Below are 57,671 nucleotides of genomic sequence, written 5' to 3' on the forward strand. Positions count from 1 at the left end.
GTAGCCAATTTGATGACGGTTCGCATCTATACGCTGTTCGAGCAAACCCGCAGCGTTATAACGGTACTGCGTGCTTAAACCTTTGGTATCCGTATGCTTGAGCAAGCGCCCTTCTTCATCATGCTCAAATTGTTCTTTTAAACCATCAGGGTAGACAATTGCTTTAAGCTGGCCTTTGTCTTTGCCATCTGTGCTGTAGATATATTTGACTTGCTGTGCATCAGCAGACTGCTGGGCCGTCAGTGCGCCTTCTTCATCGTATTCCCATGCGCTCTCTTTACCTGAACAATCGCTATATGCGGTCATTTGCCCCAAATCATTGTATTGAATTTTTTTAGCGCCGCCTTTGGCATCAATGATTTCTACAACTTGATTATCGTTGTTGTATTTATATTGCGTGCTATAACCTAAAGGATTAATTTCCTTCGTTACATTACCGTCTGCATCGTATTCTTTTTTCCAAATATGACCTTCTGGATCTTTAGTTTCCGTCAAATTTCCTGCTTCATCATAGGCAAAACGGATGATGCCTCCATTCGGCTGTACAATTTTAATCAGCTGATCTTGCTCGTTATAAACTTGTTCGGTTTCTAGGCCTGCAAAATCAATTTGACGGGTAATACGTTTTTGACTGTCACGCGATAGCCATTTTTCACGGCCATCGGCTAAGCGTGTGCGATAGGTAAAACCATCTAAGTCAAAATAGTAATAGGTCGGCACATCATAAGCATCATATACAGCAACTTGGCGCAGTCTCGGGTGCCACTCCAAACGTGTTTTAAAACTACCATCATCTGCCCATTCTGCGATGGCTTTGGCATTCGCCTCTTTTGATTCATAACGGATATTTTGCCCACGACCAGTACGGTCGGTATAGCGAGTCAGTTGATGCGCATCATTATATTCATAGCTGCGTACATGGCCATTTTGATCTACAGCCTTAATTAAATTGCCTTGCGTATCATATTCATAACGTGACACTGGCTCTGCCTGTTCATCCACAAAAGCAGCGATAACTTTTACTTGATCATTAAAGGCAAACTTGAGCTGGTGTTTAGCTTTCTTCAATTGAAAATCAATACTTTGCAGATAAGCCTGCTGTTCAAATAGTAAATAACTTAAAGCAACTTTTTCATCTGTTTCTTCATTGAATTGCTGAATCAACTGATAGTGTTTTCCGCCATTGAAACTATGAAAATGGAAACTCCACGCTGAACCAAAGTTTAGTAGCAAATCTTCATTTTCTAAAGGTTCTACCGTAAAGCCTTCATAAGGCACCGTGTATGCTTCATACAGGATTGACTCAGGCAACTGATGCTTGCGCCCATTACTGTCTATAAATAAGTAGCCATTTTTATTTTGGCTAATGACATTCGAAAAAGGCATCATCCAACGCGCGCCCATCATGCTGCCATCAAACTCATGCATTTGCGAATTATATTGACGGCTGAAGCTAAAGCCCACTTTGGGTAAGTAGAAATCAGTATGATTGACTCGTTCTGCGCCAATGGAATAGCTGATACTGTGCTTAGATTGTGAGTCAGCTCCTTGGCAAGGCGGATTATTCAGTGCATCGGCCTGTAAAGTTAAAAACTCTAAAGTATCACCTGTTGTATGCTGCTCATGCTCACCAGTTTGATTTAAAGGAACGCTGGCACTGGCTTTATTGCCTTGTTTTTTGATGGCTTTTAAGGTTTCTTGTATCAACCAAGCAATACTATATTTTGTACCTGTATTTGCTTGTTGCTGAATTAGATTCGGTAAAAGCGATTGTGCTTGTTGTGCTTCCAACTGTAAAGATGTGACCCCTGTTGGCTTTTTAAGTTTCGGTATCAAACTAGCAAGCGCACTGGTTTGTGTCAGATCAATCAGCGGTTTCGTCCAGTTACTAAATTGTTCCGTTGGATCTCGTTTTTCGGCAGTTGCGCCAAAATTAATGGTTGGTGATACCAGTCCTGATTTCGTTTCAGTTGCAAAGGCTGAGAGTATGGATATACCCAATGTGCTTGCACCTGAAAGCAAGGTAGGTAATTTAGCTTGTGTTTCAGTCAGGAATTTTTCTATATCCCCTGCCATTTGCGCATTTAAATGCAAAGACATGCGACGGATATCGGCTTCTTTGACTTTACCATTTTGCGGATATAAACATTCAGCCATGAGTCCCAATAAAGGACGTAAAGCCATTCGTACATGAGCTTCAGCTTTGGGTTCTAAGTATAAACCAATCAAGTTCATACAAAGTAAAGCGCCTTGCTGTACTCCTGACTCACCTTGTTTTTGCTCAGTACAAAACAATAGTAAATCTAAGACTGAACCTGAAAGTGCAAAAATATTGGCAACCGTTGGTACATTAGCAAGACTTTTCAACTGCCCTAAGTTGGTATTACCACATTGCTTTAAATAGTTTTCAATTTGATGTGCAATAAACTTATGATCTTCTGTATGCGTCACACTCTCTAAGTTAAAAATCGCCAGTTCAACTGCTGGCTTAGTTGTTGTCTGTTGTTCTTGTTGAACATTTTGCTCAGTTGTCATGTAAAAACCTATTACTCAAATTCTAAATATTTAAAATTGTGTTTTGCTGTCGCTCTTATGAAGTACTAACCATTGTTCTTTTTCGGTCGTGTGGTTTCACTGTAAGTGAGGTAAGGACTTGAATATTGTTTCCGGTCCACCCAATCATCATCACTAGCAAGGACAGGTATCGCTTTTTCTGGTGCAGCTTCCGCTACTTTTATTTCAGTAACTTTAGGCACTGCGACTGGTGCAGCTGTCACATTCGTAGGCATTGCAGAGCCTTCTCGAATGGTTTCCGTATAAGTCAATGCGCGTGTGGAATAAGAAATTTTACGGCCCACTATATCCTTATCAATGGTTGCTTGTGAGTTCTGAACTGCGGCAGCAGTTGACCCAGAAACGATGCCGTTACTCATTCCACTTCCACCTAATACGCTGGATAAGCCTTGTGCACCCTGACCCAAACTTGCCATTTGTGAAGCAGAAAGTCCCAAGTTGAGTTTCGATGAAATTGCAGATAGTGCGGAATTGTTGACTTGGTCTTTAAATTGATTTAATGCCTGTCCACCTAGATCTTTTAATGCATTTTTTCCGATATTTTTTAAAGAATCGGCATTTAAATTAAAGAGATTATCTTTTAACCGTGATGTTAAATTTTGCCCCAACGAACCCAATGTATTTTGTAAAAAGTCCGAAGCGCCTGGTACCACTTTTTCCGCCCATTGATAATCACGCTTAAAATGACTCGCTGAATCCCAAGCACTTCGAGGATCTTTGTCAAACTCAACTTTAGCCGGTCCTGGTGCAATACCCGTTACTTGAGCAAAGCCATTGCCGTCTAATTTTCCTGTAACTTGCTTGCCCAAAGCATCAATGACTTTAAAACCGGTGCCACTAAAGAAATCTTGACCACCATAACTTTTAAGCAGTTCTAAGGCCCCTTTCATCGGATTAGAAGCAGGAAGTTGTGCAGACTTGCTAGCACTCGATGCTGGTTTAAATAGATGCTGCCCTGCATTTACTTCAAATTTACCACCTGTCTTAGCAAGAATTCCCGTGCCATTTAAAGTAATTTGGGAAGAAGCTCCTGTGATCACAATCTCTTTAGGACTGCTAATCTCTATTTTGTCTTCAGTAGAAGAAATCGTAATTCCTTTTTTTGCCAAAATATCCATAGCATCAGACTGTGCCTGAATTTCGACTTTACTTTGCGCTGCTATTGCTTTAATGCCACCTTGAGCTGCAAATAAGCTAACCTTACCTAAAGCTTGTCCCACAATATTTTTTTGCGTACTCAGGTTAATGCTATCACCGGCAATTTGATTGATCATGCCTGTTGCAGATAAATGAATATCCTCTGGTGTACTAAGTGCAATACCATCCACTGAGTTAAGTAAAAGAATGGCTTTTTTAAATTTAGCGATATCTTTTTCTATTTCACTGGCAAAAGCTTTTAGCTGTTCAACAGATTCAATTTCATCTGTTTTTTGTTGTTTTGCAATATCACTTAAAGACTTACTATTACTATGACTCGTCTCCAGCTGTGTTCTTGCAATCTCTGCATCTAAATGTTCACCATTGGCCTTTTCCTGTTTATAAGTCGACACCAATAAACCTTGTCCAGCTCGTACTGCCCCCCATTGATCGGTCCGCAGCTCAAAACCTTCACCCCGATCTTCACTTTCTGCTTTATCTTTTGGATGACTAAGCTTACCGAGGTTCAGTTGGCTCGCACCATGACTACTTTGCAGCTGGGTACTAATTTGCCCTGTGGTGTCATCAAAGCGTAATTGACCAAAACCCTCTCCCGCCACTTCTTTGGAACGAATTCCCGCAAGTTTTTTGGTATCTGGTAATTGTCCTTTATTGTCAAATTTAGTGGGACTACGCTGCGCTTCATGAATACGACCCACGACAAAAGGTCGGTCAATGTTGCCATCAAAGAAATCAACGACGACTATTTCACCAACTCGAGGTAAGAAGCGTGCACCATAACCTTCGCCGGCCCAAGGGGTCAACACATCAACCCAAGCCGAGTCTGTGTCATTATTGTTCGCACCTGCCCCACCATCATGGCCATGATCATCAGAACGGGTAAACAGAAAACGAACTTTTATCCGTCCCCATTCATCAACATGGATTTCTTCACCGGCAGGACCCACAACTTTGGCACGCTGTGGATGTGTTACTGGTCGATGTGTAAGTGGATTAAATTCAGGAACGGTCGTAATATTTCGACGTTGCAAAGCCAAGGTATTGGCTTGGCGTTCATCCGCATCGCTTTGTTTGACTTGCCACTGACTTTGATGGATCAGTTGTGTAACTTGATCGGTTAAGTCTTTGGGTAAATTATTTTGGTTATAAAAAGACTTAGATAAAATCAAAAATTCTTGATCGGCACCACGATGCTGGTCAATCTCTGGATGCTCATCCAATTTGAACCAATAACCAACTTGTGTATCACGCACGGTACTTTTAGCAATAAATTGTTTGGCTTGAGCCGCATAATAATCACTAAAATTTTGATTGAGACGTTCAACTTGAGCACTATTAGAGGCAGTTGCAGCATCTTCACCATTCAGATCTTGCATCCATGCAGGGCTCACATGCCATGCCTGCTCTAAGCTTAAACTCGCATTATCTTGATTTTGGCTATGTAGGTGCTTGCTTTGTACTGCACCACCACCCTCGTCCTGTTCAAGCACATCTGCCTGCCACCGCTGCACATGTACCGACGTCGGCTGCAGACTGCGCTGACTGATAAAACTGGTCATACTGTCATTTTTTTCAGTTGCACTACTGCGATGAAAACGAATATTACGTCGTTCCAAAGCTTGATATTGACTATTATCATCAATCAAACGTAGCTTTTGGGCTGCGATGGGTGCCGCAGACGATGTTACAAAAGATTGAGCTTCATCAACCAGCCAATGAATGCCTTCACTGCGTAATAAGCGGGTAATAAAATCATAGTCGGTTTCATTACTTTGCATCATGAATGGTCGAACGTCATACTCTTTTTTTAAGCCACTTAAGTCCAAACTTAAGCTCGCTGCAAAAAGTGGGCTCTTTTTTTGCCATTCCTTAAAAATAATCTCGACCACATCTTTGACCGATTTATTCATAAACACGCGGCTATTACGACGCTTATGCCACAATGCCGTTGCATCTTCTAAGGTCAACTTATATAGCGTTAATGCGCCATCACTTTGGCCTTGAAATGCTTCAGTAATGATCCCGGTAATACGAAAAAGTTGCCCCGCATCGGTCACCTGATCGATTGCGACTTGCGTGCCAATAAATTGTTTGAGTTCTAAGGTCGCAGAAGTCGATAGACAAATCAGTTGAACATTTAAACCCGTACTAAGCGCATGTTCCCCATCAATGCGTTGTAAAAATACCGCCTGATTTAATGTCGAATTTGAAAATTGAATGTGCAAAGCACGTTTTTGTGGACTAATGCCCAATTTTTCAATTGCAGAATATATATTGTTCAGCATGTTTATTATCAAAAATCGATTTTTTATAAAATACGGCGGTATTTAATCAAGAAAATTCATATATTCCAAGGCTTCGGCGCCTAACTTTGTTTGGCTTTATGTAAGCGAAAAGCCCCTTATTGATGGAAAAAGAGACGCATCCACCTCGATACGTCTCTTTCGTTTAATCCAACTCAACTCAAACCCAATACTATTAAGTTACATTTAAAAAAGCGTGAATATTTTCCAATTGTGCTAACGCCTCATGATGTCCTTGTAAAGCCGCTTTTTGCAAATGTTGTTCTGCAATTTTAAGATCGCTCTCTACCCCGATGCCATGAATATATAGATAAGCCAACTTTCCAAAATATGTTAAAAGGCTAAGTGGATTTCATCAAACTCAGGTTTCTACAAAGTGTAGTGTAATCTGGTGCTGTCCAATCTAGACCGCATAGTTTAATCAGGCTTTGAACAGAGCCAGTGACCATGCGTAAAGACAGACGAAATAGGAATTTAATCATTAAGCAGCATTGGATTGCTGCATCAGAATAGGTTTGATTTCACCCGTGTTTATCAATGGACGGAGCAACCATTGGGTCGCTGAATCAAACCAAATTGATATATTTCCTCGATTGATCAAGGCTTTATTGTAGGTGGACAATTGGATGTACGATAGATTTTTTGGTGTGAGCTTATGAGTATTATATTACTGAATAAGCCCTTAGAGGTAGGTTTGTGCAACAAAGTCTAATTAGATTAAGTTAGGTTTAATAAGTTTAATATATTTCTTTAAATGCTATGTCCAGTGCGTCATCAACAGATTTATCTTGTTGTACAACAATTTGTCTAACTTTTCTTAGCTTCAGTCAGATATAAGACACGCCCATCTTCCTGCATGACACGGGTATGTTCTAAATAATACAGAATTGCTCTTTTTGAATGTAGAATCGCTTTTAGATCAGATGGATTAAGTTATTCCATTTATTTTCTCCTTTTGAATATTTAATCAAAAAAATTGCATAAAGAAGTTAGTAATTTAGCAATACGACAAGTTATGACGTTTAAAATGATTGCTTATAGTGCAAATTAAATGATTCTAAATCAGAGTAGGAAATTCAATATATATCTACTATAATAAATAACTATAGCCGAAAATAGATACTAATTTTTTATTTTAATACATATATGAATCAATATTGCACACTTCAAATTTTTCAAAATAACGAATGGCAAGATTGCGCTATCGTTGAATTAATTGCTAATCAAGAGCAGGGCTGGAGAGCATCTACACGAACATCATACTTATTTGAATATGCTATTGAACATATGGATTTGAGAGATGGTCATGCTCTATCATTCCAATTTCCAGTCAATGTACAAAACAACTTAGAAAACCAATGGCCAGCATTTCTCATGGACTTGCTACCTCAAGGTTATGGGCGAAAGGAGCTTTTAAATCAGCTGGGTTTTTCAATTAATGCAGAAGAACAAGCTGATTGGCCCCTACTGAAATCTGGGGCAGGTAATCCTATTGGTAATCTACGAATTAAAGAAGCTTATGACTGGCTTCAAGATCATTTTCCGACAGTGAAACCTCGTGGATTTAGCCTAAGCGAAATAATTGAAAGGAAAGAAGATTTCATTGAGTCACTTGCATCATATGGCTTATTTGTTGCTGGTTCTTCAGGTGTTCAAGGTGAATGGCCTAAACTATTACTAACACAAGGATATGATAGTCTGTTTTATTTAGATCACAGTCTTCCAGATGAACTAGCAGCAAAGCATTGGCTAGTTAAATTTAGTCGTGGAAATGATCAAAAACTGGAAAAAATACTGTTACATGAAGCAATTTACATGAAAATAGCTCGGTATTTAGGTCTAAGAGTGTTCAAGGACTTGGAACTTCACCAGAGAACGCTATTTATTCCACGTTTTGATCGCCAAATTATCAATGGTAAAGTCGAAAGAGTTGCACAAGAAAGCCTAGCCTCTTTAAGTGATAAAGCTGGCTTCGGCGTTAAAATGACACATAATCAAATCTGTACATTGATCATGGAATGTTGCTCATCACCAAAAGCTGAAATTTTTGAATATTTGAAACGAGATATCGCTAATGTTGCATTAGGAAATAAAGATAATCATACCCGTAATACCGCAATTCAACGTTTAAATGACGGCACAATTCAATTAACCCCCCTCTTCGATTTTGCACCAATGTGGCTTCATCCTGACGGAATTGCACGTACTACACGTTGGGAAAAAGATGACCATGGAGGAATGCCTATATGGGGATCTGTCATAACGCAAATAGAAGAATGTACAGGAATAGATTCAACTGAAATTAAACATACAATAATTCAACAATTGCCACTGTATGAAAATTTGCTCGATGAAATGAAAAAAATAAATATAGATGATGAGATTCTACAAAATAGTCATCATCGTATATTGAATATATGCCAACAGATTCAGGAGCTTTCTAATGGATAAACGTTATAAGCCTATGACGGCAATCGAGCAAATGAATAAACGCTTACAAGTCTTAGAAAATATAAATAACAATCCTGAGTGGCAAATTTACCAGATTGCATCATACATTAGAAAAGAACTACATTTAACATTAAATGAAATGAGTAAAATTACTAAAATTGCACCACAGACTTTACAGAAAATGGAGCAACCTGATAGTAATCCAACATTAGATTCTATAAATAAGTTGTTAAATGCATTTGGTTTAAAATTTATTATTAAATCAAAATAGTTTAATTTAAATTACCTATAAACTAGATTTTGATTTATTTTCTAAATAGTCACCCCACCACTGCATCATATCAGCTCTTTGTTGAATATAATCTGCATGGTTATAACTAGCACGTGTTTTATTCTTATCTACATGTGAAAGCTGAGCCTCAATCCAACTATCTTGAAATAAGCCAGAATCATTTAAAATAGTACTGAATGTTGATCTTAAACCGTGTGAGGATAGCTCATTTTTTTTGTATCCCATCTTACGAATGGCTGAATTTATTGTGTTAAAATGCAATGGCTTATCTTTAATTTTTGGGCTGGCAAAAACATAACGATCGCCTTGTGACCACTCTAGTGCAGATCTAACAATGCTCACCGCTTGCGATGATAATGGAACTAAAAAATCAGGAATATCATAACCTGCTATCACTTTTCGACGATATTGCTTGATATGTAAAGCAGGTATTTTCCAAAGATTATTATCAAAATCAAAATGATGAGGTTCTGCAGACAATAACTCTGCCCCCCTGACTCCAGTATATAATTTAAATAGGATTGCTTTTTTTATAATCGGATCTGTATTTAGTTGAGTTATTCTAAGAATAAAATTAGAAATTTCTTCATCTTTTAAATAGGGATAATTTTTCTTTAATTTCCCTTTCAATAATATTTTATTTAGACCATAAGCTTGATTATAATCACAGTATCCCATTGCAACTGCAAAATCATAGATTTGATTTAAATAGCTATACGCTTTTTTTACAGGTTCCTTAACTCCCCTATTTTCAATCTGCTTAATTACCTTAACTAAATCAGTTCTTTTAATTTTACTAAAATCTATATCACCAATAACGGGATAAATGTCATTTATTAAACATGCATTCGCCAATTGGATTACACCACCACGTGGTTGATCTTTAAATGAATTATTTGTTTTAAACTCTAACCATTCTTCACAAACAACTTTAAAAGTTTGAATTTTCTCCTGAACTAAATTTTGTGTAGAAAATTTAGTTGCCTTATAGGAGTCTCTGGCCACTCTAGCCTCTTTGAGATTCATCTCAGGATATGTACCTAGAGTGACTCGTGGTCTTTTACCCGTTTCTGCAACTGAATATCGATAACTCCAAGACTTTTTTCCATTAGGATCGACTTTTAAGCTTAAACCATCATCATCAGCTAAAAAGTAAATTTTTTCTTTTGGATATGACTTTCGTACTTGTGTTTCCGTAAGACTCATAAATTTTTATAAACCAGCATAATGATCCCCATTATCTTAATTATATCAAAAATAAGCATTATTATATGATGCGTATATTACGCATCACATAAATATTTATATATATGTTTTTTATAAATATTTTTTTGATATTCTACATTGTAGTAACCAAAAAAGTAACCACTGTTAAAATCTGTATTAAGCAACAAAAATCAGTGATAGTTAAACACTATTCTGCAATGGGTTTGTTTTACAGACTTAGTAACCGAACCTTAATTATTTGAGGTAATATTTCGGTTCTGTCGCATTAAGTCGATCTTCAGCTACTATTGAATTTTGTAGGAGCTGAATATGTCACTAATCCAAGCTGATCCTAGACAGTATCGTGGACAACAAATCCCTCTAAATTCTTGAAATATTTCTGTTCAAAGGCTTCTGGGCTTAACCAGCCGTTTGCAGAATGTCTTCTGCTTCGATTGTAATAAATCTCAATAGTGCATAATCAATCGCTTGCTGTTTAAATTCAGGACTTGAGCAGCATTGCTGCGTAAGATAGCCATTTCTTGGATCTCCAAAGTTAACGTTACGTTATCTTTAGAGGGAAGTACTGTCCATTATTTTGGCTAGAATCAATAGGCCAATAGCCCTCAATCAAGAGCTATATAAATCAAGCCAGGCTTTCTTTTACAAATTGTGGATCAACAATAAATAATCGAATAAGCGATGTTGCTGCTCCTGAAGGTCTTCTAGTACCTTGTTCCCAAGATTCGAGTGTACGTCTCGAAACACCCAGAAGTTTGGCAAATTGCTCTTGTGTCAGTTGAGCCTTTCTACGAGCTAATGCTACATCGGTCTCAGTAATTATAGTTCTTTTAGCTGCATTATTAGCAAACATATCATCTATACCTTGCAAGATTTCAGCTTCAATATCTCTGGTTGCTTCAAAAGCTTCGAGTTCTTTTTCAGTCATTAAACGAGTCATTTAATTTCTCCACCAATGCTTGAAGAGTTTTTTTACTAAGCTGTACCGTTTGCTTTTTACTATACAGGGTTAATAACCAAATCTCTCCATTTGTTAAACGATTAAAGTAAATGACTCTGACACCACTACTTTTACCTCTCCCACCGCTCGTCCATCTAATTTTACGAATGCCACCTGAATTAGGCTCTACATCTCCTGCTTCAGGATTTAATGCCAAGAATGTTTTGAATTCTTCCTGAGTCCAATAAACAAGACAGTATTTAGTAAATAATGGGGTTTCACATATTGTATACATTACTTGTATTTATACTACCTTGTAGTAATTTATTCTATACGACTATGTAGTATTTTTAAGTATTAATTTTGAGTTTTTTGTTTTTAGTTCTTACATAATTCCAAAGCTAAAATTAGATGTAACTTATTGCTTTTTTTATTGAAATTTACTTCAGACACTAAAAAATCTTGTGTTTTCACATAAATTTCACTATCTGAGAACTATTTTAGGTGGAAAGTAATAGTTGAAAGTTTCTAAATTCTTAAAATACAGGGGTATAATTAAATGGCTATAGAATTTGTTTCCAAATCAAAGTTACCTACTGCATTTGGCGATTTTGAAATTATAGCATTTCAAGACCAAAGTACTGGTGAAGAACATATTGCTCTTGCCAAAGGCATGGGTACTATTTCTAATCAACCTGTACTCGTTAGAATTCATTCAGAGTGCTTAACAGGTGACGCTTTTGGATCACTCAAATGTGATTGTGGTCCCCAATTACATTCAACCATGAAAATGATTTATGATGCAGGTCAAGGTGTGATCTTATACTTGCGCCAAGAAGGTCGCGGCATAGGACTAACCAATAAAATTCGAGCTTACGCCCTTCAAGACCAAGGACATGATACTCTTGACGCCAATTTATTATTAAATTTACCAGCAGATGCTCGTAAATATGATATGTGTACCATTATGTTAGATTATTTAAAAATAAAGAATGTAAAACTCATTACAAATAATCCCCTTAAAATTAAATCTTTAACTGATTTAGGAATTAATGTTGTTGAACGTATTCCTTTAAAAGTTGGTTTAAATATCTTTAACAAAGCTTATCTTGAAACAAAGCAAAAACGCATGTCACATCTATATGATAATAGTGATTTTTAAAAAGCGATCACTTTTAGAAAAATATCCACGTATAAAGTTCCATCTCCCTTTCGGGAGAAGGACAAGATAAAATATTGTTTTATATTCAATTATGGTTTTAAAGAAGATTTATGAAAGCTGCCTGACTATTCTTTATTTTGTCTCAGTATCTGTGCAAAAACCGTCACTTTTTCTAAAGTAGCATTCATTCCCTTATTAAAAAAAGTATCGACAAGCGCTGAGCCAATGATAATAAGATCTACTTTATTGGCTAGTGCTTTAACATGGCTTTCATTTTTGATCCCAAAGCCAATTGCAACTGGAATATTAAAAATTGGCTTAATTTCAGTTATCTTTTTCTCAAGATTAGATATATTGAAGTCTCCTCCTGTTAAGCCATTTTCTGCAACATGATATAAAAAACCTGTCGCGCGCGCTGAAATTTGCTCTAACCTTTCAACTGGGGTCGTCGGCGCGGTCATTGCAATTAAATGCATATTTTTTTCATTTAATTGCACCTCAAATTTTTCTCGATATCCATATGGAGCATCTAAAATCAATATTCCATCTATAAGATTTTCTGTTTCAGCGATAAGTGTCTCAAAACCATATTGCATAATCGGATTTAAATAAGTCATGAAAATTATTGGTGTCTGGTCATCATGCAGCCTGATTACTTTTACCAACTCAATGGTCTGTTTTACCGTTTGACCTGCATCTAAAGCCCGAAGATGCGCTGCCTGAATGATCTCTCCATCTGCCACTGGATCAGAAAATGGAATACCCACTTCAATAATGTCAGCCCCTGCTTGACCCAATTGGCTTAACAGACGACAACTTTCTGTAAAATTAGGATCTCCAGCAGTAAAATAACAGACCAGACCGCTTCGATTTTCCAGTTTCAATTGCTCTAATTTTTGATCTAGACGGTTCATGCTGTAGCTCCTGCAAGATATTTTTTGACCGTGTTTAAGTCTTTGTCTCCTCTGCCACTTAAATTGACAATAATGATCTGTTCTGGCTGCATTTCTTGAGCAAGTTGAATCGCATATGCAATCGCATGAGAACTCTCAAGAGCAGGAATAATACCCTCCTGTTGACTTAAAAGCTTAAAGGCATTTACCGCTTCTTGATCGGTGATCGCCGTATATGTAACACGTCTTGTTTCAAACAGAAGACCATGCTCAGGACCGACACCAGGATAATCTAAGCCAGCTGATATAGAGTGCCCCTCTAAAATCTGCCCATCTGAATCTTGTAATAAATAAGTTAAATTGCCATGCAGCACACCGACTTGACCCTTGCAAATAGAGGCGGCATGTTCACCGCTATTTGTTCCTTTTCCACCCGCTTCAACGCCAAACATTTTGACATTCAGGTCTTCTAGAAAAGGATGCATCAACCCTAATGCATTTGATCCTCCACCAACGCAAGCAACTAGAGCATCAGGAAGTTTATTTTCTTTCAGGAGTATTTGGTTTCTGGCTTCTAAACCAATAATTTTCTGAAATTCTCTGACCATGGTGGGATATGGATGAGGGCCTGCACCCGTACCCAATAGGTAATAGGTTGTATCCACATGACGAATCCAGTCACGTAATGCTTCATTCATGGCATCTTTTAAAGTCCCACGCCCTTTTTGAACACTTCTGACTTCAGCACCGAGTAATTTCATACGTTCAACATTCATTTGTTGCCGTTGAATATCTGTTTCTCCCATAAAAATGGTACATTTCATCTTAAACAGCGCGCAAACCGTTGCTGTTGCAACACCATGTTGCCCAGCACCCGTTTCTGCAATGATTCTGGTTTTGCCCATAAATTTGGCTAATAAGATTTGCCCTACACAATTATTGATCTTATGCGCACCCGTATGGTTCAAATCTTCTCGCTTGAAATATATTCGAGCGCCGCCTGCATAAGCTGTTAGGTTTTTTGCATAAAAAAGAGGACTAGGACGACCAACAAAGTCCGTTAAAATCTGATGATATTCAGCCCAAAATTCAGGTTTGTGCCGAACAGTATTAAAGGCTTGTTCTAATTCTTGAAGTGCTGGCATTAAGATCTCTGGTATGTAACATCCGCCAAATTGACCAAAAAATCCCAAGTCATCAGGACCATTACCTGTATAAGGGGTTGTCATCTCATATCTCTTTTACTATCAAAACTTGTTTGATCTTAAAATATTTTCATTTTTATGATAATTGATATATTTTGAGCTTATGGTGTTAGAGAATTTTACAACATGAAACGCAGAACATTACCTCCCCTTAATGCTTTAAAAGCATTCGAGGCTGTCGCTAGAAATAAAAGTTTCAGTTTAGCTGCGGAAGAATTGTGTGTAACCCATAGTGCGATTAGCCATCAAATAAAGCAGTTAGAAGAATGGTTGGATAAAAAATTGTTTATTCGACATTCCTCGACCATCTCTCTGACGGCGGATGCCGAAGAATTATCGCTAGTTTGTACGCAGCTTTTTAATCGTTTAGAACAATGCGTCTTTGAGTTAACAAATAAAACTTCAGAAGTAGAGGTTGTAATAGGCGCTTCTCATAGTTTTATGGCAAATTGGCTGATTCCTCGATTAGAAAAGCTCGAAGTCATTTATCCCAATATCCATATCAAATTAATGACATGTAATGACTTAAAATTGTTAGAAAAAGAGAAAGTTGATATATTTATCAATAGCGTCAGTGAGCATCATCTACTTCCCAACTTTTTGAATAAATATCTGTTATTTCCCGATAACATGGGTCCTATTTGTAATCGTGAAATAAATCTTCTTCATTCCGTAAATGATCTTTTAAACTATCCATTACTTCATACCCACTCAAATAAAAGTGCATGGCATACATGGTTTGATCAGTTTCAAATAAGCTTTTCCCCAAAATCCAATGACCGTTATTTTGATAGTCTGAATTTAATGATAGAGGGTGCCGTGTCTGGGTTAGGAATTGCCATAGCACCTCAAATTCTAGTAGAAAAAGAAATGTTAAATGGAAAGATCATTGCCCCTTTTGGTTTTATCTATTGTGACTATAATTTTTATGCAATGGTCAGAAAAAATAACGAAAATCGTGATGTTATGAATATCATTGATTGGTTAATGGCCGAAGAAAAAAGTTAAACATTTAATCTTTGATTTGAAAAATTCTATTCAATTGCTCATCTATAACGTCTATTTCACATTCTGTTCACGCTTTGCTGCCTAAGGTATAAACATACACTTCATACGGACACTGATGATGAGACTTGTAAAAACACTAATTGCTACAGCCTTATCCTTGCCGCTTCTGTTGTTAGCCGGATGTAAAAGTATTCCCAGTTATTCAGCCGATTACGCCCAATCCAGAAACGGTATTCAGGGGATAGCGCTGGATCAGGCTAAAGCTCAGGATATCGGCCTCCGCTTTACCTCAGCTTTTAATACCTTGGGCACACCAGAATTTGTGGAAAGAGCCGGATCGCTGTATGCCGACCAGCTGTTTATTAACGATACCCTATCGCAATTTTCATCCCGTCAAAATCTACTCGAGCACTTTCAAGGCATGAACAAACGGGTCAGCAAGGTCAGCGTCAAGCTGTTAAACGCTTCTTATTATCAGGACTCTGCCTACGTGCACTGGCATATGATCTATGATTTTAAAATGTTCGGCACGACCCGCAGTATGGACTCTTACGGTATCAGTGAAATCAAGATTAACGAAAACAACAAGATTATTTTCCAGCAGGATTTCTGGGACCCTGCGAATGGCCTGTACCGTTCCCTGCCTTATGTTGGAGGAGTCTACTCATGGCTACTGCCTTTCAAAAAATAGCGATTAGTACAGCGTTAGTGATGGGATGTAGCTTCTGTCCATGGGCACAGGCACAAAGCCTGAATCAATGCGGCAATGGTCCGCTGATGGTGGGTCAAAAACAGGTCGGTATGGCCAGTTATTTTGCACAAAACTGTAGCCAGTCCTGGGAAAAACAAAATATACAGATGGACTTTTCCTATACCCAGAATATTCCGGAATGGGCATTTAAACGTGCGGCCACACATTTACTGAAACGTAATGTTAAAGACGCAAAAATACATGCTCTATTCAACCCAATCACTGATTTGTATCGTCCGGTCAGATCAGGCGACCTGTACCGTTTAAAATACAATCATGCTACACAGACCCTGAGCTTATCTTTGAACCAGCAAAGTTTAGGGCAGCTTAAACATCCTCTGGCACAACAATATTTTAATATATGGCTGGGTCCCCAGCCATTTAGTGCTAAATTAAAACAGCAATTATTAAATTAGTATCTGCCGCTATGTCGAAACATTTTATCCTGATGGTTGAAGACCATTATGAACTGGCCTCTACCCTATGCGAGTTTCTGGAAGAACATGGCTTTGTGGTCGATCATGCCCGCCATCTGAGTGCTGCTAGACAATTACTGAAACAGCAACGCTACCATATCTTGCTACTAGACATTAATTTGCCTGATGGTTCTGGTTATGAATTGTGCGAGTGGTTACGCAATGAAGAGGGGTTGGACTTACCTGTCTTGATGCTTACCGCTCGGGATACCTTGGATGATAAACTCAAAGGCTTCAATTCCGGCACGGATGATTATCTGGTCAAGCCCTTTGACTTTAACGAGCTGGTGGTTCGGGTCAAGGCCCTGATCAAACGCTCCCTGGGTGAAGTATCCAACAGTCGTCTGCAAATTCATGACCTAATTTTGGACCCCGCAACACAGCAGCTAACTCGAGCTGGCCAGAACATTGAATTGCCTCCAATTCAGTTTAAACTTTTGAAGCTACTGATGCGTCACTCTCCTAAAGTACTGACCAAACAGGAAATTATGATGGAGCTTTGGGGTGACGAAGAGCCAGAAAGTGATGCTCTGCGCAGTCATATCTATAATTTACGCAAAATGGTCGATAAACCCTTTGAACAAAAGCTGATTCACACCATATCCGGGATTGGTTTAAAGATTGCTTTCGAAGATGAAGCCTAATTTAGGTACACAACGACAATCAGTCCAGTGGTCATTGCCAGGTCAACATTCTGATGGGTGACAATATAATATTGCCTGTCAAACAGCTCCACACGCCAACCTAGCTGTTTGCATAGCTTTTGCACCAATTGCAATCCAATGCCATGCCCTTTGATTTCCAGTTGTAGCTGCTGGCCAGACAGTTCCTGAACCTTAGAATTGTTAGGTAAAGGCATGCCGACCCCATTGTCAGCAATCAGCACTTTATTTTTTTCCAGAATCACATCAATTTCTGTGCCCTGTGAATAGTTCAGTGCATTGCGCAGAATATTACCAAACACCATTTTGGTCATGGATGGATAAAGTTTACGCGGCTGTTCATCGAGGTCTTTTTGCAGGTCAATCTGCATGCCTTTGTTATGACTGACACTCTCTAGATCCTGCACCAGATTGTCCAGACATTCTGAAAGCATGGTCGGTTCAGCAGTTAAAGTATTGGTGGTATTGCGGGCAATAGCCAGCAAGGTATCGACCAGCAGCTGCATGTCTTCAATGGTGTTATGCAGGCGGGTAAAGGACTTGTTGTCGCCATAGCGTGCCTGACACAGCTGCACATTGCCTTTTAAAATGGTCAGTGGCGTGCGCAGCTCATGGCTGACATCTCCGGTAAATTCACGCTCACGCTGAATAAATTCGCTTAATACCTGATGATATTTTTCCAGCGCCTGCTTGAGGTATTCAGCTTCCAGATTGGAGTCGGTGCGGATGTCCTGAAAAGGCGAAGCCTGATTTTTCTGATGTTCCCAGTCGATATGTTCCAGCGCATTGGCCAACCGGGTAATCGGGGAAAAATAACGTCGGGCCCGACGGTTCCACCACCACAATACGCTATACAGTACGAATAGGCTGACCATCAGCGGTGCCAGACCAAACAGCCAGACCAGCTTGTTGACGTTGCTTTCGCCAAACACCAGCAGCACATGCTGTCCGTCTTTTTCACCATACACGGTCATCCGCTCCTTGCCATCGACAAAATGCCGGTTCACCCCTTGCTCAAGCTGCATGTGGCGAAATTGGACTGGCGGCAGATCGCTCCAGCGGTAACCATACAGGTTTTTGGTGTCGGGCAGTTCAGCAGCCGGATTACGTTCCAGCCGCTGCCAGTAGTGTGACATTTCCTGTTCTAGCGCAGTTCTGAGCAGGGAGCCCTTGATTACCCAGGCACTACAGCCAATCCCAATCACCACAGACAGGGCAATGAATCCGATTTGCAGCCAGTAGTAGCGGTTAAACACCTCACCCAGAGGATGATCGTGTTTGTCCCTGAACAGCTTTAACATTGGTGCATTCCCCGCTACCCCATCCGATTCGCCATTCAATTATACGGTTTTCTTTTTAAACAGAAAGTGACCGATCACCCACTCGCGTCCATGCTCATAACCGAACAGTTCGGCACAGGCCATAAAGAAAATCCGCCAGCGTTGCCACCAGATGGCGGCATCTACACCATAGGTCTGTTCAAATAAGGGGCGCAGCTCGTCCTGTTTCCGGTCCATGTTCTCGAGCCAGGCATTTGCGGTGCGTTCATACTGCGTGCCGGCCCATTGCCAGTGCTGCTCTAATTGCAAATGCTGCTGGAAATGTAGAAAGGTCGAAGCTGCCGGCATCAGTCCGCCACTAAAGAAATATTTCGACATCCAGTCGAATTCATTTTTCACTTCAAACGGATAATGCAGGAAACGGTGACAGAAAATATGGCACCAGAGCAGACCATCCGCTTTCAGCCAGCTGCTGATATTTTCAAACAGTTTCTGGTAATTACGTACGTGTTCAAACATTTCCACCGAAACTACGCGGTCAAAGGACGCGGGTTCCAGTTGCAGTACATTGACGTCGCAGGTGATCACCGTCAGGTTCTGCAGTTTTTTCAGACGCGCCTGTTCCTGAATATACTGGCGCTGGGTCGAGGAATTCGACACCACCGTAATGCGGGCCTTGGGATAATGCTCGGCCATATACAGACTCAACGATCCCCAGCCACAGCCAATTTCCAGAATATCCTGTCCATCTTTTAACTGTGCACGCTGGCAATAGCTGGCCAGTGCGGCTTCTTCCGCCTGATCCAGGGTGGTATGAGTATGTTCAAACAGGCTAGCGCTGTATTTCAGACGCTTGCCCAGCACCGCCTGGAAAAATGCGGTGGGCAGTTCATAGTGCTGTTCATTGGCCTTTTCGGTCTCGATGGCAATCTCGCTGTTTTTCAGCATATGCAGCACATCCATATAGCGCCGAGCTGCCAGTGCCGGGTCAAAGCGTCCTTCCTGTGCCAGACGTTTTTTGCTTAGGCTGCGAATGCCGGCGCGAATGACTGAATCGGGCAGCTTGCCGCTTTCGACCAGTTTTAAAGATTGTTGAATCATAAAGTCCATGTATTTACCTACTGTTTGGGTGGCCACGGAATAAACATTGAAGTTCGTCGTTGATAGTCTTTATAGTTGTCGCCGCGATGTGCCAGCGCCTGTTGTTCACTAAAGGGAATCCCGGTGATGTAGTACAGAAACAGCCACATCAGCAGTGGATAAATCCATAATTCATAGCATCCTGCTGCCAGACCGAGCACTGGATAAGCAAACCAATGCAGCCATTCAAAAAAATAATTCGGATGGCGCGAATATTTCCACAAACCCTGATCCATGGTTTTACCTTGATTCTGTGGATCTAGCTTAAAACGGTAAAGTTGCTGATCGGCAGTGCTTTCGCCTATCAAAGCGGATAGCATGATCATGCCCGCTACAATCACAGTGACCAAAGTCCAGTCATTCCATTGCTCGGTCGAGATACTTAACAGCTTCAGCATTGGGTAAGAAAACAGTAGAGCCAATCCTGCCTGAAATATAAAAAACACCAGAAAACCAAGATGCTGATACTCCCCCATCGCTCGGCGCATGTTGGCATAACGCGTGTCTTCTTGGGTTTCACTGGCATAGCGCCGTAACAGATGCCAAGTCAGCCGTGAAAACCAGATCCCACTCGCCAGTCCCAGAAATAAGCGAACCAACATCGGTGCACTGTCAATCGCCCAAGCGGCAATAATCACATTGAGGGCAATACTGAAACTCCAAGCGACATCGACCAGCCCTGCTCTACGGTTATAGGTCACCAACACCCAGCTACAGAGCATGATAAAGACATTCAGCATCAGTAAGTTCAGCAGCATTTCGGCCCTCCTGTTTTATCTTGGCTTAGTAGGCACTGGCTTCGAACAGCAGATGTACATCACTGATCACGCCTTCGCGGAAGCCACCTTCGCAATAACACAGATAAAAATCCCACATGCGGATAAAACGCTCATCAAAGCCGAGTTGCAGGACCTGATCATGCTGCTGCAAGAAACGCTGACGCCAGTGGTGCAAGGTCTGGGCATAGCTCTGGCCGATATCTTCCAGATGTTTGAGACGCAGTTTTTGTTCGGAAGCGGTCTGGGTCATGACACTGATACAGGGAATAAAACTGCCTGGGAAAATATAGCGCTTGATATAGTCCACGGTATTCAGGGCTTTGGCATAGCGTGCATCTTCTATGGTGATGGCCTGAATCAGGGCCAGACCATTCGGTTTCAGCAGCTCACGGCATTTCTGGAAATAGGTGGATAAATACTGCTCACCTACGGCTTCGATCATTTCAATCGACACCAGCTTGTCGTATTTGCCTTCCAGTAAGCGGTAATCTTTCAGCTGCACAGTCACACGATGTGACAGTCCGGCTGCAGCAACTCGGGCGAGTGCTTCATCGTACTGAGCTTTGGAAATGGTAATGGTAGTCACCCTACAGCCATAATGCTGAGCCGCATAAATGGCAAAGCCTCCCCAGCCGCTGCCAATTTCGACCAAATGATCCATCGGTTTGAGTTGCAGTTTCTGGCAAATCAGCTCTTTTTTATAATCCGAAGCCTGTTCCAGGCTCATGCCCGGCTCTTTAAACACCGCACTGGAATACATCATGCTGTAATCCAGGAACAGCTTGAAAAAGTCATTACTCAGGTCATAATGCTCGGCAATATTTTTGCGGCTGCCATCAATCGAATTCTTACGCGATTTATACCAGACCTTTAACAGTAACTGGCTGGCTTTGGCCACTGCATTCTGATTCATCTGGTCCAGCACATCGCGGTTACGTGCCAAAATGCGGATCACATCGACCAGATCTTCACTGCTCCAGTAGCCACGGATAAAACCTTCGGCAGCACCCAGTACACCATTACGGAACAGCAGATCCATCAGACGGACATCATGCACCTGTATCACCGCCTGTAAATCGCTATTTTCCCCGACAGCCCCGTTCCAGACGCCTTTAAAAATCAGCTGACCATGGCGTAATTTCAGCAGGTGGCGCAGTACCACCGGCAGTGTGCTTTGCTCTCCCATGAATAGTGTCTTCATCGCAATGTGTTTCCTTTTTCTTTTTTAGGATGTCGGTAAAACGGAATTTTCTTTTTCCATAAACGAAAGGCGTGCAGATAAATTCCGCTGACCATCCTGAAGGGTTCAAGAACTTTCAGTACAGCATAGCGATGCTGCTGTGAAGGAACCGTGATGGCCTGCAAGGAAAATTTCAGGGTGGCATCGAATTGCAAGATTCCCTGCTCAAACAGCTGCATATAAATCACGTTCTGCCGATCCGAAAAGCTGAAGCGCCAGCGATAATCCAACCCCATTGGCATGAACGGCGACACATGAAAGGCCTTTTTAAAGTCAAACTGGTGACTCTGGTACGGCGCATGTTCGTCTGCATTGTTTCGGCAGTCGTGAATGTAGACCTGTCGTTCATTCCACGGTGTGTTGGTGATTTCACTCAGCACAAAGAGCAACTGGTCGGTCGCACTAAAGACCATATAAAATACTACGGAATTGAAACGAAAGCCGAGTGTGCGCGGTAAAGCCAGCACCCGGATGGAAGCGGCATGCGGTAACAGATAGTTTTCCCGCTTGATCAGCAGGCGTGCAATCTTCTGCCGAATCGAGCCACATTCCATAGTCAGAAAATCGAGCTCATCTAGGGTCAGGAAATTCCAGCGGTTAGATGACCACAGCCAGGATTTTCGGGTAAACGTCGCGAGTTGATCTGGATCAAACCACAGATAGCTCAGCTGGGTTTTAAAAGCATGGGCTTGGGGCAAATAACGACGATGCCGGATTTCAGCAGTGGCTATCGCCAGTGGATACATCTGCATCATGCGCTCCTAAGCTGCCTGTTCAGCCTGTTTTAATAACTGATCGATTACCCATGATGCGCTACGCGCCCCATCCTCATGAAAGCCCCAGCCCCAGTAAGCGCCACAATATGAGGTGCGGTTTTGGCCGTTGACCTCGGCCCAGCGTTGCTGTGCTTCAATCGCCGGGGCATCAAACACCGGATGACGGTAATGTCGTTCTACCCAGACTTTTTTTGGATTCAGGGCAAAATTAGGATTCAGGGTGGCAAAGACCTGGGTTTTGCAGTTCAGGTTCTGCAACTGGTTCATCCAGTAGGTAAAGCCATAATGTGTGCCACTGTGCTGGAATGGCGTCTGTTCAGTGACCTGAGTCGGCGTGACGTGTACATGCCAGCTGGCCCACTGGCGACGGGATCTGGGCATGATGCGGGTATCAGAATGCACCACCATACGGTTAGCCTGATAGCGGAACTTGCCCAGCACGTCCAGCTCCTGCGCTGTCGGATCTTTAAGTAGTTTCAGGCTGTCGTCAGCATGACTGGCAAAGATTACCCAGTCAAAACGCTCACTGCCCTGTGCCGTTTCAACCAGTACATCATTGGAACTACGGGATACATGAAGCACACCCGTTTTGCGGAAGATAATATTCGTCTGGGACTGAATCGCACGAACGTAGCGAGCCGATCCACCCTTGACCGTGAGCCATAACGGCCGGTCTTTCAGTTGCAACATGCGATGGTGCTGGAAAAAGCTCACCACAAATTTATAGGGAATCTGTCCGGCCTGTTCCACCGGACAGGACCACAGCGCTCCACACATCGGATAGAGATGTTCCTGACGGAAGGCATCGCTATAACCATGTTGATTTAAATACTCATCAATACTGAGCTGTGCATCGACCTGTTCCACACCCAGATCTTTATTGGCCGCATAGAAACGGAACAAATCCGACAACATCGCGCGAAAATCTGCATTAAAAAAGTTTTGAGGTCGGAACAATAACGAGAATTTTTTTGAAGGATTGTACTGTAAGCCACTGACCTGATTATTCACCGAAAAGCCCATGTCACTGCTTTGCGATTGAATCCCAAGTTCTTTTAGCATCGAGCAGAACAGCGGATAGTTATGCTCATTAAAGACAATAAAGCCACTGTCCACCGCAACCTGTTCACCATCGATATTCAGCTGATGGGTATCGGTATGACCACCAAAGTAGTTATTCTTTTCAAAGACTATGACTTCATGCGCTTTGCTGAGTTTCCAGGCAGCGTACAGACCGGAAATACCTGAACCAATAATTGCAATTTTCATGGTGATTCCTTTGAATGAATAGTCGGAGTGCCGGTCTTGGCAGCTTTTTTCTGTTTTCGAACCCGGGCAATTTTACTGACATCATAGACACGTGCGGGAATGGGCTTGAGTCCCCAGACCAGCCCGAACAAAGACATGAGTTTCAGCAGGTAATAGGTCACATCAATCTGCCACCAGTAAAAACCCTGCCGTGTACTGCCGGCATAATAATGGTGATTGTTGTGCCAGCCTTCGCCCAAGGTAATGATGGACAGAAATAAGTTGTTGCGGCTGTGATCTTCAGTGTCAAAATCCCGGCTGCCATAATGATGCGCCAATGAGTTAATACACAAAGTGGCTTGGAGCAGCAACACAGTGGAGACCACAAACCCCCAGACCAGCAATTGCAGGCCGGAGGTACCGAGTTGCGGCCAGGTCATAGCCAGCCACTCCCCTAGCGCATAAATACCGCCCGCGGTCAGCACCACCACAATTAAACTGAAACGGTCCAGCCAGATCAGTTCCGGATATTTCAGCCAATCTCTAATGACTTCTTTACGCGTGGCAAAGTTATATTCGTTTAAAAACCAGCCAACGTGGCTGTACCAAAAACCATGTGTTGAGGAGTGTGGATCTTGTAGTGTATCGGTATAGCGGTGGTGATAACGGTGATGGGCCGCCCACCATAGCGGACCACGCTGTGCACTCATAGTTCCAATTAACACAAACAGGAATTGCACCGGACGCGAAGTCTGAAAAGTTTTATGTGACAGATAGCGATGAAAAAAGGCCGTAATGGAAAACATGCGGATTAGGTAGAATGCGAGCATGAAACCCAGTGCAAACCACGATACCTCCACCCAGAATACTGCCAGACAGGCCAGATGCAGTAGAATAAAGGGTAAAATTCTGAACCACTGAATTTTACTATTTTCAGCAGTCAGGGTTTTGGGCGCTGTGGGTGTAGACCAGCTGTCTATCCATCGAATTAGACTTTTCAACATGGACTCATCCTAATTTTAAGCGACTGTCTTTATTCTGTTTGATGAGTGTAATCAGCCAGATATGAATTTTATGTGAAGTGAAAAAAAGCCGAACTGTAAGAGTCTAGGCAGTTCGGCCAAAGGGTAGCAGATTAATGCGGTAATTTGATTAACTTTGTGATGTCGTAACCATAGTGTTTCGCAGTCTCCAGATACGACTGGTAGGTGGCTTCATCCAGTTGCGGTTCACGTGACAAAATCCACAGGTATTTACTGCTTGGTCCACCTACTAGCGTCACTTTATACTCCGGGTCAACTCTTAACACCCAATAATGACCTTTGGTAAAAGGCATCCAGCGCAAACCTTGCGGCAAAAAGCTGACCTTGAGTTTGCTGTTCCCTTCATTTTGTGGATAGGCAATACCTTCGGAGCTGATCATCTCTCCACTGGCAATACGGCAGCTATTTAATACCCCCATAGTCTGGTTAGCATTGACGCTATATTGTGCAGTGATATTGGATACACACTTACGCTGAAAATACATCGGTAGATGCGCAATTTCATACCACTTGCCCGCATACCGTTGGATATCTACCTGATCGACTGCCTGAGGTGGAACCGTTTCAGCTTGCGTAGTAAAGCTTAAGCTGATTATCGCCAGCGTTGTCGCTGCCAAAACAGACTTGAATAGCATCTTCATTTTTTAGCCTTGTTTGATTTTAGGCTTAAGATAACTCAACAGCATGTGAACAAAGCGTGAAGACGAAATGATGTGATTCAGGAGGCGTGCTGCTAAAAAAGTCCTAGACTGGTTTCCGGGTTAAAGCCATTCTTTGCTGTCATCTGCCACAGGGGTACCATGCATCACATGCTGAATCATGGCATAGGCAATACTGCCCTTGAACGGAATTTCGGGTAACTGATCAAATTTGAAAAACTGCGCATCGCTCAGTTCATTTTCCTGAATTTGAATGTCCCCTGTATGATATTCTGCCTTGAAGGCCATCATCAGATTGCTGGGAAACGGCCACGGCTGGCTGGCTAGATATTGAATATTTTTGATTTGTAGCCCCACTTCTTCCATCGTCTCACGGCGTACCGCCTCCTCCAGGGTTTCGCCCACTTCGACAAATCCGGCAATCAGGCTGTACATCTGGGTTTTGTTGCGGGCATTTTTTGCCAACAGAATTTCATCTGTACCCCGAGTAATGATGGTAATCACACAAGGATTTACCCGCGGATACTGGTTATAGCCACAGGATGGACAGAGCATGGCATAATGGCTGGCGTGCTGCTGGGTGGCGTGAGCGCACTTACTGCAAAAGCGGTGATTACGGCGCCATTCTAGCAACTGTACCGCACGGCTGGCCTGTTCAAACTGCGGTCTGCTCCAGACTTGCACCAGTTGCCGGATCGGAACCAATTGATAACCTTTAGGCACTGGTTCGTCTTCTTTAAGATCACGTGCAATGATCTTGCCATTTTCCGAGAGGTCTAGATCATGCTGCAATCTTGCTACCTGTGGCAACTGAAAATGCTCATCCACTAGTAATTGTTGCTGTCTAAAAATATATGCTTTTGAATGCATGCTCATGACATCCACTGATTAAAAAAAATCCCATACATAGGAGTGTATGGGACAAAACTAAGGAAGCTTACATGGAGTAACTTCTAAGCAGATACTAGGTGCAAGCTGCCTGAATTACAACCATAATAATTTGTATCTTTTTGATTAAAATCACATAATTTTCACACCACCTATGCATTAAGGAATAATGTAATGTGAATTTCATCAATGGGCTGTAGCATTACAGAGATGGACAGTCTTTTATTGCAGCAATCATGATTCCTGTGCAATGCCAGCTGATCATCTGGTCGAGTTGAATTGATTCAACATGCGCGTTGATCTTTATTTTCACAAAAAATTGAACTGTTCGACTTTACACTGCGCTCTCTTTCACTGGTTCTGAGATAGGTATGCGTTTCGGTTTAATTCTAGGTGACCAGCTTCATCATCAGCTTGCTACGCTCAAAGCGCTGGACCGTACCCAGGATGTGATCCTGATGGCCGAAGTGGTTGAGGAAGCCACGTATGTCGCGCATCATCCGCAGAAAATTGCCCTGATTTTTAGCGCCATGCGTCATTTTGCCAAAGAGCTCAAGGCCGAGGGCTGGCGTGTACGTTATCATGCTTTTCAGTCCGGCAGTCCGATTCGCAGCCTGCTGGATTTTGTGCAGGGACAGCAACAGCTGTTCCCTGTCACAGAACTAGTCATGACCCAATGCGGAGAATACCGCTTGCAGCAGCAGATTGAACAGCACTGGAGCCAGCAGCTGCAACTGTCGGTACAGTGCCTGAATGATGAGCGTTTTTTCTGCAATCCGGAGCAGTTCCGGTACTGGGCCAGCCGTTACCAGACGCTGCGCATGGAATATTTTTATCGGGAAATGCGCAAGCAGACCGGCTACTTGATACAGGGACAGCAGCCGCTTGGACAACAGTGGAACTATGACAGTGCCAATCGCAAGGCCTGGTCAGGCAGTCCGCCATTGCCTCCAGCACTTCATTTTGAACGGGATCAGATTGATCTGGATGTACTGGAACTGGTTGAACGCGAGTTTTCCCATCACTCTGGCAGTCTTGCCGATTTTCACTGGGCCACCACGCGCAGCAATGCCCTGCTTTCATTGGAGCATTTCATTGCCCACAGTTTGCCGCATTTTGGAGATTATCAGGATGCAATGGTTCAGGGTGCAGACATGCTGTTTCACAGCCTGCTCTCGCCTTATCTAAATTGTGGTCTGTTACTGCCCAAAGAAGTCTGTGATGCGGCAGAAGCTGCCTACTATGACGGTCATGCACCACTGAATGCAGTGGAAGGTTTTATCAGGCAGATCCTCGGCTGGCGCGAATATGTTCGCGGAATTTACTGGCTGTACATGCCGGAGTATGCCAGCCGCAATGCGCTACAGTACTCAACCCCGTTGCCACAATTTTACTGGACTGGCCGCACTCAGATGAACTGCATGGCTGAGTGTTTCCGTAATACTTTTCAGCATGCGTATGCACATCATATTCAGCGTTTGATGGTGACTGGAAATTTTGCCTTATTAACTGGTGTAGACCCGCAGCAGATCAGCGAGTGGTATCTGGCAGTCTATGCGGATGCCTATGAATGGGTAGAACTACCGAACACCTTGGGCATGGTAATGCATGCCGATGGCGGCTTGATGGCCAGCAAACCCTATGCGGCTTCGGGCAATTACATCCATAAGATGTCGGATTACTGCAAACACTGTAGCTACAATGTCAAAACCCGTACCGAGCCAGACAGCTGTCCGTTCAACAGCCTGTACTGGTATTTCATGATCCGGCATGAAGCGATATTCCGTACCCATCCACGTATGGCCATGATCTATCGGCAGCTGGACAAATTGAAAGATCGGCAGCAGATCATCAGCCATGCCCAGCAGCTTCTTAGCCGGATCAATGAGTTATAAACGATGAAAAAACAGCATCTCCCTGAAAAAATATGTATTCACTGCTTGCGCCCTTTTATTTGGCGCAAAAAATGGCACCGTTGCTGGGAGAAAGTACGATACTGTTCTGAACGATGTAAACGTGAGTCCAGACATTTATCAAAATCAAACACTTAGAAACGCCTGTATTGGCGTGAACAATAGGCCCGTATCACATCAGGTGAACGCAGCTGCAGATGTTTGGTTTTTCGACCAGTCACGCGTGCACGCCACATTTTAAAGCTACTGTGTTTCAAATTTTGCCGCATCAAGCGAATCACCGCCGCTTCATTTAAACCATACTCACATAAAATAGCTTCAAAAGGAGTTCGATCTTCCCAAGCCATTTCTATAATTCTGGATAAGTCCTCTTCAGAAAATTGATTCATACCATTCTCGTTTTTAATCATCACGAAGCGTGAATAAGCTTTATCGACTTTAATCTGACTAAAAGAATAACAATACAATCATGAATTTTTTGTGATTTTTCTGTAGTTTAGGGACTCAGCACGACTAAAAGGGCTAGTTAAACTAGCCCTGTTAAGTCTTAGTTACCTCTATAAGTCGAATATCCATAAGGACTTAAAAGGGCTTTGTTGCATAAATATGTAAGCATCTGATTTAAATAAATTTAATTTTGGATCAAAAAATAATCAAAACCTTTAAAATCATATAGTTATGAAATCTTTGTGCAACAAAGCCACTCCAAAATAGAAATGTCCGGTTTCTCCAAAGTAAAAATGTCCGCTTTTAGAATATGCACTTCTGCAATTTCCTTAGCGGACGGTTTGATATGTTGGTGTCTATGTCGGATAAAGAACTTAAACGATTGTCGGTCTTGCAGGAAATCTGCGATCAACGCATAACTCAATCCCATGCTGCTCAGCTACTTCATATTTCAGAACGTCAGATCAGACGCTTACTGCAGAAATAAAAAGCCCAAGGTCCAGTTGCATTAGCCCATGCTGGTCGTGGCCAAATCAGCAATTCCAAACTTCCTGAAGAACTCAGACTCAAATGCCTCAATATTGTTTCTGACCAACTCCATGGTTTCGGGCCCACTTTAGCGCATGAAAAGCTCACCACCGTACATGGACTCGATCTTTCAGTAGAAACCCTGCGTTCCTGGATGATTGCAGCTGACTTATGGATTCCTCGATCCAAGCACCTGAAACGCCTGTATCAGCCTCGTTACAACCGGGATTGCTTTGGTGAACTGATCCAAATTGATGGCTCACACCATGACTGGTTTGAAGGACGCGCTGCTAAATGCTGTCTACTGGTGTTCATTGATGATGCCACAGGTAAATTACAGCATTTACGCTTCTGTGAGTCAGAATCAACTTTTGACTATATGATTTCAACACGTTTATATGTCGAACAGCACGGTAAGCCTTTAGCGTTTTACAGCGACAAACATTCAGTCTTTAGAGTGAATCAAAGCAGCAAGAAAGACACCAAGATTATCCAGTTTGGACGTGTACTCAGCACCCTGAATATCGATATCATCTTCGCCAATTCACCTCAGGCCAAAGGCCGTGTAGAACGGGCGAATAGAACCCTTCAGGACCGTCTGATCAAGGAGATGCGCCTGAAAGGCATCTGTTCGATTGAGCAAGCGAATGCCTGGCTACCCTGCTTCATTGAGCAGTTCAATCAGAAGTTCGCCAAGATGGCTTTTAATCCTAAGAATCTACATCGGCCTATCACTGAAACAGCCGAAGAGTTAGATGATATTTTTACCTGGCGTGAACCCCGCAGAGTCACGAATAGCCTGACGATTACTTATGATAAATGCGTATATCTCCTAGAAAACACCGAAGAAAATCAAAGGTTGATCGGTAAGTATCTTGAGTTCCTGGAATACCCGGATGGTACTGTAGCCCTCATGCATGATGGCCGAAAGATCAATTACAGCCTATTCGATAAATTAAGTCAGCTGAATCAGCGAGAGATTGTTGAGAATAAACGGTTGGGTGCTGTTCTGAATCATATCCAACAACAGCATGAAGAACTGGAACAACAAAACAAACGCAATCGTTCTCAAAAGATGCCAAGTAGACGTGTACAGAAAACAGCGATTCAACAACGAAATCTGAATCCTGTGCTTGACTTGGAAATGTTCATATAGGACATTTCTTGGGAATAACACCTGAACTACAATCAGGGCTTTATGTATCTCTATCTTACACTTCAACAAGTATTGATTCGCCTGTAGAGCAGTCTCCATTACGCCATTGCCAGTTTTCAATTAACTTAATTTTCCCATTAGCTTGGATCTGAATCTCAGTATTACACTCCCCTATACGTAATTCATTCATCTCATTGATGTGGTGGTACGCCATAGTGAAAGTTTTTTCAGAAGTCATCAAACCTAGTAAATGTCCATTGGTAATACTGCCACCAGAATAGGTAGCTTCTATACGCTCACCTACTTGGTAATAATTAAATATAGTCTCGTGAGATACTTCCCCATTAGATGTATTTTTAGCATTTACAAATTTTTTATTATTTAGATTTAAGTTCATTTTACTTTTTAATTTCCCTAAAACTAACATGATACACGTTATATGAAGTTCTGAAAATGAATCTATTACACTGATTTTTATGTATTTTTAAAGTTTAAAGCCTAGACCAGTGTCTAGGCTTTTTTTGTTATTCCCAAGTAGAAATGTCCTATATGAACATTTCCAAGTCAAGCACAGGATTCAGATTTCGTTGTTCAATCGCTGTTTTCTGTGCTTGTCTTCGTGGCATCGTTTGAGAATGATTGCGTTTGTTTTGGTGTCCCAGTTGTTCATGCTGTTGTTGAATATGTGCCACCACAGAACCCAAACGTTTATTCTCAACAATCTCTCGTTGATTGAGCTGACTTAATTTATCGAAGATGCTGTAATTGATTTTTCTTCCCTGATATTCAATGGCTACAGCACCATCCGGATATTCCAGGAACTCAAGATACTTGCCGACCAATCTTTGATTTTCTTCGCTGTTTTCCAAGATATATACGCATTTATCATAAGTAATCGTCAAGCTGTTCGTAACCCTGCGGAGTTCACGCCAGGTAAAAATATCATCTAATTCTTCGGCTGTTTCAGTGATAGTCCGGTGCAGATCCTTGGGATTAAAGGCCATCTTGGCGAATTTACGATTAAATTGCTCAATAAAGCACGGCAGCCACTTATTGGCATCTGCAATTGAACTGATGCCTTCTAGACGCATCTCTTTGATCAGACGGTCCTGAAGCGTTCTATTGGCGCGTTCTACACGGCCTTTGGCTTGATGGGAGTTAGCGAAAATGATATCGATATTGAAATTGCTCAGAACACGTCCAAACTGGGTAATCTTGGTGTCTTTTTAAAAAGAGAATACCTTCTTATATCTAAAAGTTTTCTTTGTATTTATAAATTATAAAAATTATTTACCTTTATTAGTCAAAATAAAACGTGAATATGGTACTAACCTTGCTTAATAAATAGGGATAGAGATAAACACTTAAATGAGCATTTGTATATTGTTTAAAGTATGTAATAAGACTCTAAGTCTAATTGCACTACTGCACAATTTGCTGCATTATCGAATAAAATAACAACAAGTGTTTATCAGTGAAGATCAAACATACCTCTACCAGATAGCCGGACGCCATCCAAGGTAAGGAACATAATGACCAGCTTAAATTATTATCAAACCATTTTTGATAAAGCGGGTGATGCTATTTTTGTGCATGATATCGGCAGTGTCGAATTTATGGACGTAAATGAAGCAGCTGAAAACCTCACCGGTTACAGTAAATCCGAATTAACGAAAATGAGTGTAGAAAAAATCAGCGCACATAGCCATGGTTTTGATTTTTTTCATGCCTTAAAAAAGGTTCAGCAGGCTGCTAGCCACGAAGCGATTACGTTTGAGTGGATCATCCAAGCTCAAGATCAACGACAAATTCCTGTTGAAGTTTGCCTAAAAACAGTTGAAATTGAAAATCAACCTAAGTTATTAGCACTTGTCCGCAATATTAGCGAAATCAAAAAGTATCAATATGCTCTACAGTCTAAAGATCAATATTTCAAAATGTTGCTTGAGCATTCGGGAGATGGAATTGCTATTCTCGACTTACAAGGCAAACTACTTTATGCCAGCCCATCATTACAAGGTATTCTTGGTTATCGAGATCGCTTTGTACTCAATAAGAATGTGTTAACTGCAATTCATCCTGATGATCGTATTAAAGTCAGACAGCTTCTATTTAAAAAAACAGAACAACGTGCACTTAGTGTGATTCATTACAAAATCTTGCACCACAATGGAAAATGGCGACACCACGAGGCAACCTATCGTAACTTATTAGATCACCCTGATATTCAGGGCATATTGGTGAATTATCGTGATATCACTGAGCGTATTGAGGCTGAAGAAAAAGCACGTGCTCGAGAAAAGCAACTTGGTCATATGTCACGTTGCAAAACTATGGGTGAGTTAGCTACCGCACTTGCACATGAATTGAATCAGCCACTTGCAGCTTTAAACAACTATGTTGGTGGTAGCATTATTCGGATTCAGAAAGGTTTGGCAAATACCACTGAAACACTCGACGCTATGAATGCAGCATTAGATCAGACCCAGCGGGTCAATAAAATCATTCACAGTATGCGTAGCTTTTTACGTAAGGGCGAAGCCAATTTTCAAGTTCACTCTCTAAATAAACTGATTCAGGATCTACATCCACTGATAGGCTTAAAAGCAGATCAAATTGGCTGTGTCATACATTATGAATTAAGCGTTTCACCTATTTATATTTCTGCCGACGAAACTTTATTTAGTCAGGTCATTATTAATTTGGTCTTTAATGCTGTAGATGCTTTACAACGTAACCCAGAAGGAAAGCGCGACATCTTTATCCGTACTTGGGAGCACAACCAACATGCCCGTATCGCAATTGCTGATAACGGCCCAGGATTACAGGGTCAAAATCCTGAACAATTATTCGAGTCATTTTATTCTAGCAAAAAAGACAGTATGGGTATTGGTCTGACGCTATCCCGCAGCATTATTGAAAATCATCATGGCTACTTATGGGTCTGTGAAGGTGAGTCTGGTGCCATTTTTAATATCTCTTTAGCAGCACAGGAGCGTGCAAAATGTATTTAACTAATTCTCATGTTCCCGAGCCCATTGTGTATGTGATAGATGATGATCAAGACATTTGTAATTCACTCACATGGTTGCTTGATTCAGTGCAACTCGAAACTAAAACATTCAATAGTGCTACTGAATTCCTAAATTTTCAGCGCCCGCAAACGCCTGCATGTTTAATCCTTGATATTCGTATGCGAGGGATGAGTGGCTTGCAACTACAACAACAATTGAATCAACAAAAAATCCGTATGCCAATCATTTTCATGACTGGTCACGGCGACATTCCAATGTCGGTCAATGCGATGAAAGCTGGGGCATTTGATTTTTTAGAAAAACCTTTTAATCCACAGCATATGCTTAATCAAATCCAAGCCTGTCTGCAACTTGCTGAACAAGACTTTATTGAAGAAGAAAAACGTCAAGAACAGATGATTAAATTGAAATCTTTATCACCAAGAGAAAGTGAGATTATCAATTTATTGGTCGATGGACTTTCGAGTAAACATATCGCACAAATGTTGAATATCAGCCATAAAACAGTAGAAATTCACCGCACGCATATTCGGCAGAAGTTAGGTACAGAATCCATTGCCCAAATTGTAAATATGGTATTGATGTGTCGAGATAAAACTATACAGGCGATGGGTTAACCTATCGCCTGTTTTTTGAAGATTAATAAAGGATTTAGAAGAAACGGTCGAAATGCACTTGTTGAAGTGGAATACCTGCCTGATACGCCATTTGTTCAATAGATTTTACCATTGGCGGTGGCCCAGCACAGTATATTTCATGTTGGATCAGTTGCTCACCTAAAACATCATGAATGATTTCATGAATAAAGCCTGATCGAATACCTTCGATCAATTCAGATGAAGTTGCTGGAACATAATTCAAGCGTGAACCTAATTCAGTCCAATCCCTTAACTGATCTTCTGTCAGTAGATCACGCTGTTCACGTCCACCATGAAAGAACCATACCTTATGATTTTGTAGTTGTGGATTAACTGCGACTCCACGGGCAATTGCCAACATCGGTGCTAGACCTGAACCACCAGCGACACAAACAATTGGTCGTGGCTGCTCTTGTAAATGTGCCAAACCATATGGGCCATCGATCTGAATCACAGCACTTTGTCGCTGTTGCTCATCAAATAGCAGATTGGTCATTTTGCCATCTACTACACGGCGAATCTGGAATACCCACATGCCTTCATCATTCGGCAAATTCGACATCGAATAAGCACGTAATAATTGCTGGTTTACTGAAAGCAAAGCATATTGACCTGGAATAAACTGCGCTGGTTTCTCTGACTGCAAATGGATTTCTAAAATATCGTGTGTAATCGGCTGTACATATTTGAGCTTGACGGCCTGTTGTTTTGGCAGAATTTTAGGCGTGCATTGTTCATCCAAACGAAGCTTAATCACGCAATCCGATTTAGGACGACATTGACACGCCAGTAACCGACCTTTACGTTTATCACGATCGCTCAATCCAGGTGCTTCAGCCCATAGATTATCTACTTCACCAGATAGCACTTCTATTTTACAAGTCCCACAGCCACCAGCATTGCATTCGTAAGGTAAACCAAGACCTTGACGAAGGCCGCCGCGCAGCAGCACGTCGTCTGCTGCACAATGAAATTCCCCTTGCCCTTCAATTTGGATTTTATACATCGGTATCACTCCACAAGATAAATCCGATCTTCGCGGACGATAGACTGATAGGTTTTTAGCGGGATGGTACAAGGTGCTCCACAAGGCTCACCGGTTTTAATATCGAAAGCACCGGCATGAAACGGACATTCCACTTCACAGCCATCAATTTCACCATCAGCCAGTGAAGCATCACCATGGGTACAGGTATCATCAGTGACATAGAATTCACCATCTTCTAGGTGGAACACCGCCAATGGCGGATATCCCTCAATAATCACCTGTAAACCTTCACCCTGTTCAATATCGGAAGTCAGGCAAAGAAATTTTTCTGCAATATTGGCCATTTTGATATTCATTTGCTTAACTCCTCAATCGGTGAATCTGTCGCTTCAGGCCCCAAAGTGTGATAACCGCCATCAGCATGAATCACACTGCCGGTCAGCAGTTTCGCTTTCGGGCTACATAATAGGCTTAAGGCTTCAGCCACTTCTTCAGCATCGGCAATACGGCCTAGCACATGGAAACGGCCTGCAACTCGATCAGTTTTAGGACGGTCATTACCTGAAATCATCTGCATCGGCACCGACCAGGTCCATCCGAGGGATAAAGCATGAACACGAATACCATCAGCAGCCAAATCCAATGCCATGCTTTTGGTCAGTTGTTCTAAGGTTGCTTTAGAGGCTGGATAAACCCAACGCTCTTTTTGGGCAATGCGGGCGCTAACACTGCTAATATTAATGACAGCCCCATCATTGCTGGCCTGCAGCAATGGTCTACATACCTGTACCAAAGCTGCATGACCAAACACGGTCACATTAAATGTATTTTGCCAATCGTTACGTGTAGATTGTGAGCCATGATCTTCGTACAGACAGGCCAAATTCACTAAAATATCTAATCTATTCAGCTTACTAACCAAAGCTTGAATACTTTCATCATTAGCGAGATCTAGATATTCATAACGACTTTGGGTTTCAGCTGCCACCTGCCTGCCTTGAGTTTCGTTAATATCAGCAATAATGACGTCCGCCCCCAAACTTTTTAATTCTTTGACTACTGCCTGGCCAATGTGAGTTGCGCCCCCAGTGACCAGAACCACTTTATTATTCAGATTGGTCATGAAACCTCCTTGTATTGTGGCCATTCGGTAAATTGCCCTTTGCAGAACAGTAATGGGCGTTGATTGCTATGTCGGCACTGTTCAATTTTCCCCAAGAAAATCTGGTGATCGCCTGCTTCAATCTGCTGTTCCCGGCGGCAGATAAACTGCACTACGCAACCTTCCAGTAGCGGTGCTTTAGTAGTTTCAAGATTCCAGCTCCCATGCTGGAATTTGTCTGGAATTGGCTTAGCAAAATTGAGTCCGATTTCTTGCTGATCGGCTCCCAGAATATTGATGGCAAAGTATTCTGAATTTTCAAAAACTGTACGGCTTGGTGAATGATTGACTAGACTCCAGAGCACCAGCGCAGGATCAAGAGATACCGAGCTAAAAGAATTAATCGTAAGACCAACAGGTTGTTGCTGTTCATCTAGACAAGTGACAATCGCGACACCAGTGGCAAAACCGCCGAAGGCCTGCCGAAGCGCTTTCGCTTCAGCTAGGTCAACGTCCTGCCACAAAACTTCAGGCAGCTGCATGTTGAAACTCCTCACGTGACAGATATTCTTTAGCCCCTTCTGCACCATCTACGGCTGGCCAGAAACCGCACGGGTTGTTGAAATGCCCCATAAAGTCATCCGCAATCGCTTGGTTCTGTGAGGCTGCAGCTAATACTTGTAATAAGCTCTCACTTGGTGGATTTAACAATAGATTCGTGAATTCAGTCGTATAGCGACCTGACTTTTCCCAGAATTGCTCGAATACTTCTGTCATCCAATCTGCACTAAAGTCTTCATCACCTCGTGCTAAAATCGCAGCTAAATAATGCTCCACCATACGGGTTGCATTGTTTGCGCCTTGTCCTGCGATTGGATCATTTACAATGACAGTGTCTCCAATCCCCCAAATTTTTGCACCGTTATCTAAGGTTGCAACAGGATCTCGAACTTCAGGGCGGAATGCACCTTTGAGCCATGCGTTTGGATCACTTAATTCCATATTATCGACCATACGGAAGCTTTGATCTGGTGTTACTTTGGCAACCGCTTCTTTCATGCGTTGGACCATTTCTTCGCCAGATGTCACATCATCGAAGATATCCATTGGACCATTCGGTACACATTCAAATAAGAAACTACGACATGGACCATGCGTGTGACTATAGAACGGCATACTGAAGTATTCGCCTGCACCTGCAACAAAATTAAAATGCAAAGTCTGAGATGGTTGACCTTGCCAACTGTTTGGACCGCATAAATCATCACCTACGACGAGTGCTGCAGCCAATTTGCGAGGAGGAGTGTGATGTACTGAGCGTGATTCGTTGCGTTTGAATAAACTGGTGATATTGCCCTTACCTGCTGCCAAAATCGTCAGATCATTTTCAACAGTGATTACTTCCAAATCTTCTGGACTGACATTTTGAATGATGAGCTTGCCACCACGGCGCGGATATTCCTCTAACCAACGGTGATATTTGGTTCGTTGGTCCATGGCAATACCGTCATTATCATGTAAAAAACCTGTCACAGGTAACATGATATCGCCGTTTGGTGCACGAAAATCGACATGCAATGCTTGACCACGATGCGCTTTCCCATCCCAAAAATTTAAGCCCAATCTGCGCTCTAACTCTAAAGTTCCTTCAAAAAACATTGTGGTACTGACCATACGACCATGTAACAACTCATCCGCAGGGCGATCTACATATAAAGTGACATCATATTTGTTTTCGAGTAGTGAGAACGCCAGTAATAAACCTGCTTGTCCACCACCGATAATTGCAATTTTTCTCATCTTAAATTCCCCTTAGGCCGTATTGATTCAGTGCCTATTTAACTGTGTTCGGATAGGGTTGATTGAAGGTCAAATTCAATTCGACGCGTTCAAATTTCCATTCACCCTGCTCATTCCGACTTACTTCTGTTTTATAAAATCCACCTAAGCAACAGGTCGTTGCAGATTTAACTTGATCTGTTGCTGCTGTTGTTGATTCCTCGGCTAAATTACAGACTTCCCATAACATCCAAGTTGCCTTTGCATGGTCTTGATCTAGGAGCTGTATATCGGGCATGGCCATAATATGTAAGCTCCATAACACTTGAGCCTCTGCAATATTGGACAATGCCTCTAAAATATTTTGACGTCCTTGATACTCCCCAAAACCCTTAGCACACCAAACGGCATTTTGGTGAAATACATGCTGTAAAATGGCTGAATTGTTGCGCTGATCAGCCGCTGTTGCATAGCGACCGATCAGGCCACGAATCGCCTCGCAGGCCTCCAGATAATGCAAACGCTGTTCTAGATTGTGCTGGCTCATCAGACATTCCTTTAAACGTTAACTATGTTGCCTGTTTCATAAATGAAACGGTTTTCTTCAAATGCATACGGCACACCCACTGAACCTTTATAAAGCTCAATATGTGGAGCAACTTCAGCGAAACTCAGGCTTAACCAATACAATTTATGGAGATCTTCAGGCAATGTGCCTAAAGCGTATTGGTCAAGTGCTGCAAGGAGCTTGCGCATTTCAGGCAAAATAGCATCGTAAAAAGCTTGCAGTTCGGCTGTAGTCGAATTTAAGCGTGCTGCATGACGTTGTTTCGATGTCCCTAGAGCCCATTTCGCGACAAAAGGTTCTAAGCTTGCAAAGTCAGCAGGCAATTGTGAAATGATGTTTGACATGTGCATTCTCCTTATGCGCGATTTAAATATTGTTCAAGAACGTGGTAACCGTGACGAATCAAGATTTCTTCATCTTGGAGATGCATCACTTTTTTCGCTTTAGATTCAAGAGCTGCTTGAGTATCTTCCATTGTTGCAGTGTCTTCTAACCAAGCGTTACGTTGTAAGATTTGTGCAAATTCTTGTGCCCAACGCTCCGAATAAGTTTTCGCTTTAGGAATGTAATAACGACCTTCCCAACGTGTTTGGTTATGACCGACCGGCCAGAACTGATGGGTGAACCACACCCCTTCAGTCACATGCACCAAAATGTTTGGGAAAATCACAGACAGTTCGAAAGAGAAGTCATCACGGTCATTTGGATTGACTGTTTTTGGTAACTGAACACGTTCATAGTGATTGACTAAAGAGGCACCTGTAATCTCGCCCGACAATGCTGCAGCAGGTTTTGGATTGGCATTCTTGGTCAGACACACTGCACAGGTACGGTGATCACCAAACAACTGTACTTCCTGTAGGCCTGAAGCAAAGACATTCGGGAAAGAGCCAGCATGAATGGTTGTAACGTGATAGGCTTCAGCAAATGCGTCATGAGCGACTTTCCAGTTACAATTTAATAAGGTGTTATAGGCAAAGCACTCTTCCATTTCATGAAAAGGGTAACCCCCTAAATGTTTACCCATATCACCGAGGAATTCTTCAACAGATTGAGTGCCGTCATTATCCAAATTGATGAAAATAAAGCCTTCCCAAACTTGAGTACGAATAGGCGCCAAACCGTTATGACCTTTATCAAAACAAGAAGTGAATTTTTCTTCTTCCGGCACGCTGACCAAATCACCTTTAGCATCGTAAACCCAGCCATGGAAACGGCAAGTCACGACTGCAGCTTTATTTGAACCAAAAGTTTCATTGCCAGTCTCCACCACAACTTTATTGCCACGGTGTGAACAAATGTTATGAAATCCACGGATTTCACCATCTTTGCCATGCATTAAAATGACTGAGGTTTTAGCAAAATCTAAGCGTTTAACTTTGTAATCACCTTTCTTTGGTATCTCTTCTACACGGCCCACTTTCAGCCAAACTTTTGAGAAAACCTTTTCAATTTCCTCTTGATAGATCTCTGGTGAAATACATGGTTCGGTTGGAATCGGCTCAATACCAAGTTCTGGATATAAATCGCCCCAACGAAGTTTTGCATTACTGTTCATAGGACACTCCTGTTCAAGTTCTCTTTTCTAAGTTTTAATTTCAGTAAATTTCATGCTTATTTGTGAACAGCGTTTGAAACACGCTAATCAACCACCATTCACGTGATGAATTAAAGTTGGTAATGTTCGCGAACTAAGTTTGCGATCCCCAGTTTTTCTAAAATTGGCATTGGGCATAAGAAGGTTGCACGTACCATTCCTGGTAAACGGCTGATTTCGATAGAGCCTGTAATGGTGCAACGGTTCATGACCTCATCCACACTTAAACCTGTGACTTTTGCCGCTCGATTTAAAGCATTGTCCGTTGCATCATTGAGGTTCTTACCTGTTCCCATAAATGTGATTGGACCACTTTCCTCAATTTCAGTTTGTCCCCAACGCGCACCTAAAGCTTTCACTTTTTCACGCTCTTCCTTGGTAAATGGACGTGCCATTGGTGGTAAGTCATCTGGTGCTTGAAGTAAAATTGGGCCGTCAATGGTTAAGCCTTTAATCACTTCCACTTGTAATTCTGTTTCGCCTGAAACGTCCGTGGCATGTCCTGCAATTTCACCATTGCCTTGCTGCGCATGCATATCCCCCATGTAGACACCTGCACCTGGTACTTTCACAGGACAAATCAAAATACAGCCTGGACGAATCGAATTGGTATCCATGTGACCGTCTGTTTTGGCTGCGATAAGTTCTTCTTCAGTCATTCCGAATTTATGCGGTGCATCAATCAAATACTGACCAAAGTCGTGACAGTTGTGAGAGTCTGGTAAGTCACGTGAAGGTGTCGTACCAATATTTCCGAGGAATGGACGCATATGCGCAGCAACCCCAGGCATATCAGCACGTGCAAGCGACAAGATTGAATGTTGCGCTGCATGTTCAGGCAGTGCAGAAAGCTCATTGGCATTGCCTGCTAACTTGTTGGCAATCTCTTGATTGACCGTCAAGCTCACTTTGTTTTCTTCATCCAACACAATCACATAACCATGTGAAAAGCGAAAAGCACTGACTTCTGCCCCACAGTTTTTACAGTGAATCGCATCTTCACCAATTCCTTCTACATAACTTGCTGGTTGCTCTGTACCACATGCTTCACAGTATTTCGCAACAAACGGATCGCCTTTATAACGCCCTTCAACAAATTGCATCACACCCGATGAGGTTGCTGTAGAAGTGACATGCATATCCTTAATCTTTAAAGCGACAGCATCACCTACCTCTGCACCTTCAATAAAGACAGGGAGTGTCACTTCATGACCACCTTGGAATGCAGGTGTAATCATTGGACCCCAACAGCCAGGCGGTGTGCCTGTTTTTAACGTTCCACCATTTTTTAAAGGTCCCAGCATACGTTGGCTTGGTCCCACAATACCGCCTGAAAACTCATTCACCACTAAATAATCGACAGCTCCAGCACTGCCTGCTGCATATTCTTGATTCTCAATTTTCATGGCCTTACCTCTATATGCTTGCTCTAATGTTTAGGTAACAATGTTTTAAAATGGGATGGTGATATCAATTGCGAACTTCTGACCTTCTGGTCGGTTTTCAACATCAAATTCTTTTTGATATTTCGCTGCGATTGCATACCCTTTAGGGAATTGATAGCGAACTTGCGGACCTATGCTGGCTGCTTTAGCTTTAAAGTCACCTAAAACAGCACCTTCACCTGAGTCACCTTCAATCTGACGATGTACATAACCACCAACACCAACCGCCAAAGGTCCCATGTGTTTCGCGACTAAGTAATCGACATGCAAAGCGTTGCCCGATTCATATTTGGTATCCTTATTCTCGAAATTGATGTCGTACATCCACTTTGTACTGACTTCGATACCTTGTTTATTTAAGTATGTGGTCGAGATAATTGGTTGAATGGTGTAATAGTTACGTCCAATATTCGCGAGTCTATTTTTGTTGTAAGAGCCAACTGGAATATAAAAGTCTATACCTGTCGCTACATGCCAATCTCCTTTATGCCAACCCAATAAGAATGGATCGATAATGAGATCACCCATTGCCATGTGATCATCTTGACGACCACCTAATGTAAGATCTGCATGGGCATATACAATGAATGCATGCATGCCCCATGTCGCGCCTAAAAATGTTTTGTCACTGACATAGACACCACGAGCAACTGTGGCAAAAGTATCAATTTTAAAATCATCAAATACTGGATGATCATTTTTAAATTTATCTGCGTTGTAGTATTGGTTATAACTGACGAGATACATCCCAGGTGGTGGCATTGCTCCACCAAAAAAACTCTCTGTTCCATCAGGATAAGCACTTCCGCCATTTTCAGCGGCAAGCGCTAAACTTGCACTACTGAAAAGACATGTGGTCAATGCCACTGTTTTCAGATATTTTCTTACCATTTACAGCATTCCCCTAATTTCTAAAGTCTTTGTTTATCGGTCTTTAAGCTCATGACTTAATCTAGACCTGAAACATGGCAGGAAAATATAAGGATGAATCTGTGCTTTTATCAGGCAAAAGCTAAGGAGTAATAGTCAAAATCGTGTAATGTGATAAGAAAAAAACTGACAGAATTTATAAGAATACTTATTTGTATAGGTAGATATACCTATGATCAGCAATGAATAACTGAACCACACCTGATTTTTTTGGAAATTATTTCTCCCAATAAAATGTCCTGATATGACAAAAAAACTCCTATAAAGTTTTTAATAGACATCTTGCATAAATCAAAAAACGACCAACTCGGTGATTATATTTCGTACCGATCTATAAGCTGTATTCGGTTATCCTTGTTGCATGAACTACTCAAAAGGGCTTTGTTGCACAAACCTATCTGTAAAGGCTTTTTCAGCGATATAATTTTCAAATGAAGAAGCCTACACACAAAATCTATCGCACAACCAATTGGCCCGCATATAACCGAGCACTCATGAGTCGCGGAAATATTGCCATTTGGTTTGATCCTGCTACGCAATGGTATGCTCCATCAAAAGGCAAACAAGGGCGAAATCAAACCTACTCCGACGCAGCTATCCAATGCTGCTTAATGATTAAATCCTTATTCCGTCTATCTTTACGTATGGTCACTGGCTTTGTGCAAAGTCTGATTAAACTTTGTGGATTAAATTGGACCGCACCAAATTACAGTACGCTTTGCAGAAGACAAAAACATATTGATATTGCAATCAGCTACCAAAAAAGTAGCGATGGGCTGCATCTACTCATAGACTCTACAGGCATGAGGTTTCTAGGTGAGGGCGAATGGAAACGCAAGAAACATGGACCTGAATATCGTCGCCAATGGCGTAAACTTCATATTGCTATAGATGTTGAAACCCTTTAAATACGCGCTATTCAACTCACTACAAATAATGTGAGTGATTCACAAGTGCTTGGTGATTTACTCGATCAGATTCCACAAGATGAGCAGATTGACTCTGTTTATACCGATGGAGCTTATGACACCAAGCAATGTCGTCAGGTCATTGCAGATCGGCAAGGGCATGCGGTGATTCCACCTAGAAAAAATGCGAAATCATGGAAAGATACAAAGAGTAGCTCGCTAGAGCGAAATGAATTACTTCGAACAATTAAACGTTTAGGCAGGACACTATGGAAAAAATGGTCAGGCTATCATCGGCGAAATTTGGTTGAAACTAAGATGTACTGCATTAAATTATTAGGAGATAAACTCAGTACAAGGAGTTTTGATAGCCAAGTGAATGAGATACATACATGTGTAGCAGTCCTCAACAGATTTACGGAATTAGGTCGACCACTTACCCAAGTTACGCCTTAAATTTGGCTCCATTAGGGGCGCTTTACATTTTAAATCTTTGTGCAACAAAGCCGTTGGATATTACTCAAATTAAATGCCGTAATAAGCACCACAACATACTATAAAAGGCTTATAAATTATAGAATTCCGATTTTTTACAATAAGTGATAATAAAGTTTGTTTATTTTCATCAAGCTTTAATGTCGCACCTCACGTTTGAATTCGCCATTTATTAACAAACTAAAGATTACTACTGTAATCTTTAGTTACGTAAGTGTCCGCTAGCGAATCCATTTAAATACAAGCTAGTACAATTAAAGAATTAACAAATCTTTCTCGATGTCACTTTCCGCACTCATTTCAGATTCGTCATCTACCCACACTTTGTGTTCTACATCTTGAATTAAACTACTAGCATGATTCGTAGGTTTAATACTCATTGCATTGAGTTTCTCAATCAAAGACTGAACCATATTTTCACGTTCAATTGACCAACTCGATGCAAAGCATCTCCAGAATGTCCATCCTGCACGCTCTAAAGCACGTTGACGAATCATGTCATCATGCCATTGTTCTGGCCCATGATAGCTATCACCATCACATTCAACAGCCAAACGCTGATCACCATCTGACTCAACGACTAAATCGATTCGATAGCTTCCAACCTTAACCTGTGGAGTAACTGTGTAACCCATTTCATGGAGTGTCGTAAATACAGATTTTTCAAACTCCGATTCACACAAGTCTAATTTTGCTTCAAATGATGCTTTTTGATCTTCTTGCAAATCATAAAAATGATTGAGTAAATTCAGCCTTAGATCTTTTGGAGATATATGATCACGATTCACGGAGTGGACAAGATACATCCGTTCACGAGCACGGCTTGCAGCCACGTTGAATCTCTGTTCATGATCGGATCGACTCAAAGCATGACAATTCTGAGGATCTGCTACCATGGATAAGAAAATAATATCTCTTTCTGCACCCTGAAATGCTGAAGCATCCCCACACGCAAATTGAACTTGGGTAAGAGTACCTGCACCAAATTCATTCAAAGCTTCTGATTGAATGAACTCAGCCTGCGCCGGTCCCAACAATGAGATCACACCGATTGATCTATTCGTGTATCGTTCATCTTTAAGAAGAAGTTTCATTTCCTCAATAATTGCTTTCGCTTCTATTCGATTAATATGTTTGCTATTTTTAGATTCTCTATACCCCTGCGGTGTATAAATTGCGACTAAAGCTGGACTTAACTGCTCAGATTTCTTCGATAGTCGCATTGGCTTAATACGGTTACCATAAAAGTTTTTATTACTATAACTAATGATTGCAGGATGACAGCGGAAATGCTCTAGAAGCATCACGCTTGACTCATAGATAGAAGAAGCCATGTCGTATAAAGACATATCTGGTGTTAAATATGCAGCATGTGGCTGACCATGTAGATAACGATTCCTTAATACATCAATTTGAGCACTTGCTAGGCCGACATTACTCGGAGAAACCTGCTTATTATCCCCCACTACTAATAATTTTTTAGCACGCATTAAAACAGGTAATACGTCAATTGATGATTGTGATGCCTCATCCACAATCACTAAGTCAAAGAGGCCTAATTCAGCAGGCATAGATTCAGATACCTGAAGATGTGACATGACCCAGCAAGGAATAGCTGCTGTTGCCTCTTTAAGGGCTACTTGAGCATCTTTTCTATAACGTGGAGCATTCTTACCTGTCCCTTTTCCATAGTGTTGTACAGCAATTTTATAACGCTGTAATGCAACTAAAATTTTGTCTGAGGCATTTTCCTTTAATGCCAGCCATGTCTTGTTTGCTGCCAATTGAGCGTAATTTTGAGATAGATTCTTCTCGTGAATACGACGGCGCTCATACAAATTTTCAATTTGACTTGTATTACTGATGGCCATTACAAAAATCTCAAGACGTTTCCATTCCCAAGCCTCTAGCAATGTATTACGTAATACAGGATCTTCAATTTCTTCAACGTACGGAACTTCCAGAATATGTTTACTAAGAATCAAAGCATTTGTTTTACTCAATCTAATACTGGCGGATTTAACTCTTTCAAAATCTTCAGTTAGATCTTTTAAATGTGATAATTTTTTTAATAAATCAGCATACTCGCCAAGTTCACTTTCATGTAATGAATCGGAATCAATCTGAGATACAATTTTTTTTAACTGATTTGATATTTTATTACCAAACTCTGATAAATAAAGGATTTGATCAGCCAGTTGTTGTTGATAGACTTCTAAATTAAATATTTTTAACTTCTGCCCTAACAATTGAATCAACTCATCAATATTTTTAGGTAATCCGTAGAAATCAAAAGATTTAGCTCTCTTAAAAACTTTTAAATAATTCGCATTAAATTGATCCAAATATTTATTTTTTAAATCTAGGCATTTTTGGGTTCTACTGATGAGCTGCGTGAACTCTTTTAATATTTCATCGATATTACGATTATTTAACTCAATTAAAGGAATGTCTAATTGTGCGGCAATACTATTCCATTTGCTCATAAAGATATTAAGAGTCTGCTTTCTATCAAGATATTCTTTAAGTCTTTTCCATTCATCTGATGTATCAGGATATTTTCCAGAAACTTTAATCGACTTAAAAAGGTCTTGTAATTCAGCAGTACCAAAATGATACCAATTAAATGGCTTACCTGTATCAACAGCACGTTGAACAGCTTGATATTCTTTTGAGTTTGGTTGTATCTCAAAATTCAGCTCTATGGGATCAATTAGTAGCGTTTTCCTGTATTCCAATAAAGGCTGAACTTCTTGAATAAGGTTACTATAGATATCAAGTTCCATAGCCTTATCTTCTGCATTTATCTTCTTGAAATAGCTCAATAACCATGGTTCTGCATGATCAAGAACAAAGTTTAGATCTTCTAGATAAATCTTTAACCAATCTCTTAGCTCATTAATTTCTGATTCAGAAATAGTTTCCTTGAAACTATGTAGGTCATTTTGCTTTAAGAATTCCTCAATCTCATCTTTTTCTTTTAAGAACTCACTTAATTTCTTCAGGCTCGCCGAATCTAACAGCTTTTCAGGAGCTGGCAGAGGTCCATAATTTATGTATGGTAAGTTTATACCTATTTTCTTCCTTGAGTCTCTCAATTGAATCAACTCAATCTGGGAAAAAGGAAACTGGTCTTTTTCCTCCAAAGTTAATTGGTCGGTAAACCATTCGCAGGATGCTCTACTTTCTAATACCGTTTTCACGATATCCATAGGTAATTTTTTATTACCATCTACTTCAATATTTTGATAATGCTTTTCTGCAAAGTTATATATTTCTCGATCAATCAAAGCCATTTCATGATGGTTATGATCTATTTGATGTTTTAGAACTTCGATCGTTTTTCGAACTTCTGCAACATTCATTTGGGTAATTTTTTGCACAATCAAATCGATTGAAGATTCAAGCTGATTTTTACTTTCTTTGCTTGAACCAATGCGACTGACTACCAAAGGCTTTAATTCATCAGGAATCTTTTCATGTACTGTTTTAAGGACATGTGACTGCTGTGCAGTTACCAGTACTTTTTTACCATTCGCCAAATAGTGACAGATAATATTGGCAATACTATGTGTTTTACCTGTACCTGGTGGACCTTGTACCACTACACCACTGCTGGTTAGCAGATTCTGGACAATAGTAATTTGTTCTTTGTTATAAGGCAGCGGGAAATAAAGCTCTTCAACTTTTGATCCAAAGCCCTCAGTACCAGAACGCCCTCTAAAACTATAAGTCTCTTTTTGATTAATATCGCTTTTTAATTCTGTCACTAACGATAAAGGTTGTTCAGGTATAGCCACTGAAGGGTCATTAAGTTTAGTTTTTAATAACTCAATGTCATCGCTTAAAATAGAATTTCTTTTAGGACGACTAAACAGTACTGATGTTAATGTCACCGTTAGATTTTTAGATGGTATAGCCCTATTTTCTGCCTCAACGATTGCTCCTTTTGAAAAAATATTCGCGACGAAGGCATTAACTAGATCAGAGTAAGTTTCCCCTTCAAATAGGCGTAATGAGCGACCATTATTTAAGTTTTCTTTTAAGGTTACTTTTACTTGTCCTGAAGTAGGCAGATCATCCTCTAATAAGATGGCATCCATTTCTATATTGGCACGTGTATCTTTGGCACCTACACGTATTAATCCATTTTTTTCTATCTCCATTTCTAACGGGATAGTAATAAGAGGATATGAGTAAGATTTTTGAGTCGTTGGAAGTACCCAGTCAACTAAGCCAAAGCCTGCAACGATCTCTTCACCATCACCTGTTCCACCTAAATTAATCGCGGTATTCCATGAGAATAATTTGTCGTAAACAACAATAGATTTTTTAATCTCATCGTTATTTTGTTTCCAATCTTCCCAACTATTTCGATAGCTTTCAAATTCTTTGAACAGCTCCTGAAGTATGTCAATTTTAGTAATCAAATCACATGCCACGCTACTGTAGGGCAAGCGGAATTGATGAACTTTTTTGAAAGATACAATCTTATTTAAACTAGAAAAGTTAACAGTGAGTTCTTTTTCGGCATCAAAATGAATATATGAAGAGAGTATTTCAGATGGTTTCGGCATCGATTGAAGCTGTAATCTTTCAATTTGAAACCACCAATCGTCATCATTCAGAATTTTTAAGCCACGAAGTTTTTCTAGATCATAAGAATAAAATCTATTACCACTCATTTCATATTGAATTTTTTGAGTATCCTCAGCTTGATGAGATACATAATCCAACAATTGAATCAGTTTATTTTTAACAATATCATTTAATTCAAGTTCAGAGTTCATCATTGGTCTTTCTAAATTTTTAACTGACGGGTTTATAGCTAAAGACCAGCAAAAGGCTTCATCTTGTGAAAATATATCTTGATTTTGATATAAAAAAGCATTCACTTCTTTCTTTTCAATACCAAGAGTTTTGGCAATTTCTCTAGCAGTAAGTTTGGGCTGTTTAACCAAAATAGCTGTTATTAAATCCTTCATGTGATTCATATTTCCTAATCATTTTAAAAGCTTTTCTCTTTAATTGATTTATACAGAATCAACTTAATCCACTCCCAGCCCCTTAAACACCGCATCCACCGGATCTGCATAGAAACTGGTCTGGAACTTGGTAAACAGTTCCACAGGAATCGTAGGGATATCTGCTGCACTACTCATTGGCAAAGCAACCTTCTTGGCACCAGCATCAAAAGCAACTTGCAGACATTCGGCAATACTTTCCACCGGAGTCACAGAGCCACCCAAACTCATATCACCCAGTACCACCATCTGACTTTGTACCGATCGTCCTAACAGGCCAGAAGCGAAAGCCACTAAACTTGGCAAGGCAAGATGGCTGAGCGGCCCGGTATTCTGTAATTCAACCACATGTAAGTGGAAGTCATGTTCCAGCACCTTACTGCCACCCGATATTCTGGATGCATTGGCCTTGAAGTAATCAAAAGCAATTTTGACCTGCTCCTTGGCACTGCTTGAATTCCATAAGCCTGATGTCGCCAATTTTCCTGAACCTTTAGTGACTTGAAGTTCTAAGCGGTATAAGCCTGGCATGCCTTTATTACTGAGCCCGATGGTATATAAGAAACCTGGCTTAGCTGGACCTTCGGGAATCAGTCCGCCACCACCCTGCTCTTTGACTGATACAAAATGTTCTTCTAAGGTATCATTATCGATATAGCTGAAATGCACATCATAGAATTCCATGCCACCAATTTTCTTCAGCTGCTCTTTGACACGACGGCGTACCTGTAGCGCATATTCCAGACACTGGCGTACATCTTCTTTATTAAACTGACCGTGTGGGTAAAGCAACTTCATCAATCCAGAAACGGTCTTGCGAACGGCAATCACATCGCGCTGATTCAGGTTATTTCCGAGTTTGAAGTACTTCTCAATGGAATCTGCAAAACTACGCTTACGCATTTCCCGGAAGAATTCAGCCAGATAATCAACGATCAATCCATAACGGTTGGTGAAGAACTCCGGGCGCATCTTCGGAATTTCCCAGCCGGGGATATAAGCATGAAAACGATCGAAGAATGCCGAATCGATCATGGCTTCAGGGAAAGGTGCCAAGAGATGGCTGGTTTTTACTAACGATTCGACGCTTTGGTTAATATTACCCACAAAAACCATTGAAGCAGATGCTTCCATCTGTTCCCGGCCACGGGCAAAAGATCCCGATGCCATGTAGTCTTTCATGATCTGCACGCCATCTTTGTCCTTAAAGGAAATACCGGCGACTTCATCAAAAGCCACTACATCCCATAACCCCACCAGACCAATACGGCGGCTACTCATGTTATAGAACAGGTTGGCGACAGTCGTTTGCCCACCAGAGACTAAAATACTATTCGGTGAACACTCTTTGTAAATATGGCTTTTCCCGGTACCGCGTGGTCCCAGTTCACAAACGTTATAGTTATTTTCAACGAACGGAACCATACGCGCTAATAGGTGCCATTGCACGTCCTCTTTTAACGAAGCCGGTTCCATGCCGATGGAACGGATTAAACTCTCGCGCCACTGATCCGTGCTTAATGCTGCTCGTCCGTTGAACAGCTCATCCATATTCATATTCGGCATTTGAATCGGCTTGAGTAAACTCACCCCAAATGGAGAACTAGTCTGTCCTTCTTCAAAATAATAACTGAGCGTAGCAATGACCCAGATACCACCAACAAGTAATTTTTCATACTCTTTGACGATGCCTGCCGAGATTTCGGCATCTTTGATGCCCAGATTACTAAATGATGCTTCGTATTTGTCCTTACGCTCATTCAGCTTTACGGTCACCCGATCAATGACCTTATAACTGCCACGCTCACGAACCAGGGATTTCACCTTCTCAGCTTCATCAGGTCGTACATAGTTCTCTGCCAGCACGGTCTTTACGTTACGTAGTCCCTGCTCTATGATCTCTGGATCATCCGAGGCACAGTACATCCCTAGCAGGTATTCGAGTACATAGACCGGGACATTGGCCCCTTCTTTGATCAGTTTAGTCAGATCCTTACGTACCACCCGCCCAGCAAAGTGTTCATTCAGCAGCTGATCCAGTTCTTTATCGTTAGCAGATTCCATGTAGGCTACGCTCTATCGTTAATTCGTTATCAGAAGAAGTCATCAGTAAATGCCAGATCAATGGTGACCTTATAGCGCTGCATCTCGATATTCAGGTCTTTGTCCTTCAGTACCAGGAAGTAATCTTTCTTACGGTCAAAATCAGTGCCAGACAATGACAATCTGACCTGTTTGACCCGATCGGCAACAGAGTCGGTACTGCTATCAAAAGTCAAAGTTTCTTCACTGGAAACTTTGAGATCCCCATCATAAATGGCAATGGATAAAGTCACTGGCATGACCAGCTCACTGACAGCTTCAGTTTGCATCAAATCAAACTTCTGGATGTTATTGACCATCTTCAGCGTGGATTTGGTAGAAATGACCTCAACTTTACGCTTGGTCCGCTGTCCAGCCTTTTCACCACGTAGCTGTTTTACCATCAGTACCGGCACCACAATTTCCTGAGGCATGATGCCGCCATGCACGAAACGTGAGCCTCCTACAAAATGGAAACGGTTCGCCCCTTTTGGAATCCAGAAATCAGTCGCAGATAATGTGCCTGCCGTAGCTTGGGTTGAGCCTTTCCAGGCTTCCTTGCTCTCTGGTAAACCATGCCCAATCACATAGCGTTTTTTGCTTTTCAATGCATTGGTCGGTTTTTCAGTCAAGCTTGAACGATCCGCAGATTCCAGTTTACTTTGCTGGAACAAGAAGCCATGGTCGGCTGTGATCAACAGGGTAGAAATATTGAAATGCATCAAGATTTTGCGGCTAAGTTCAGTCAGCTCTTCAATGGCATGTTCCACCGCCATAAAGGTTTCTGATTCTGTAGAGGCACTGTCTCCCCGAGCATCAATCACGTTGTGATAAACGTAAATCAGCTCATGGTCTTTCAGTGCTTCACGACCTTCATCACGCGACCAGCCTTTTACCGTTTCAGCGGTCACGGCCAGACCATTATAGGCCGCCAGAATTTTGGATCGTGAGGCAGTTCCTTTGCTGGATTGCCCATCCACTAAAACATCATCGCCTGTGGCCTCTTTGTACTCCAAAGTCTGATGCGGCAATAACGAGGCCATGCCCAGTGTGGTGTAACTTGGGACAACGCCCAGCTGTGAAGACAAGGTCGCTTCGGAATAACGCTTTTCATTGATACGATCACGCAGCTCTACCGCAGCTTCATAGCGGAAAGCATCACTGATAATTACCACAATACGGCGTTTCGTTGCAGAACTGAGTAAGGGTCTGACGTGAGTATCGTAGAAGTTCTGCTGATTTGGGATATCTGCCACTTTCCAGACATTCAAGCGTTGCTCAGCTTCTACACGCTCACCCCAGTTACGTGCCAAGTGGTCAATAAACCAGTAGGAATAGCAATTTTCGACTTCTTCATCGAGTTTTTTCAGGATATCGACATGAGCGCGTTGAGAAGCAGCACTATAGTGGCGATAGGCCATATCAAAGCGATACAACTCCTGCTCGTAGGCTTTATACAAGGCTTCGCTGGAGTCGAAATAGAACCCAGAATCAAACTGCTGTCGCAGACTGAACAGCTCAATCGCTGCCTGCAACGCTGTATAGACGGTACGGTATTTACGGCGGGTTGCATCGTCCTTATGTTTGGACGCCCAATAGCCATCCAGACGGGTAGAAATAACCGTTCTGAAATGTTCCAGTTCAGCTTTGGCTGCTGCAGGGATATGACTGGCCAAATCAACAATGATCTTTTGTTCAATCACTTCAAAGGTCATGACATCGAGCAACTGCTCCAAATCAAAAGCCCCGACCTTTTCTTGGATCCGCAGTGCATTGGCCACGGTCTGGGAGAGTGTATCGAAGGTTGGGTAGTATTTGGAGCTGTCTCTCCAGCGTGACAAGAAGGCTCTAGCCGTCGCACGTGAACTGACAGATGACATCACCAGTTCTTGAGCCCATAGCGGTATATCGCCCAGGCTTTCACAGAAACCTGTAGTCATCAAACGGATAAAGAACGTACCGAGCTTGAATGGTGTTTCCCCATTCAGTTCCTCAACCGATGCCGGATAACCAATTTCCGCCTGTAATGCAGTCACTAAAGCCGGCACCAGTTGGTATTTTTCCAGTTCAGCAAAGGAGTCTGGATTTACTTCCAAATCCAAATTTTGCTGTACCAATTCATCTGCCAGTGCCAGAACGATATGCATCAGCTCGGCACTGTCGGCCTTGACCACAGCCGCAATCATGGCCATATCCAGATCCTGCGCTTCGGCATCAGGCTGGATATAGCGTTTCAATGTGCTCAGACGTGCTTTGGCTTTGAGGAATTCGTCACGTTGAGCCAGGTGTTCTCTTAAACTTTGCTGTTGCAAGCCAAGCTCATTGAAGATAATCGAGAAACGATCGGCATAGAAGCTGCGTGAATAGAGCTTGATGTCTAGTAGCCAGTCTTTTTCGGTCTCAGGCTCAAGGCTTGGGAAATACAGCAAGTATTTGCCCTGCTGGTCTTGCAGTTCCAGTTTAAGCTTGATAGCCAGAGTAGATTCTTCTGCCATATTCAAAATATGGACATCATTCAGCTTTAATACATGTACTTCTTCAGTAAAAGACTGCTCAGCATCGTACCAAAAGACAATTCGGTGATTTTCATTGTAGAAAGCTTGTTCTAAGCCTTGTGTTATTTGGCTTAAATTCATGCAACCACCTCTACATCATCTACTAATGGAGAAAGCGGAATTTTGTCCAAATGTAGTAGTTTAACTTTAAATTCATCATCACCTAAAATAATATTCCAACGCTTTTCCATAAACGTTAAAAGACTAATACCACGCTCGCGAATCTCTTTTGGTGTCCAGTCATCTTGGGTATTCACTTCATTTTCAGAAATAGAGCCGTTGTAATATCCAACACCACATCCATTATTTTTTTTCAATCCAAATGCATCATTTTGCAAAGATGAGTTTTTTGAACGAGACAAAGGCAACAAATTGCCTAATGAATGGACCAATAATGTTTTTTGTTGGCTATCTAAATAGCCAAATTTATTCATCCAATAGGGATCAGTATCTGTTTGTGGATAGATATGCTCTAATGTGACATGATCTTTCATACGCGAAGTAAATTCTTTCCAATCTAATTTACTTGTCGATTGCTTTCCTTTAGCTTTTAGCGCTTGTTCATACTCGAACAAGAAGTATCGGACTCCATCCCAGTGATAGAAACCCTGTCTTCCTAGTTCATAATTTTCAGCAATATATTCTAAAAATTTGTTAGCTGAAAAGTGGCGATCTACCCAATTATTTAAATCATTGATAATACCTTCCGTTGAAATTTTATGATTAAGATAATCACGAGACTTACTTAGAAAGTTTGAATCACCAGTATGTCCTCTACGGCGACTTAGGGTGAAAATAGTGAAGGTATACCGCTCTATCGCTTTTAATAAAGTATTGGTTTCTTCGAAAGTATTGCCTCGGCAAAATGCAGCCAAAACAAGTGGTTTAAAAGACTTATACCCCAAACGAACCAATCTATCGATAAATTTTCTATTATTTTCATGGTTATAGTCTATTAATGGATAAGATGGATTATGCATGTAGAACCATGGCTTCACCGCTTGTTGTAAACTCATAACATAGTCATTTATTTCCTCAACCGTGAGCTGATCATTTACATGTTTTGGATGTGTTACATTTTGGACGGTAAACTTTTCATCTAGTAAATAATCTCGATAATCATCACCAGTTTGTCGACTGAATTTGAAATACATAACCCAATGATTTCTTAAAAAATCTTCATCGCTCAGTAATTTGTCTGGATTACGACCTAAGTACTCATAAATCGTTTTCCAAGTAGCGTTAATATTATTACGTAATACTGACGTACCACTATCCTTAGGGAACAGTGTCGATAGATAAATTAATCTATTTTTTAATAATTCTAGATTCGATAGAGGCTTACCACGGTTGTTCATTGTTTCAAATGTAACAAATACATCGATCTCCGCATCAATCTCATATAGATTGAACTTAAACTTTTGCGTCAATTTTTTATAAATTTCAGCAATCTCATCTAACTGTAAAGTTGCTAATTTATTCTTAAAGAATTGCTTTGCTTTGGCAAGATTACGCGTATAGAAGGTCTGCTCATCATTATTCGTTGCAGATTTCTCTAAGAACACACCAGTTCTCAGGAATTCATCACTTGGATTATCTTTCTCATATCCAAATAGATAAGACTTACGCAATCCAGTCGGTGCAACATGTAAAATATATTGCTGACGAATTTCAGCTACAGTCTGGAAGTTTAATTCAGAGCCTTCTGGAACTGATTCTAGTATGGCTTGAATCAAAATAACTGAAGTTGTTAGACGTTGTTGCCCATCTACAATATAAAATGGCTTATACCCTTTACCATCAATAATCCAAAGATCACTATCCCACCGTTTCCAATACACATCTGCAACCGGCTCTAAGGTAAGTACACCTGTATAATGGACACGTTCTGGACTTAAATGGATTAAGTCCTCCCAGAAGTCATTCAGTTGATGTTCTTGCCAAGCATACCCACGCTGATAGTCAGGAATTCTAATAATTCGATGCTCAAATATACTGCTTAAACTTTTTAATGTATTCACTCATTCCCCCACCTTACAATACTATAAACATCTGTACGTTACACAAATGTATAACGTGCCTTACGCCCTTCTTTACGCAGGCAACCCTCAGTTTCAAGCTCTTTCAACCATTTTTTAATCTGAGTATCTTGCAATTCAGGGAATTGATTTTTGATGTCATCTAAAATAAAGAAAGAAGTTTTATCTTTTGATAATGAAATTAATGTCTTCACAAATAATTCAAAAATCTCACCATATTTCTGCTGAATCTGAACTAATCGCATTTCCTCTGTATTCTTATCAGCTTGTTTATCCGACTCGGTGATTAACTCAATTTGTAGTGGATTCACATCTAATTCAGATGAGGTTTCTGAAGTATCTTCTACAGAATTTTCGTTTGCTTCATCATCATTATTTTTTAAGTCAAAGTGGACTTCTGACTGTTGATTTGGAGCTATGGCTAACTGCTCAAACATATCCAAAGTTACAGACAATAAATTTCCTTGTGGCTGAGAAGTATCCTCAGATGATGTTCTTTCAACTATTTGATCAACCAAAGGTTGTGTAGATAAGAGTTCTACGTAGGGCACGATTTCGTCTTCAAAACCAATACCACCCATTTGGATCAATGCCTGATTGCCTTCCTCTGCAATATCTCTCACCAATAAAGGAACCCATTTTTTATTAAGGTTTTCTTTAGCCCCAGTCCAAGTACCACCTTTATCTTTATCACTTTTCACTACGATGACAGCTTCTGACATGGTATAAATAAATTTATTGCGAGCCATTGCACTGCCCACACTAAAACCAGCTTCCGGGAAGAATGGGCTGATCAGAACTAAAGTTCCTTGACGTAAATAATTTAAAAAAATACGGCGAGTTTCATTGGCATAAATCCCATCAGCTAGAATTCCTATACTTTGCCCACCATGTTCTAAAGCAGCTCGCATAGCAGCCTGATCAACACCTTTAGCCCCCCCAGAAATGATTGTATAGCCTTCTTCAACTGCTTTTTTAGCTTTTGCAGATGCGAAAATCTCATCATTTTCGGTAATAGAGCGTGAGCCTACAAATCCAAGGCTTGTTTGGTTTAACAGCTGTTGATTACCTAAACCAAATAAAATAGGAGGACGTTGCTCACCTAAATGCTTTTTGATCGCTTTAGGATAGAACTCACTCACACGAGAAATCACCCAGATGCCTTGTTTAGTCCATTTTTCTAGGGCAAATGACATACTGACACCACGACCGAGTAGCTGTTTAATACGCTCTACGGTTATTTTCCCTTTGGGGTCATCCCATTCTGTCAGTATTTCATCTGTCTGCGATAATAAATCTGCCGGGCTCCATTTATTTTGATATAACCATTGTGCAAGCCTCGAGTACTCTAAACCACTCAAAGGTTTAAAGTTTTTTACTTCATTTTTATTAAAGTGGCAGCACAACAACATGGTGGCTTGCATGATTTCGTCATATTGCATATTTATTCACCTTGATCTTGCTGCGCTGTACTCGTTAGAGCAATAGGATAAACGGCTTGGACACCTGCTCGTCGCAATAATGCGGCTGTTACCGTAAATGTCCACCCAGAATCTACAGCATCATCTAAGAGTAATACGGGGGTTGCAAAACCCTGTGTCGTATCAATCTCAAATGCACCATCTAAATTTTGACTTTGTTTAAAGCTATTTTGCATCGTTTTCTGAGGGGGGCGAACTGAAGTCATTCCGATAGCATCTTTACAGGGAATCCCTAATTGGGCTGCCAACCGGTATGCAAAATCTTTAACCAATTGAGGATGACGAAGCGATGGGACATAGCTCAACCATTGAGGTTTTTGATCAAATTGCATTGAGTTGATCATTTTGACCATCGGTGCCAAAAGTTCATCACTAAACTGCCCTTGCTTTTTACCCTCAGCGACTACATCACCCCAAACACCATCCTTCCAACGAGAAAGTGCTAAACCATCAGATGCCTGTAAACTTTGATCTCTGAAAGCAAACTGAAATTGAGGAAATGCTTCTCTTGCCACAGAAGAAGACCGTGCGAACTGCTTTCTGGCTTTAATTTTTACATAACGCATTTTTACAAATTCAGCGGCAGCTAATACAAGTTCACGCTTAACATCAGAGGATATTTGATGCTTAGGCACACAGTTCATGCAGTTATCACAGTTATCAGCTAATGGATCATCTAAAGCTAAAGTGAGCTCTTTCATCAAACAGGATTTAGATTGATGATAATCTGTTAACTGTTTCCATTCTTGCTCTTTGACTTGGGATACACGTGCAATACGATCATAAGGAAGGCTGTAATCTTGCTC

Annotated in this window: 45 protein-coding genes and 5 pseudogenes (2 of these 50 cut by a window edge); 13 read left to right on the plus strand and 37 right to left on the minus strand. The window is 41.3% G+C overall.

The window, feature by feature from the left end:
* From LXF01_RS16790 to LXF01_RS16800, 3 genes and pseudogenes are all read right to left on the minus strand, one after another.
* Positions 1-2,535, minus strand: the 5' portion of a protein-coding gene (locus LXF01_RS16790) for an RHS repeat-associated core domain-containing protein (protein WP_233945564.1). Its footprint begins 2,253 nt before the window's first position; the window shows 2,535 of its 4,788 coding nt (coding positions 1-2,535); the start codon lies at positions 2,533-2,535; the stop codon falls past the left edge of the window.
* Between the two features lie 65 nt (positions 2,536-2,600).
* Positions 2,601-6,017 carry a type VI secretion system Vgr family protein gene (tssI, locus tag LXF01_RS16795; RefSeq protein ID WP_233945565.1) on the minus strand — a complete coding sequence of 1,139 codons (3,417 nt, stop codon included), beginning with the start codon at positions 6,015-6,017 and terminating at the stop codon, positions 2,601-2,603.
* Positions 6,018-6,403: 386 nt separating this feature from the next.
* A pseudogene (locus tag LXF01_RS16800) lies at positions 6,404-6,692 on the minus strand (transposase); the annotation flags it as partial.
* 489 nt (positions 6,693-7,181) lie between these two features.
* On the opposite strand from LXF01_RS16800, the gene LXF01_RS16805 reads away from it, so the two are divergent.
* Positions 7,182-8,486 (plus strand): type II toxin-antitoxin system HipA family toxin, encoded by a 1,305-nt coding sequence (locus LXF01_RS16805; protein ID WP_233945566.1) that lies wholly within the window; start codon positions 7,182-7,184, stop codon positions 8,484-8,486.
* On the plus strand, positions 8,479-8,757 hold the full coding sequence (locus tag LXF01_RS16810) for a helix-turn-helix domain-containing protein (RefSeq protein WP_004871362.1): 279 nt from the start codon (positions 8,479-8,481) through the stop codon (positions 8,755-8,757). The genes LXF01_RS16805 and LXF01_RS16810 overlap by 8 nt, the downstream gene beginning before the upstream one ends.
* Positions 8,758-8,772: 15 nt before the next feature.
* On the opposite strand, the gene LXF01_RS16815 is transcribed toward LXF01_RS16810, so the two are convergent.
* From LXF01_RS16815 to LXF01_RS16830, 4 genes and pseudogenes are all read right to left on the minus strand, one after another.
* The gene (locus LXF01_RS16815) at positions 8,773-9,984 is read right to left on the minus strand and encodes a tyrosine-type recombinase/integrase (protein ID WP_180102702.1); all 1,212 of its coding nucleotides are present in this window, start codon (positions 9,982-9,984) and stop codon (positions 8,773-8,775) included.
* A gap of 352 nt (positions 9,985-10,336) precedes the next feature.
* A pseudogene (locus LXF01_RS16820) lies at positions 10,337-10,456 on the minus strand (IS3 family transposase); the annotation flags it as partial.
* A gap of 174 nt (positions 10,457-10,630) precedes the next feature.
* Complete coding sequence (locus LXF01_RS16825; protein WP_233945567.1) at positions 10,631-10,945, minus strand: helix-turn-helix domain-containing protein; 315 nt, start codon at positions 10,943-10,945, stop codon at positions 10,631-10,633.
* Positions 10,926-11,240, minus strand: a complete 315-nt coding sequence (locus LXF01_RS16830) for a transcriptional regulator (RefSeq protein WP_180024880.1) — start codon at positions 11,238-11,240, stop codon at positions 10,926-10,928. Before LXF01_RS16830 ends, LXF01_RS16825 begins: the two co-directional genes overlap by 20 nt.
* Before the next feature lie 264 nt (positions 11,241-11,504).
* Here LXF01_RS16830 and ribA point away from each other — a divergent pair, with 264 nt between their 5' ends.
* Positions 11,505-12,107 carry a GTP cyclohydrolase II gene (gene ribA, locus LXF01_RS16835; protein WP_233945568.1) on the plus strand — a complete coding sequence of 201 codons (603 nt, stop codon included), beginning with the start codon at positions 11,505-11,507 and terminating at the stop codon, positions 12,105-12,107.
* 125 nt (positions 12,108-12,232) lie between these two features.
* On the opposite strand, the gene trpA is transcribed toward ribA, so the two are convergent.
* Together trpA and trpB are read right to left on the minus strand one after the other, a co-directional pair.
* On the minus strand, positions 12,233-13,021 hold the full coding sequence (trpA, locus tag LXF01_RS16840; protein ID WP_180106937.1) for a tryptophan synthase subunit alpha: 789 nt from the start codon (positions 13,019-13,021) through the stop codon (positions 12,233-12,235).
* On the minus strand, positions 13,018-14,229 hold the full coding sequence (gene trpB / locus LXF01_RS16845) for a tryptophan synthase subunit beta (protein ID WP_233945569.1): 1,212 nt from the start codon (positions 14,227-14,229) through the stop codon (positions 13,018-13,020). The genes trpA and trpB overlap by 4 nt, the downstream gene beginning before the upstream one ends.
* 102 nt (positions 14,230-14,331) lie before the next feature.
* Here trpB and LXF01_RS16850 point away from each other — a divergent pair, with 102 nt between their 5' ends.
* The 4 genes from LXF01_RS16850 to LXF01_RS16865 all read left to right on the plus strand — a co-directional run bounded on the left by LXF01_RS16850 (position 14,332) and on the right by LXF01_RS16865 (position 17,084).
* Complete coding sequence (locus LXF01_RS16850; protein ID WP_233945570.1) at positions 14,332-15,213, plus strand: LysR family transcriptional regulator; 882 nt, start codon at positions 14,332-14,334, stop codon at positions 15,211-15,213.
* A gap of 118 nt (positions 15,214-15,331) precedes the next feature.
* A complete protein-coding gene (locus tag LXF01_RS16855) occupies positions 15,332-15,904 on the plus strand; it encodes a nuclear transport factor 2 family protein (RefSeq protein ID WP_171263815.1) in 573 nt (190 codons plus the stop codon).
* Entirely contained in the window at positions 15,880-16,380 is a 501-nt protein-coding gene (locus LXF01_RS16860) for a chalcone isomerase family protein (RefSeq protein WP_005177287.1), read from the plus strand. Before LXF01_RS16855 ends, LXF01_RS16860 begins: the two co-directional genes overlap by 25 nt.
* 11 nt (positions 16,381-16,391) lie before the next feature.
* Positions 16,392-17,084, plus strand: a complete 693-nt coding sequence (locus LXF01_RS16865) for a response regulator transcription factor (protein ID WP_233945571.1) — start codon at positions 16,392-16,394, stop codon at positions 17,082-17,084.
* On the opposite strand, the gene LXF01_RS16870 is transcribed toward LXF01_RS16865, so the two are convergent.
* The 9 genes from LXF01_RS16870 to nudC form a co-directional block, all read right to left on the minus strand.
* A complete protein-coding gene (locus LXF01_RS16870; protein ID WP_442781376.1) occupies positions 17,081-18,403 on the minus strand; it encodes a sensor histidine kinase in 1,323 nt (440 codons plus the stop codon). The genes LXF01_RS16865 and LXF01_RS16870 overlap by 4 nt on opposite strands.
* A 39-nt stretch (positions 18,404-18,442) precedes the next feature.
* Entirely contained in the window at positions 18,443-19,492 is a 1,050-nt protein-coding gene (locus LXF01_RS16875; protein WP_180110279.1) for an SAM-dependent methyltransferase, read from the minus strand.
* An 8-nt stretch (positions 19,493-19,500) separates the two neighbouring features.
* Complete coding sequence (locus LXF01_RS16880; protein WP_233945572.1) at positions 19,501-20,280, minus strand: DUF1295 domain-containing protein; 780 nt, start codon at positions 20,278-20,280, stop codon at positions 19,501-19,503.
* A gap of 25 nt (positions 20,281-20,305) precedes the next feature.
* Positions 20,306-21,502 carry an SAM-dependent methyltransferase gene (locus tag LXF01_RS16885; RefSeq protein ID WP_233945573.1) on the minus strand — a complete coding sequence of 399 codons (1,197 nt, stop codon included), beginning with the start codon at positions 21,500-21,502 and terminating at the stop codon, positions 20,306-20,308.
* Positions 21,499-22,293: a DUF1365 domain-containing protein gene (locus LXF01_RS16890; protein ID WP_104851845.1), complete on the minus strand. Its 795-nt coding sequence runs from the start codon at positions 22,291-22,293 to the stop codon at positions 21,499-21,501. Before LXF01_RS16890 ends, LXF01_RS16885 begins: the two co-directional genes overlap by 4 nt.
* A gap of 9 nt (positions 22,294-22,302) precedes the next feature.
* Positions 22,303-23,586 (minus strand): NAD(P)/FAD-dependent oxidoreductase, encoded by a 1,284-nt coding sequence (locus LXF01_RS16895; protein WP_233945574.1) that lies wholly within the window; start codon positions 23,584-23,586, stop codon positions 22,303-22,305.
* The gene (locus tag LXF01_RS16900) at positions 23,583-24,569 is read right to left on the minus strand and encodes an acyl-CoA desaturase (protein WP_233945575.1); all 987 of its coding nucleotides are present in this window, start codon (positions 24,567-24,569) and stop codon (positions 23,583-23,585) included. Before LXF01_RS16900 ends, LXF01_RS16895 begins: the two co-directional genes overlap by 4 nt.
* A gap of 131 nt (positions 24,570-24,700) precedes the next feature.
* A complete protein-coding gene (locus tag LXF01_RS16905; protein ID WP_233945576.1) occupies positions 24,701-25,249 on the minus strand; it encodes a lipocalin family protein in 549 nt (182 codons plus the stop codon).
* 120 nt (positions 25,250-25,369) lie between these two features.
* Positions 25,370-26,143, minus strand: a complete 774-nt coding sequence (gene nudC, locus LXF01_RS16910; protein ID WP_233945577.1) for an NAD(+) diphosphatase — start codon at positions 26,141-26,143, stop codon at positions 25,370-25,372.
* 383 nt (positions 26,144-26,526) lie between these two features.
* On the opposite strand from nudC, the gene LXF01_RS16915 reads away from it, so the two are divergent.
* Positions 26,527-28,050 (plus strand): cryptochrome/photolyase family protein, encoded by a 1,524-nt coding sequence (locus LXF01_RS16915; protein ID WP_233945578.1) that lies wholly within the window; start codon positions 26,527-26,529, stop codon positions 28,048-28,050.
* 3 nt (positions 28,051-28,053) lie between these two features.
* On the plus strand, positions 28,054-28,206 hold the full coding sequence (locus LXF01_RS16920) for a DUF2256 domain-containing protein (RefSeq protein ID WP_233945579.1): 153 nt from the start codon (positions 28,054-28,056) through the stop codon (positions 28,204-28,206).
* Here LXF01_RS16920 and LXF01_RS16925 read toward each other — a convergent pair.
* Complete coding sequence (locus LXF01_RS16925; RefSeq protein WP_180102715.1) at positions 28,203-28,457, minus strand: TIGR03643 family protein; 255 nt, start codon at positions 28,455-28,457, stop codon at positions 28,203-28,205. The genes LXF01_RS16920 and LXF01_RS16925 overlap by 4 nt on opposite strands.
* 416 nt (positions 28,458-28,873) lie before the next feature.
* On the opposite strand from LXF01_RS16925, the pseudogene LXF01_RS16930 reads away from it, so the two are divergent.
* A pseudogene (locus tag LXF01_RS16930) lies at positions 28,874-30,199 on the plus strand (ISNCY family transposase).
* Between the two features lie 55 nt (positions 30,200-30,254).
* Here the strand turns inward: LXF01_RS16930 and LXF01_RS16935 are convergent.
* Positions 30,255-30,626 (minus strand): hypothetical protein, encoded by a 372-nt coding sequence (locus tag LXF01_RS16935; RefSeq protein WP_227591936.1) that lies wholly within the window; start codon positions 30,624-30,626, stop codon positions 30,255-30,257.
* A gap of 118 nt (positions 30,627-30,744) precedes the next feature.
* Positions 30,745-31,425 (minus strand): annotated as a pseudogene (locus LXF01_RS16940) (ISNCY family transposase); the annotation flags it as partial.
* 306 nt (positions 31,426-31,731) lie between these two features.
* Here LXF01_RS16940 and LXF01_RS16945 point away from each other — a divergent pair.
* The gene (locus LXF01_RS16945) at positions 31,732-33,213 is read left to right on the plus strand and encodes a PAS domain S-box protein (RefSeq protein ID WP_233945580.1); all 1,482 of its coding nucleotides are present in this window, start codon (positions 31,732-31,734) and stop codon (positions 33,211-33,213) included.
* A complete protein-coding gene (locus LXF01_RS16950; protein ID WP_180079184.1) occupies positions 33,204-33,851 on the plus strand; it encodes a response regulator transcription factor in 648 nt (215 codons plus the stop codon). Before LXF01_RS16945 ends, LXF01_RS16950 begins: the two co-directional genes overlap by 10 nt.
* Before the next feature lie 34 nt (positions 33,852-33,885).
* Here LXF01_RS16950 and LXF01_RS16955 read toward each other — a convergent pair whose 3' ends face one another.
* From LXF01_RS16955 to LXF01_RS17000, 10 genes are all read right to left on the minus strand, one after another.
* Positions 33,886-34,878 (minus strand): 2Fe-2S iron-sulfur cluster-binding protein, encoded by a 993-nt coding sequence (locus tag LXF01_RS16955; protein WP_233945581.1) that lies wholly within the window; start codon positions 34,876-34,878, stop codon positions 33,886-33,888.
* Positions 34,879-34,883: 5 nt separating this feature from the next.
* Complete coding sequence (locus LXF01_RS16960) at positions 34,884-35,216, minus strand: non-heme iron oxygenase ferredoxin subunit (RefSeq protein ID WP_180024898.1); 333 nt, start codon at positions 35,214-35,216, stop codon at positions 34,884-34,886.
* The gene (locus LXF01_RS16965) at positions 35,213-35,983 is read right to left on the minus strand and encodes an SDR family oxidoreductase (RefSeq protein ID WP_180024899.1); all 771 of its coding nucleotides are present in this window, start codon (positions 35,981-35,983) and stop codon (positions 35,213-35,215) included. Before LXF01_RS16965 ends, LXF01_RS16960 begins: the two co-directional genes overlap by 4 nt.
* Positions 35,980-36,504 carry a flavin reductase family protein gene (locus LXF01_RS16970; RefSeq protein WP_180024911.1) on the minus strand — a complete coding sequence of 175 codons (525 nt, stop codon included), beginning with the start codon at positions 36,502-36,504 and terminating at the stop codon, positions 35,980-35,982. Before LXF01_RS16970 ends, LXF01_RS16965 begins: the two co-directional genes overlap by 4 nt.
* Positions 36,491-37,762, minus strand: a complete 1,272-nt coding sequence (locus tag LXF01_RS16975) for a styrene monooxygenase/indole monooxygenase family protein (RefSeq protein WP_180024900.1) — start codon at positions 37,760-37,762, stop codon at positions 36,491-36,493. Before LXF01_RS16975 ends, LXF01_RS16970 begins: the two co-directional genes overlap by 14 nt.
* A 34-nt stretch (positions 37,763-37,796) precedes the next feature.
* Positions 37,797-38,288, minus strand: a complete 492-nt coding sequence (locus tag LXF01_RS16980) for a nuclear transport factor 2 family protein (protein ID WP_180024901.1) — start codon at positions 38,286-38,288, stop codon at positions 37,797-37,799.
* A gap of 11 nt (positions 38,289-38,299) precedes the next feature.
* Positions 38,300-38,653: a hypothetical protein gene (locus LXF01_RS16985; protein WP_180102739.1), complete on the minus strand. Its 354-nt coding sequence runs from the start codon at positions 38,651-38,653 to the stop codon at positions 38,300-38,302.
* A gap of 11 nt (positions 38,654-38,664) precedes the next feature.
* Complete coding sequence (locus LXF01_RS16990) at positions 38,665-39,867, minus strand: aromatic ring-hydroxylating oxygenase subunit alpha (RefSeq protein ID WP_233945500.1); 1,203 nt, start codon at positions 39,865-39,867, stop codon at positions 38,665-38,667.
* Between the two features lie 110 nt (positions 39,868-39,977).
* On the minus strand, positions 39,978-41,312 hold the full coding sequence (locus LXF01_RS16995; protein ID WP_225530670.1) for an acetamidase/formamidase family protein: 1,335 nt from the start codon (positions 41,310-41,312) through the stop codon (positions 39,978-39,980).
* A gap of 45 nt (positions 41,313-41,357) precedes the next feature.
* Positions 41,358-42,242 (minus strand): SphA family protein, encoded by an 885-nt coding sequence (locus tag LXF01_RS17000; protein ID WP_233945501.1) that lies wholly within the window; start codon positions 42,240-42,242, stop codon positions 41,358-41,360.
* Between the two features lie 470 nt (positions 42,243-42,712).
* On the opposite strand from LXF01_RS17000, the pseudogene LXF01_RS17005 reads away from it, so the two are divergent.
* Positions 42,713-43,645 (plus strand): annotated as a pseudogene (locus tag LXF01_RS17005) (IS5 family transposase).
* A 293-nt stretch (positions 43,646-43,938) separates the two neighbouring features.
* Here the strand turns inward: LXF01_RS17005 and LXF01_RS17010 are convergent.
* The 6 genes from LXF01_RS17010 to LXF01_RS17035 form a co-directional block, all read right to left on the minus strand.
* Positions 43,939-48,669: an AAA domain-containing protein gene (locus tag LXF01_RS17010; RefSeq protein WP_233945502.1), complete on the minus strand. Its 4,731-nt coding sequence runs from the start codon at positions 48,667-48,669 to the stop codon at positions 43,939-43,941.
* A 63-nt stretch (positions 48,670-48,732) separates the two neighbouring features.
* Entirely contained in the window at positions 48,733-50,772 is a 2,040-nt protein-coding gene (gene brxL, locus LXF01_RS17015) for a protease Lon-related BREX system protein BrxL (RefSeq protein WP_233945503.1), read from the minus strand.
* A gap of 29 nt (positions 50,773-50,801) precedes the next feature.
* Entirely contained in the window at positions 50,802-53,426 is a 2,625-nt protein-coding gene (gene pglZ / locus LXF01_RS17020; RefSeq protein ID WP_233945504.1) for a BREX-1 system phosphatase PglZ type A, read from the minus strand.
* Positions 53,423-55,366 (minus strand): DUF262 domain-containing protein, encoded by a 1,944-nt coding sequence (locus LXF01_RS17025; RefSeq protein WP_233945505.1) that lies wholly within the window; start codon positions 55,364-55,366, stop codon positions 53,423-53,425. The genes pglZ and LXF01_RS17025 overlap by 4 nt, the downstream gene beginning before the upstream one ends.
* Positions 55,367-55,404: 38 nt before the next feature.
* On the minus strand, positions 55,405-56,826 hold the full coding sequence (locus LXF01_RS17030; protein ID WP_233945506.1) for a DNA-processing protein DprA: 1,422 nt from the start codon (positions 56,824-56,826) through the stop codon (positions 55,405-55,407).
* Positions 56,827-56,828: 2 nt separating this feature from the next.
* Positions 56,829-57,671, minus strand: partial view of a RecQ family ATP-dependent DNA helicase gene (locus LXF01_RS17035; RefSeq protein WP_233945507.1) — the 3' portion only. The gene runs 1,263 nt beyond the window's last position; only the last 843 of its 2,106 coding nucleotides appear in the window; the start codon falls outside the window, past its right edge — the gene reads right to left on this strand; the stop codon is at positions 56,829-56,831.

Source organism: Acinetobacter sp. SH20PTE14 (genome assembly GCF_021391555.1).
Taxonomy (GTDB): domain Bacteria; phylum Pseudomonadota; class Gammaproteobacteria; order Pseudomonadales; family Moraxellaceae; genus Acinetobacter; species Acinetobacter amyesii.

Excerpts from the sequence above, each read along its gene's own strand:
- LXF01_RS16875 (WP_180110279.1), bottom strand. The coding sequence starts at position 19,492 with ATGGACTTTATGATTCAACAATCTTTAAAACTGGTCGAAAGCGGCAAG.
- LXF01_RS16945 (WP_233945580.1), top strand. The coding sequence starts at position 31,732 with ATGACCAGCTTAAATTATTATCAAACCATTTTTGATAAAGCGGGTGAT.
- LXF01_RS16805 (WP_233945566.1), top strand. The coding sequence starts at position 7,182 with ATGAATCAATATTGCACACTTCAAATTTTTCAAAATAACGAATGGCAA.
- nudC (WP_233945577.1), bottom strand. The coding sequence starts at position 26,143 with ATGAGCATGCATTCAAAAGCATATATTTTTAGACAGCAACAATTACTA.
- LXF01_RS16970 (WP_180024911.1), bottom strand. The coding sequence starts at position 36,504 with ATGCAGCTGCCTGAAGTTTTGTGGCAGGACGTTGACCTAGCTGAAGCG.
- LXF01_RS16985 (WP_180102739.1), bottom strand. The coding sequence starts at position 38,653 with ATGTCAAACATCATTTCACAATTGCCTGCTGACTTTGCAAGCTTAGAA.
- LXF01_RS16920 (WP_233945579.1), top strand. The coding sequence starts at position 28,054 with ATGAAAAAACAGCATCTCCCTGAAAAAATATGTATTCACTGCTTGCGC.
- LXF01_RS16885 (WP_233945573.1), bottom strand. The coding sequence starts at position 21,502 with ATGAAGACACTATTCATGGGAGAGCAAAGCACACTGCCGGTGGTACTG.
- LXF01_RS16855 (WP_171263815.1), top strand. The coding sequence starts at position 15,332 with ATGAGACTTGTAAAAACACTAATTGCTACAGCCTTATCCTTGCCGCTT.
- LXF01_RS16980 (WP_180024901.1), bottom strand. The coding sequence starts at position 38,288 with ATGAGCCAGCACAATCTAGAACAGCGTTTGCATTATCTGGAGGCCTGC.
- LXF01_RS16995 (WP_225530670.1), bottom strand. The coding sequence starts at position 41,312 with ATGAAAATTGAGAATCAAGAATATGCAGCAGGCAGTGCTGGAGCTGTC.
- brxL (WP_233945503.1), bottom strand. The coding sequence starts at position 50,772 with ATGGAATCTGCTAACGATAAAGAACTGGATCAGCTGCTGAATGAACAC.
- LXF01_RS16895 (WP_233945574.1), bottom strand. The coding sequence starts at position 23,586 with ATGAAAATTGCAATTATTGGTTCAGGTATTTCCGGTCTGTACGCTGCC.
- LXF01_RS16905 (WP_233945576.1), bottom strand. The coding sequence starts at position 25,249 with ATGAAGATGCTATTCAAGTCTGTTTTGGCAGCGACAACGCTGGCGATA.
- LXF01_RS16960 (WP_180024898.1), bottom strand. The coding sequence starts at position 35,216 with ATGAATATCAAAATGGCCAATATTGCAGAAAAATTTCTTTGCCTGACT.
- LXF01_RS16880 (WP_233945572.1), bottom strand. The coding sequence starts at position 20,280 with ATGCTGCTGAACTTACTGATGCTGAATGTCTTTATCATGCTCTGTAGC.
- LXF01_RS16900 (WP_233945575.1), bottom strand. The coding sequence starts at position 24,569 with ATGTTGAAAAGTCTAATTCGATGGATAGACAGCTGGTCTACACCCACA.
- tssI (WP_233945565.1), bottom strand. The coding sequence starts at position 6,017 with ATGCTGAACAATATATATTCTGCAATTGAAAAATTGGGCATTAGTCCA.
- LXF01_RS16890 (WP_104851845.1), bottom strand. The coding sequence starts at position 22,293 with ATGCAGATGTATCCACTGGCGATAGCCACTGCTGAAATCCGGCATCGT.
- LXF01_RS16965 (WP_180024899.1), bottom strand. The coding sequence starts at position 35,983 with ATGACCAATCTGAATAATAAAGTGGTTCTGGTCACTGGGGGCGCAACT.
- LXF01_RS16990 (WP_233945500.1), bottom strand. The coding sequence starts at position 39,867 with ATGAACAGTAATGCAAAACTTCGTTGGGGCGATTTATATCCAGAACTT.
- ribA (WP_233945568.1), top strand. The coding sequence starts at position 11,505 with ATGGCTATAGAATTTGTTTCCAAATCAAAGTTACCTACTGCATTTGGC.
- LXF01_RS16935 (WP_227591936.1), bottom strand. The coding sequence starts at position 30,626 with ATGTTAGTTTTAGGGAAATTAAAAAGTAAAATGAACTTAAATCTAAAT.
- LXF01_RS16915 (WP_233945578.1), top strand. The coding sequence starts at position 26,527 with ATGCGTTTCGGTTTAATTCTAGGTGACCAGCTTCATCATCAGCTTGCT.
- LXF01_RS16865 (WP_233945571.1), top strand. The coding sequence starts at position 16,392 with ATGTCGAAACATTTTATCCTGATGGTTGAAGACCATTATGAACTGGCC.
- trpA (WP_180106937.1), bottom strand. The coding sequence starts at position 13,021 with ATGAACCGTCTAGATCAAAAATTAGAGCAATTGAAACTGGAAAATCGA.
- LXF01_RS16975 (WP_180024900.1), bottom strand. The coding sequence starts at position 37,762 with ATGAGAAAAATTGCAATTATCGGTGGTGGACAAGCAGGTTTATTACTG.
- LXF01_RS16925 (WP_180102715.1), bottom strand. The coding sequence starts at position 28,457 with ATGAATCAATTTTCTGAAGAGGACTTATCCAGAATTATAGAAATGGCT.
- LXF01_RS16860 (WP_005177287.1), top strand. The coding sequence starts at position 15,880 with ATGGCTACTGCCTTTCAAAAAATAGCGATTAGTACAGCGTTAGTGATG.
- LXF01_RS16830 (WP_180024880.1), bottom strand. The coding sequence starts at position 11,240 with ATGTATACAATATGTGAAACCCCATTATTTACTAAATACTGTCTTGTT.
- LXF01_RS16815 (WP_180102702.1), bottom strand. The coding sequence starts at position 9,984 with ATGAGTCTTACGGAAACACAAGTACGAAAGTCATATCCAAAAGAAAAA.
- trpB (WP_233945569.1), bottom strand. The coding sequence starts at position 14,229 with ATGACAACCCCTTATACAGGTAATGGTCCTGATGACTTGGGATTTTTT.
- LXF01_RS16810 (WP_004871362.1), top strand. The coding sequence starts at position 8,479 with ATGGATAAACGTTATAAGCCTATGACGGCAATCGAGCAAATGAATAAA.
- LXF01_RS17010 (WP_233945502.1), bottom strand. The coding sequence starts at position 48,669 with ATGAAGGATTTAATAACAGCTATTTTGGTTAAACAGCCCAAACTTACT.
- LXF01_RS16870 (WP_442781376.1), bottom strand. The coding sequence starts at position 18,403 with ATGTTAAAGCTGTTCAGGGACAAACACGATCATCCTCTGGGTGAGGTG.
- LXF01_RS17030 (WP_233945506.1), bottom strand. The coding sequence starts at position 56,826 with ATGCAATATGACGAAATCATGCAAGCCACCATGTTGTTGTGCTGCCAC.
- LXF01_RS16955 (WP_233945581.1), bottom strand. The coding sequence starts at position 34,878 with ATGTATAAAATCCAAATTGAAGGGCAAGGGGAATTTCATTGTGCAGCA.
- LXF01_RS16950 (WP_180079184.1), top strand. The coding sequence starts at position 33,204 with ATGTATTTAACTAATTCTCATGTTCCCGAGCCCATTGTGTATGTGATA.
- LXF01_RS17000 (WP_233945501.1), bottom strand. The coding sequence starts at position 42,242 with ATGGTAAGAAAATATCTGAAAACAGTGGCATTGACCACATGTCTTTTC.
- pglZ (WP_233945504.1), bottom strand. The coding sequence starts at position 53,426 with ATGAATTTAAGCCAAATAACACAAGGCTTAGAACAAGCTTTCTACAAT.
- LXF01_RS16850 (WP_233945570.1), top strand. The coding sequence starts at position 14,332 with ATGAAACGCAGAACATTACCTCCCCTTAATGCTTTAAAAGCATTCGAG.
- LXF01_RS16825 (WP_233945567.1), bottom strand. The coding sequence starts at position 10,945 with ATGACTCGTTTAATGACTGAAAAAGAACTCGAAGCTTTTGAAGCAACC.